General features: G+C 58.9%; 55 protein-coding genes and 3 pseudogenes (2 of these 58 cut by a window edge). 34 read left to right on the forward strand and 24 right to left on the reverse strand.

What is annotated here, in order from left to right:
• The 9 genes from OS190_RS17655 to OS190_RS17695 all read right to left on the reverse strand — a co-directional run.
• Positions 1 to 63, reverse strand: partial view of a DUF6878 family protein gene (locus OS190_RS17655; RefSeq protein ID WP_164193108.1) — the beginning only. It extends 324 nt beyond the left edge of the window; only the first 63 of its 387 coding nucleotides appear in the window; its start codon is at positions 61 to 63; the stop codon falls past the left edge of the window.
• Positions 64 to 184: 121 nt separating this feature from the next.
• Positions 185 to 4447 carry a strawberry notch-like NTP hydrolase domain-containing protein gene (locus OS190_RS17660; protein ID WP_267160039.1) on the reverse strand — a complete coding sequence of 1421 codons (4263 nt, stop codon included), beginning with the start codon at positions 4445 to 4447 and terminating at the stop codon, positions 185 to 187.
• 106 nt (positions 4448 to 4553) lie between these two features.
• Positions 4554 to 4829, reverse strand: coding sequence for a type II toxin-antitoxin system RelE/ParE family toxin (locus OS190_RS17665; protein ID WP_071974127.1), 276 nt, complete (start codon positions 4827 to 4829; stop codon positions 4554 to 4556).
• On the reverse strand, positions 4816 to 5115 hold the full coding sequence (locus OS190_RS17670) for a type II toxin-antitoxin system RelB/DinJ family antitoxin (protein ID WP_044353023.1): 300 nt from the start codon (positions 5113 to 5115) through the stop codon (positions 4816 to 4818). Before OS190_RS17670 ends, OS190_RS17665 begins: the two co-directional genes overlap by 14 nt.
• Positions 5116 to 5219: 104 nt before the next feature.
• The gene (locus tag OS190_RS17675; protein WP_267160040.1) at positions 5220 to 5876 is read right to left on the reverse strand and encodes a DUF6927 domain-containing protein; all 657 of its coding nucleotides are present in this window, start codon (positions 5874 to 5876) and stop codon (positions 5220 to 5222) included.
• The gene (locus tag OS190_RS17680; RefSeq protein WP_267160041.1) at positions 5876 to 6568 is read right to left on the reverse strand and encodes a regulator; all 693 of its coding nucleotides are present in this window, start codon (positions 6566 to 6568) and stop codon (positions 5876 to 5878) included. Before OS190_RS17680 ends, OS190_RS17675 begins: the two co-directional genes overlap by 1 nt.
• 76 nt (positions 6569 to 6644) lie before the next feature.
• Complete coding sequence (locus OS190_RS17685; RefSeq protein WP_267160042.1) at positions 6645 to 8627, reverse strand: ParB/RepB/Spo0J family partition protein; 1983 nt, start codon at positions 8625 to 8627, stop codon at positions 6645 to 6647.
• A gap of 158 nt (positions 8628 to 8785) precedes the next feature.
• Complete coding sequence (locus OS190_RS17690) at positions 8786 to 9175, reverse strand: DUF3768 domain-containing protein (protein WP_267160043.1); 390 nt, start codon at positions 9173 to 9175, stop codon at positions 8786 to 8788.
• 169 nt (positions 9176 to 9344) lie between these two features.
• Complete coding sequence (locus OS190_RS17695; RefSeq protein WP_267160044.1) at positions 9345 to 9761, reverse strand: MerR family transcriptional regulator; 417 nt, start codon at positions 9759 to 9761, stop codon at positions 9345 to 9347.
• A 72-nt stretch (positions 9762 to 9833) separates the two neighbouring features.
• On the opposite strand from OS190_RS17695, the gene OS190_RS17700 reads away from it, so the two are divergent.
• On the forward strand, positions 9834 to 10469 hold the full coding sequence (locus OS190_RS17700; RefSeq protein WP_267160045.1) for a cation efflux transmembrane domain-containing protein: 636 nt from the start codon (positions 9834 to 9836) through the stop codon (positions 10467 to 10469).
• On the forward strand, positions 10466 to 11017 hold the full coding sequence (locus OS190_RS17705) for a methyltransferase family protein (protein WP_267160046.1): 552 nt from the start codon (positions 10466 to 10468) through the stop codon (positions 11015 to 11017). Before OS190_RS17700 ends, OS190_RS17705 begins: the two co-directional genes overlap by 4 nt.
• A gap of 101 nt (positions 11018 to 11118) precedes the next feature.
• On the opposite strand, the gene OS190_RS17710 is transcribed toward OS190_RS17705, so the two are convergent.
• Entirely contained in the window at positions 11119 to 12057 is a 939-nt protein-coding gene (locus OS190_RS17710) for an ArdC family protein (RefSeq protein WP_267160047.1), read from the reverse strand.
• A 40-nt stretch (positions 12058 to 12097) separates the two neighbouring features.
• Positions 12098 to 12568, reverse strand: coding sequence for a hypothetical protein (locus tag OS190_RS17715; protein ID WP_267160048.1), 471 nt, complete (start codon positions 12566 to 12568; stop codon positions 12098 to 12100).
• A 293-nt stretch (positions 12569 to 12861) separates the two neighbouring features.
• On the opposite strand from OS190_RS17715, the gene OS190_RS17720 reads away from it, so the two are divergent.
• Positions 12862 to 14064, forward strand: a complete 1203-nt coding sequence (locus OS190_RS17720; RefSeq protein ID WP_267160049.1) for a Fic family protein — start codon at positions 12862 to 12864, stop codon at positions 14062 to 14064.
• Positions 14065 to 14195: 131 nt separating this feature from the next.
• Here the strand turns inward: OS190_RS17720 and repC are convergent, their stop codons facing one another.
• The 3 genes from repC to repA form a co-directional block, all read right to left on the reverse strand.
• Positions 14196 to 15431, reverse strand: coding sequence for a plasmid replication protein RepC (repC, locus tag OS190_RS17725; protein WP_267160050.1), 1236 nt, complete (start codon positions 15429 to 15431; stop codon positions 14196 to 14198).
• A gap of 177 nt (positions 15432 to 15608) precedes the next feature.
• Positions 15609 to 16625 carry a plasmid partitioning protein RepB gene (gene repB, locus OS190_RS17730; RefSeq protein ID WP_267160051.1) on the reverse strand — a complete coding sequence of 339 codons (1017 nt, stop codon included), beginning with the start codon at positions 16623 to 16625 and terminating at the stop codon, positions 15609 to 15611.
• Entirely contained in the window at positions 16622 to 17809 is a 1188-nt protein-coding gene (repA, locus tag OS190_RS17735) for a plasmid partitioning protein RepA (protein ID WP_027263652.1), read from the reverse strand. The genes repB and repA overlap by 4 nt, the downstream gene beginning before the upstream one ends.
• A gap of 313 nt (positions 17810 to 18122) precedes the next feature.
• Here repA and OS190_RS17740 point away from each other — a divergent pair, with 313 nt between their 5' ends.
• Positions 18123 to 18350, forward strand: coding sequence for an AbrB/MazE/SpoVT family DNA-binding domain-containing protein (locus tag OS190_RS17740; RefSeq protein WP_009815510.1), 228 nt, complete (start codon positions 18123 to 18125; stop codon positions 18348 to 18350).
• Complete coding sequence (locus OS190_RS17745) at positions 18340 to 18735, forward strand: PIN domain-containing protein (RefSeq protein WP_057821969.1); 396 nt, start codon at positions 18340 to 18342, stop codon at positions 18733 to 18735. The genes OS190_RS17740 and OS190_RS17745 overlap by 11 nt, the downstream gene beginning before the upstream one ends.
• Here OS190_RS17745 and OS190_RS17750 read toward each other — a convergent pair.
• Positions 18719 to 19615 carry a recombinase family protein gene (locus tag OS190_RS17750; RefSeq protein ID WP_057821971.1) on the reverse strand — a complete coding sequence of 299 codons (897 nt, stop codon included), beginning with the start codon at positions 19613 to 19615 and terminating at the stop codon, positions 18719 to 18721. The two genes, OS190_RS17745 and OS190_RS17750, sit on opposite strands and share 17 nt — an antisense overlap.
• A gap of 126 nt (positions 19616 to 19741) precedes the next feature.
• On the opposite strand from OS190_RS17750, the gene OS190_RS17755 reads away from it, so the two are divergent.
• Positions 19742 to 19999, forward strand: coding sequence for a type II toxin-antitoxin system ParD family antitoxin (locus tag OS190_RS17755; RefSeq protein WP_203212423.1), 258 nt, complete (start codon positions 19742 to 19744; stop codon positions 19997 to 19999).
• Positions 19996 to 20331, forward strand: coding sequence for a type II toxin-antitoxin system RelE/ParE family toxin (locus OS190_RS17760; RefSeq protein WP_203212422.1), 336 nt, complete (start codon positions 19996 to 19998; stop codon positions 20329 to 20331). Before OS190_RS17755 ends, OS190_RS17760 begins: the two co-directional genes overlap by 4 nt.
• A gap of 6 nt (positions 20332 to 20337) precedes the next feature.
• On the opposite strand, the gene OS190_RS17765 is transcribed toward OS190_RS17760, so the two are convergent.
• Complete coding sequence (locus OS190_RS17765; RefSeq protein WP_267160052.1) at positions 20338 to 21435, reverse strand: tyrosine-type recombinase/integrase; 1098 nt, start codon at positions 21433 to 21435, stop codon at positions 20338 to 20340.
• Between the two features lie 125 nt (positions 21436 to 21560).
• Here OS190_RS17765 and OS190_RS17770 point away from each other — a divergent pair, with 125 nt between their 5' ends.
• Entirely contained in the window at positions 21561 to 22439 is an 879-nt protein-coding gene (locus OS190_RS17770) for a DUF1403 family protein (protein ID WP_267160053.1), read from the forward strand.
• Between the two features lie 64 nt (positions 22440 to 22503).
• Positions 22504 to 23097: an SMC-Scp complex subunit ScpB gene (gene scpB, locus OS190_RS17775; protein ID WP_267160054.1), complete on the forward strand. Its 594-nt coding sequence runs from the start codon at positions 22504 to 22506 to the stop codon at positions 23095 to 23097.
• Between the two features lie 162 nt (positions 23098 to 23259).
• Here scpB and OS190_RS17780 read toward each other — a convergent pair whose 3' ends face one another.
• Positions 23260 to 24270, reverse strand: a complete 1011-nt coding sequence (locus tag OS190_RS17780) for a nucleotidyl transferase AbiEii/AbiGii toxin family protein (protein ID WP_267160055.1) — start codon at positions 24268 to 24270, stop codon at positions 23260 to 23262.
• A 2-nt stretch (positions 24271 to 24272) separates the two neighbouring features.
• On the reverse strand, positions 24273 to 24869 hold the full coding sequence (locus OS190_RS17785; RefSeq protein WP_267160056.1) for a DUF6088 family protein: 597 nt from the start codon (positions 24867 to 24869) through the stop codon (positions 24273 to 24275).
• Between the two features lie 428 nt (positions 24870 to 25297).
• On the opposite strand from OS190_RS17785, the gene OS190_RS17790 reads away from it, so the two are divergent.
• The 3 genes and pseudogenes from OS190_RS17790 (at position 25298) to OS190_RS17800 (ending at position 32199) form a co-directional block, all read left to right on the forward strand.
• Positions 25298 to 28195 (forward strand): NB-ARC domain-containing protein, encoded by a 2898-nt coding sequence (locus OS190_RS17790; RefSeq protein ID WP_267160057.1) that lies wholly within the window; start codon positions 25298 to 25300, stop codon positions 28193 to 28195.
• 12 nt (positions 28196 to 28207) lie between these two features.
• Positions 28208 to 28954, forward strand: a pseudogene (locus tag OS190_RS20655) (ClpX C4-type zinc finger protein); the annotation flags it as partial.
• Positions 28955 to 29346: 392 nt separating this feature from the next.
• Complete coding sequence (locus OS190_RS17800) at positions 29347 to 32199, forward strand: P-loop NTPase fold protein (protein ID WP_267160059.1); 2853 nt, start codon at positions 29347 to 29349, stop codon at positions 32197 to 32199.
• Positions 32200 to 32546: 347 nt separating this feature from the next.
• Here OS190_RS17800 and OS190_RS17805 read toward each other — a convergent pair.
• The 5 genes and pseudogenes from OS190_RS17805 to OS190_RS17825 all read right to left on the reverse strand — a co-directional run bounded on the left by OS190_RS17805 (position 32547) and on the right by OS190_RS17825 (position 36794).
• Positions 32547 to 33178 (reverse strand): annotated as a pseudogene (locus OS190_RS17805) (tyrosine-type recombinase/integrase).
• 77 nt (positions 33179 to 33255) lie between these two features.
• On the reverse strand, positions 33256 to 33627 hold the full coding sequence (locus tag OS190_RS17810) for a pseudoazurin (RefSeq protein ID WP_267160060.1): 372 nt from the start codon (positions 33625 to 33627) through the stop codon (positions 33256 to 33258).
• A gap of 88 nt (positions 33628 to 33715) precedes the next feature.
• Positions 33716 to 34489, reverse strand: a complete 774-nt coding sequence (locus OS190_RS17815; protein WP_267160061.1) for an ABC transporter ATP-binding protein — start codon at positions 34487 to 34489, stop codon at positions 33716 to 33718.
• On the reverse strand, positions 34486 to 35559 hold the full coding sequence (locus OS190_RS17820; RefSeq protein WP_267160062.1) for a FecCD family ABC transporter permease: 1074 nt from the start codon (positions 35557 to 35559) through the stop codon (positions 34486 to 34488). The genes OS190_RS17815 and OS190_RS17820 overlap by 4 nt, the downstream gene beginning before the upstream one ends.
• A gap of 71 nt (positions 35560 to 35630) precedes the next feature.
• Positions 35631 to 36794, reverse strand: coding sequence for an ABC transporter substrate-binding protein (locus tag OS190_RS17825; protein ID WP_267160063.1), 1164 nt, complete (start codon positions 36792 to 36794; stop codon positions 35631 to 35633).
• Between the two features lie 181 nt (positions 36795 to 36975).
• Between OS190_RS17825 and OS190_RS17830 the strand changes: the two genes are divergently transcribed.
• From OS190_RS17830 to OS190_RS17900, 16 genes and pseudogenes are all read left to right on the forward strand, one after another.
• Positions 36976 to 37125 carry a hypothetical protein gene (locus OS190_RS17830; protein WP_267160064.1) on the forward strand — a complete coding sequence of 50 codons (150 nt, stop codon included), beginning with the start codon at positions 36976 to 36978 and terminating at the stop codon, positions 37123 to 37125.
• The gene (gene hemP, locus OS190_RS17835; protein WP_267160065.1) at positions 37119 to 37286 is read left to right on the forward strand and encodes a hemin uptake protein HemP; all 168 of its coding nucleotides are present in this window, start codon (positions 37119 to 37121) and stop codon (positions 37284 to 37286) included. Before OS190_RS17830 ends, hemP begins: the two co-directional genes overlap by 7 nt.
• Positions 37283 to 37750 (forward strand): hypothetical protein, encoded by a 468-nt coding sequence (locus OS190_RS17840; RefSeq protein WP_267160066.1) that lies wholly within the window; start codon positions 37283 to 37285, stop codon positions 37748 to 37750. Before hemP ends, OS190_RS17840 begins: the two co-directional genes overlap by 4 nt.
• Before the next feature lie 17 nt (positions 37751 to 37767).
• Positions 37768 to 39036, forward strand: a complete 1269-nt coding sequence (locus OS190_RS17845) for an imelysin family protein (protein ID WP_267160067.1) — start codon at positions 37768 to 37770, stop codon at positions 39034 to 39036.
• 21 nt (positions 39037 to 39057) lie between these two features.
• Entirely contained in the window at positions 39058 to 39342 is a 285-nt protein-coding gene (locus OS190_RS17850; protein WP_267160068.1) for a (2Fe-2S)-binding protein, read from the forward strand.
• Entirely contained in the window at positions 39308 to 39793 is a 486-nt protein-coding gene (gene bfr / locus OS190_RS17855) for a bacterioferritin (RefSeq protein WP_267160069.1), read from the forward strand. The genes OS190_RS17850 and bfr overlap by 35 nt, the downstream gene beginning before the upstream one ends.
• Entirely contained in the window at positions 39780 to 41294 is a 1515-nt protein-coding gene (locus OS190_RS17860; RefSeq protein ID WP_267160070.1) for a di-heme oxidoreductase family protein, read from the forward strand. The genes bfr and OS190_RS17860 overlap by 14 nt, the downstream gene beginning before the upstream one ends.
• A complete protein-coding gene (locus OS190_RS17865) occupies positions 41294 to 42283 on the forward strand; it encodes an imelysin family protein (protein ID WP_267160071.1) in 990 nt (329 codons plus the stop codon). Before OS190_RS17860 ends, OS190_RS17865 begins: the two co-directional genes overlap by 1 nt.
• Positions 42283 to 43344, forward strand: a complete 1062-nt coding sequence (locus OS190_RS17870; RefSeq protein ID WP_267160072.1) for a DUF1513 domain-containing protein — start codon at positions 42283 to 42285, stop codon at positions 43342 to 43344. The genes OS190_RS17865 and OS190_RS17870 overlap by 1 nt, the downstream gene beginning before the upstream one ends.
• A 158-nt stretch (positions 43345 to 43502) precedes the next feature.
• Positions 43503 to 45146 (forward strand): TnsB C-terminal domain-containing protein, encoded by a 1644-nt coding sequence (locus tag OS190_RS17875; RefSeq protein ID WP_267160073.1) that lies wholly within the window; start codon positions 43503 to 43505, stop codon positions 45144 to 45146.
• 9 nt (positions 45147 to 45155) lie between these two features.
• Complete coding sequence (locus tag OS190_RS17880; protein WP_267160074.1) at positions 45156 to 45329, forward strand: TniB family NTP-binding protein; 174 nt, start codon at positions 45156 to 45158, stop codon at positions 45327 to 45329.
• Positions 45292 to 45738: a TniB family NTP-binding protein gene (locus OS190_RS17885; RefSeq protein ID WP_267160075.1), complete on the forward strand. Its 447-nt coding sequence runs from the start codon at positions 45292 to 45294 to the stop codon at positions 45736 to 45738. Before OS190_RS17880 ends, OS190_RS17885 begins: the two co-directional genes overlap by 38 nt.
• 48 nt (positions 45739 to 45786) lie before the next feature.
• Positions 45787 to 46011 carry a hypothetical protein gene (locus OS190_RS17890; protein ID WP_267160076.1) on the forward strand — a complete coding sequence of 75 codons (225 nt, stop codon included), beginning with the start codon at positions 45787 to 45789 and terminating at the stop codon, positions 46009 to 46011.
• Entirely contained in the window at positions 46008 to 46484 is a 477-nt protein-coding gene (locus OS190_RS20605) for a TniQ family protein (RefSeq protein ID WP_416237423.1), read from the forward strand. Before OS190_RS17890 ends, OS190_RS20605 begins: the two co-directional genes overlap by 4 nt.
• Positions 46485 to 46515: 31 nt before the next feature.
• Positions 46516 to 46968: a hypothetical protein gene (locus tag OS190_RS17895; protein WP_267160077.1), complete on the forward strand. Its 453-nt coding sequence runs from the start codon at positions 46516 to 46518 to the stop codon at positions 46966 to 46968.
• Positions 46969 to 47033: 65 nt separating this feature from the next.
• A pseudogene (locus OS190_RS17900) lies at positions 47034 to 47255 on the forward strand (IS6 family transposase); the annotation flags it as partial.
• A gap of 60 nt (positions 47256 to 47315) precedes the next feature.
• On the opposite strand, the gene OS190_RS17905 reads toward OS190_RS17900, so the two are convergent.
• Positions 47316 to 47783 (reverse strand): MarR family winged helix-turn-helix transcriptional regulator, encoded by a 468-nt coding sequence (locus OS190_RS17905; RefSeq protein WP_267160078.1) that lies wholly within the window; start codon positions 47781 to 47783, stop codon positions 47316 to 47318.
• A gap of 125 nt (positions 47784 to 47908) precedes the next feature.
• Here OS190_RS17905 and OS190_RS17910 point away from each other — a divergent pair, with 125 nt between their 5' ends.
• From OS190_RS17910 to OS190_RS17935, 6 genes are all read left to right on the forward strand, one after another.
• Positions 47909 to 50257: an oxidoreductase gene (locus OS190_RS17910; protein WP_267160079.1), complete on the forward strand. Its 2349-nt coding sequence runs from the start codon at positions 47909 to 47911 to the stop codon at positions 50255 to 50257.
• Between the two features lie 28 nt (positions 50258 to 50285).
• Positions 50286 to 51848 carry a class I adenylate-forming enzyme family protein gene (locus tag OS190_RS17915; protein ID WP_267160080.1) on the forward strand — a complete coding sequence of 521 codons (1563 nt, stop codon included), beginning with the start codon at positions 50286 to 50288 and terminating at the stop codon, positions 51846 to 51848.
• Entirely contained in the window at positions 51848 to 52408 is a 561-nt protein-coding gene (locus OS190_RS17920) for a carboxymuconolactone decarboxylase family protein (protein ID WP_267160081.1), read from the forward strand. Before OS190_RS17915 ends, OS190_RS17920 begins: the two co-directional genes overlap by 1 nt.
• Positions 52409 to 52434: 26 nt before the next feature.
• Positions 52435 to 53571, forward strand: a complete 1137-nt coding sequence (locus OS190_RS17925) for an ABC transporter substrate-binding protein (protein WP_267160101.1) — start codon at positions 52435 to 52437, stop codon at positions 53569 to 53571.
• Positions 53572 to 54287: 716 nt separating this feature from the next.
• On the forward strand, positions 54288 to 55355 hold the full coding sequence (locus tag OS190_RS17930) for an LLM class flavin-dependent oxidoreductase (protein WP_267160082.1): 1068 nt from the start codon (positions 54288 to 54290) through the stop codon (positions 55353 to 55355).
• On the forward strand, positions 55355 to 56292 hold the 5' portion of the coding sequence (locus OS190_RS17935) for a M24 family metallopeptidase (RefSeq protein ID WP_267160083.1). Its footprint extends 220 nt past the window's final position; 938 of the gene's 1158 nt are visible here — the first part of the coding sequence; its start codon is at positions 55355 to 55357; the stop codon falls past the right edge of the window. The genes OS190_RS17930 and OS190_RS17935 overlap by 1 nt, the downstream gene beginning before the upstream one ends.

The following is a 56292-nucleotide window of genomic DNA, read 5'->3' on the forward strand; positions in this document are numbered from 1 at the left end:
GGTTTCGCGCTCTGCACGCCACTGAGCCGCCATTGCGGCATAGTCGATCTGGGGATTGGTCATGGGTCTGTCCTCTTGTCTGAATTTGGGGGGCCGGGCGTGGCATTGGTCTGCCCGCGCCCGGAAAGCGCAGATCGCCAAGATCCCGATCCACGCCGCCCGACCGGAAGCTCGCTTTGACTTTTCAGGCGGCTTGTTCTGCCGCTCTAGCGGCTCCCTGCCCGACGATCAGAGCCAGAATGCGGCCCGTGTCGATCCCGTCCGCATGCGGCAGGAACACCCGCAACTGGAAGGCGATGATCTCCGTGAAACACCCCATGGCCTTGAGACCTTCAATCATGCCCCGATCCGCACCGCCCAACTCAAGGCGCATCTCGCCTGCGACACGACGACGGGTCAGGGTGAGACCCCGGCCGAGATCGACCGGCGCCGTGGTGCCGAGGGCGGCGGTCAACATCTCCTGCGGCGTTTGCGGGTTGGAGACGAGGAAGCGGGCGCGCAGCGCGGCCGCACCTTCCTCGCTCAGCGTACGCCCGATCATGGCGGTCGCCCCGTCCGGCGTGACCCTATAGATGCGCTCATTGGTGGTCGGAATGTCCTTCCAGATCGGCAGCAGCAGCCCGGTCAGCAGGTAGAGCTTGGTCGTGGTGGTTTTTGGCAGGGACGCAGCCTCGGCATCCCAAATCCGCGCAAACTCGGGCCTGTCGATCTCTTCCCAAGCCGAGGACTCGAACCGCGCCTCTTCGAGATAGCTCGACCCGTTTGGCCGCACCACCTTGCGCATGAGGGTGACGATATCCTCGTCATACATCTGCATGGGCCGCGCCGAGATGAGCGCCGCGCGACCCGAGGCGCGATTGACCATCGGCAGCTTGTCGGGGTTGCGCGACAGGGCGTCATCCGCCGACAGCACGTGGACCGGGTCCGTCACCTCAAGTCCGATGATCCGCGTCACGGCGCCAGATTTCGGGCAGGTCCAGAGATCTTCCGTGGAGACCTGTTCTATCTTGTCGCCGCGTAGGGTTTCCACGCCGAGATCGAGCGTGCCCGCCGCCCGCGCCCGTTCAGTCTGATCGGCAATCCGGCGCATGAACTCGGCAAAGAGCGCGTTCTGCATGTGGATGGGCAGGGCAAGCACCCGGTTGAGAAACCGCTGGATCGGCGGCAGCTCCTCGAGCAGCACCCCGTCCTTGTCGATCAGCCGCAGGGCTGTCCAGTCGGTGAAGCTCTCGTAGCTCATCGCCTCAGCGCGCCCGGCGGCAAGATCGGCGAAATACCCACGTAGTGCGGCCCGCGCGATCGGGCTTTCGAGATTGTCCTCCTCGCGGAACATGCCTTGCGAGCCGGTCTCGCGCTGACCCTTGGTCAAGGCCCCCAGCTGGTCGAGGCGCTTGGCGATCGTCGAGGTGAAACGCTTCTCGCCATGCACATCCGAGGTGCAGACCCGGAAGAAGGGCGCGCTGACCTGAGCCGAGCGATGCGTGCGGCCGAGCCCCTGGATGGCCGCGTCTGCGCGCCAGCCGGGCTCCAACAGGTAGTGCCGCCGCCGTTTCTGGTTCTTCGCTGTTTGCGCCGCATGATAGGACCGGCCCGTGCCGCCTGCATCGGAGAAGATCAGGATATCCTTCTCACCATCCATAAAGGCTTGGGTCTCTGACGAATTACTGCTGGCGGCGCGCTTTTCGATAAAGAGATGGCCATCCTCGGCCTTGAGGGGTCGGATGGACCTTCCTGTCACTTCGGCCACGGCATCGTCGCCAAAGGCCCAGAGGATCTGATCCAGCGCCGAAGGGATCGGGGCCAGTGTCATCAACTCCATCATGGCCGCATCGCGCAGGGCAAGCGCTTCGCGGGAGACAACCAGCGCCCCGGTCTCATCCCGTAAAGGTTCCACCACCATATTGCCGTCGATCTCCACGAGCTTTTGAGCATGGATTGGGAAGGCCTGTTCGAGGTAGCCCAGCACATAGTCACGCGGCGTCAAGGCACCCTCGACGAGTTCATCCTCTGGGTCCATCGTCTCAAGCCGGCGTTTCAGCAGGCTCTCGCCTGTCGAGACCACCTGGATGACGCAGGCGTTGCCCGCCGTGAGGTCATCTTCGATGGCGCGGATGATGGTCGGGGCCTTCATGCCCATCAGCAGATGATTGAAGAAGCGCTGCTTGGTGCTCTCGAAGCGGGACTTGGCCGAGGCGCGTGCGGCCGAGGCGTTGGTCGCACCCGAAGCGTCATTGACGCCGGTGGCGGTCAGCGCCACCTCGAGATTGTGGTGGATCGTCCGAAACGCACCCGCGTATGCGTCGTAGATCTCGATCTGCGCCGCGGTCAGCGCGTGTTCGAGCACGTCATATTCCACGCCATCGAAGCTGAGGGCGCGGGCCGTGTAGAGGCCGAGCGTCTTGAGATCGCGCGCGACCACCTCCATGGCAGCGACGCCGCCTGCCTCCATCGCCGAGACAAAGCTCTCGCGGCTCGGGAAGGGATATTCGGGGCCCTGCCCCCAGAGCCCCAGCCGCGCGGCATAGGCGAGGTTGTGCACGCTCGTGGCGCCCGTGGCCGAGATGTAGAAGACGCGGGCGCACGGGGCGGCAAGTTGCAGCCGCAGGCCCGCGAGGCCCTGCTGGGAGGGTTTAGCCCCCCTGCCCTGCTCGGACCCGGTCGCATTCTGCATGGCATGGGCCTCGTCGAAGGCTAGCACGCCCTCGAACCCCTCGCCCATCCAGTCGAGGATCTGGCTCAGCCGCGTGGTGCCGCATTTGCCCGCCGAGCGCAGCGTGGCGTAGGTGACAAAAAGGATACCGTCGCCCATCGGGATGGGCTGGTCCGGTTTCCATTTGGAGAGCGGCTGGATGTCGGCGGGCGAGCCTCCGAGGTCGGTCCAGTCGCGGATGGCATCCTCGATGAGCGTGGCGGATTTGGAGACCCAGATCGCCTTCCTGCGCCCGGCAAGCCAGTTCACAAGGATCAGCCCCGCGCATTCCCGCCCCTTGCCGCAGCCGGTGCCGTCCCCGAGGAAATACCCGAGACGATAGGCCCGTGCTTCCGGGTCATCATCTGCGCGCGTCAGCTTGGTCTGGTCGTCATCAATGGTAAACCGCCCCGGCAGGTCACGCCCATGGACATCATGCGCCATGATGATCGTCTCGAGCTGCGCCTCGGAGAGATGTCCCTGCTCGATCAACCGTCCGGGCAGACGCAATTCCGCACTGGCGGCACCTGAGGGCACCGGCGGCGCGACCGAGGCCATGGCGATGCTCTCGACCAGCGGCGTGGGATGTTCCTGCGCACCCGCGATCTCGATCCGCTGCGGGTGGTAGCGCGCATAGATGTCTGAGACGGGCGTGTTGTCGCGCGGGGTCTCAAAGCTTGTGAAGCTGAGCGGACGGACGGCATTGGCCCGGGATTTGGAGGCGGCGACAGGCGCAGCGGCGGTCTTGCGCGGGGCAGATGATGGAACGGTCGGTCGAGCATGAGGGATCGCTTCAGCCCGTTGGGCGGGGCGCATCTCGGGCCGGGTTGCGGCCACGGCGTCGACAAAAGGAAGGGCTTCATCCAGATCGCACACAATGGCGCGGATCATCTCGCCATCCTCCTGCACCTTGTCGAAGACCATGAGCTGGGTTTCGACAGAGGTGCCAAGCTTGCGGTAGACTTGCCCCGGAATCGTCAGCGCCAGTCGCGGCGTGAGGAGACCGCAGGCGCGTGACCAATGCGCGGCATCGCATTCGGGCGTGAATCCCGGCGGCATGATCGCCACAAGCCGCCCGCAGGGTGCCAGGCGCTTTGCAGCCGCGATGAGATGCTTGGCGGCGATATGCTTGTCTCGAGAGCGATCGACCGAGGAGGCGAAGGGCGGATTCATCACCACGACGTCGGGTAGAACCGGCGTCTGCAGCAGATCATCGATATGCTCGCCGTCATGGCCTGTGACCTCGCCACCGAAAACCGCGCGCAGGAGGTGCTGGCGAAAGGGGTCGATTTCATTGAGCACAAGCGTGGCACTGGCCCGGGCAGCGAAAGCAGCGAGGGCACCGGTGCCCGCCGAGGGCTCCAGAACGGTCTCGCCCTTGCGAATGGCTGCCGCCCGCAAGACCAGCGCCGCGAATGGCAGCGGCGTGGAAAACTGCTGCAGCCGGATCTGCTGCTCTGACCGACGCGTTTCCGTCAGCAGCCGTGAGGCAAGCCGCTTTGCAGCGGCGATATCACCTGCCGCGCCGTCCCCACGCAGCAGCACCTGAACAGCCGCAGCCTGCATCAGGTCATATGCCATGCGCCAGTCCCAGGCACCGCCGGCATCGCTGCCATGGAACGTCTCGCGCATGATACGCGCGAGCGCTGAACTGCGCAGGGGTTGGTGGTCGACCTCCGCGCCGATCTGCGCGAGGGCAGAGGTAAGGTTAGCGTCGGATTCAACAGGATTGGAGAGCGTTGAGAAAGGCTTGGACATGGGGAATTCCTTTGGATCAGGGTCTGAGTTCCAAAGGACAAAAAGCCCGCTCTACACTTTGAAGGCGTAGAGCGGGCAATTTCTCAGCGGGGGGCCTGCACCCCGATCATGGCCATTGCTGCGCAGCATGAAGAACGCGCAAAATGGTCACCATCTCAGGGCTTTCAGCATAAACCACGATGTAGTTCGGCCGAACAACCATCTCCCTAGTCCCGTCCACACGGCCCGCGCGGTACATCTGAGGGCGTTCTGGAAGGAGGGACGTCTTGTGTTCAATCTCGTCTTTGAGAACTTGGGCGGCATCCGGGTTGTCGTCAGAGATGTAGTCAATGATTGCCAGCAAGTCGGCTATGGCCGTAGCTTTCCATTCAAGATTTGGCAAGGCGCTTCCCGTCAATCAATGCCTGGGCGTCTTGCATCGCCTTGGCATGGGGCGTTGTGGGCCTTGGATCGTCCAGCGCTTCCTGTACCTTCGCCCTGAACCAGGCGTCATAGGCATCCGGATCAGCGGTCAATCCGGCAGGCAAGCCGCCTTCTGCGGCTACGCGGGTCAAAAGAATACGCACCGCGTCGGAGAGCGTCAGACCGACGCCCGCAAGTGCGTCCGAAGCCTGTGCTTTCAGCTGATCGTCAACACGGACATGAAGCATGGATGTTTGGGCAGGCATGGATGGTCCTCCAGTTGATGAGAGTGATGTATCTCATTTGAGATACGTTTTCAAGTCGGCGGTATGTGCGCGCGTTGTTTCGTCGTGTTGTCTCAGCGAGAAACTCAGCCACCCTGTCCCGCCAGGAACTCCGCCAACACAGGACTGGCCGCACCCTTCGCGGAACTGAGCAGCTCCGAGCCCGCAAGCGAGGCCCTAGAGAGCCGCACGAGCCCGCCGGTTTCCTCAATGCGGTAGCAGCGGCGGTTTTGCCGCCCCCGTCTGTAGTGCGTCGCTGTGACGATCTGGCAGGTGCTGCCATCGGTGAGCGTCACGGGCGTGGCGAGCCTGATCTTGTCGCCTTCCTCGTAGTCCGGGATCGCAGCCCAGTCCCGGCAACGCTGACGCCAGTCCTGGGCGTAGCTGTCTGGGTCTTTCAGCTCGGACAGCAGGGCCAACAGGATCAGTGGTGCGCGAGATTCGACTGGTCCTGCGCTTTCTTCCATGTCCTTGTAGCCCCAGCAGCCATCATCGTATCGGGTGAGGAAGACAGCCCCGAAAGTGATGGAGCCATCCGCATCGGTGACGTAGGTCGTGTCTTCGACAGGGGTGCCGTCGAGATTGGTGAACCTTGCCGCCGCATACCAAGTGGAGCCAACCTTACAGGCTTTGACCAGCTCGGTTTTGCGCGTGTCGCCATGAGAGGTGCAGAGCCGGGTGATTTCCGCTTTCTCATCCGCATAGGTCTGGACGCGGCGATCGGTATAGAAGAGCCAACCCATCACGCCGCCCTCCGGTCATCGGTTTCCATCAGCGCATCGAGCGGCACGCGATAGGGCTGCATGGCGTCGAAATCCTCGCAGCGTTTGTGGGAATAAGTTGAAGCACCAATACCCTGCCGCGCTGCGCGCTCTCGGGACATTGGTGCTGATTCATCCTCTTCGTATTCCCAAAACGCCGAATTGCCGCAGTTCTGCACGATCGCGAAGGTGTCGCAGGCATCCTTGAGGATGACCCGGAAGGTGCCGCCGAGGCCCGAGGGCACTTCGTAGGTTCCACCGATGAGATAATCCGAGGCCCGGCGCACGAAGACGCGGATGCTGTGACCATCGGTGGCGAGCCGGATCGCCCCCTGCCCCCGGTCGATGAGCACCTGCACGTCATCAAGGATGTCCGTGTAGAACTGGCCGGTCAGATCGCGAAACGCCATGCGGCGCTGCGCCATCCAATCGGTATCCCGAAACGGGTTCATGCCATCGGCGAAAGCGAAGGACGGATCGGCCTGCTCGGTCGTGACGATGCGGGTGGTCGTCCCATCAATACCGTTCGAGCGCAGATGCACGCCATTGCCGACGATCAGGATCAGGGCAGGCCTGTCCACGGGTCCGTTCCAATTGGGAAGGAAGGTCTTGCAGGCACGCGCATGGGCGATCTGCGCCGCGACAGCGGAGGCAGAGAACTTGAGAATAGCCATGGGGATGTCTTTCCGTTGGGTGTGGGAGGGTCGACCCGCGCGGGTGGCAAGATCCACGCGCGGGTCGCGTGAGGACTCAGGCCGCTTGCGCGACCTCGCTGTCAGGCTCCGGTGTTTCCGCAGCGGGCTCCGCCTCATCAAAGGCGAGACCGGCGGTCTGCATCATCGGCGGGCACCAGGCGGCCACGGCAGCGCGCTGCGCGTCGGTGAGCGTGGCGAAGGGTTCGGCGAAGAGCTTGTCGCAGAAGGCGACGATCTCCTTCTTGCTCGACGAGGCCAGCGTGACCGCCTCCTGGGCCAGACCCAGATCCTCGCCGAGGATCTTCAGGAGCCAGGCCTTTTTGAAGCGGTTGAAGAGCGCCGCATTCGGCGTCCAGTGGGCGCGGATGTCGGGCATGATCTCGATCTCGAACGCATGCATCAGGCTGTCGCGCTGGCGGTCCCGCGCGAAGCAGGACTGCGTGGTGCTGGCCGTGGCATAGGCCACGAGCTTGGCCTTCTCCCCTGCATTGAGCGCGCGAAACGCCGCGAATTGATCGGCGGGCGACCGGGCGTCGTCGAGCCAGGACAGATCGAGCGCATCATGCGTCGCCGCCACCTGTCCGAGCGAGGTCTCGTCGATCTCGTCCATCTTGGCGTGGGTCCGGTATTCCTGGCGGGCGTCGATCTTGATCGCCTGCGTGACGCTCATGCCGCTGCCCAGAACATCACTCACCAGCTTGAAGAGCGTCAGATCGAGCGTGGCCTCGGGATGCAGCGCCATCGCGGCCCCAAGGGCCATGGCCCGCTCGGTCTTGAGGTCCTCGGCCAGCGAGGCCGGGTAGGTGATTTCGCCGGCGTCCGGGGCCTCTTCCCCGGTCGGGTTGGCCGAGGAGCCGCGCGCGCCCTCCTCTTTGACGGTATCCTCGGGGCGCACGAGACCCACATGGAGGGTCACCTGGCCACTCGACCATGAGGCGATCACGCCTGCGCGGTCAAGGTCCTCGGCGCTGTAGGCTTCCTGCAGGTCGCGGGCTTCCTCTTCCAAGGCGTCCACGCGGTCGTAGAGCGCATTGTAGGCATCGTCTTCGAGCCCCTCATCCTCCATCTCGAGCTGGAGTTGCTCGAGCTCGGCGGTGATCTCGTCGATGCGCTTTTGGGCGGCCTCATCTGGCTCGATCGGGCCGGGATAGACGCGGCCGTAGTCGGCCATGGTCGCGTAATCATAGCGCACGATCGCATCCGCCCAGGCAAAGCCCAACTTCATACGGGCCTGCTCAGCGACCGCTGCGAGTTTCTCGAGCAGGATGGTCTTGACCAGCGCCGCATCCTCCAGCACGGAATGCTCTTCCAGGAGATCGGCCGCGATGGCCCCACCCCGCGCTTCGTAGTCCTCGCGCACAAAGGCCCCAATATCGTCACTGACCTGCACACCGCGGGATTTGAGCGCCTGACGCACAGTATAGGCCTGCAGGTAGCTGTCTTCCTTGGTCAGCGCCTGATAGACCTCCTTCTGCACCTGCTGGCTCGGGTGCTCAGCGAAAGCCTTCATTGTGTCGAGCGTGATCGTCTTGGCCCGGGCCGCCGCGCGGATGTCGGGGTGGATTAGGCCATAGCGCAACCGGCCTTTGACGGCGGCAACGGTGGTGCCGAAGGTCCTGGCGATGGTCTCGGGCGTCTGTCCGTCGACCTCCATCATCCGGGCAAAGGCCTCGAACTCGTCAATGGCGTTCATCGGGGCCTGGGTAATGTTCTCGGCAAGCGACAGCGCCGTGGTGACATCGCAATCCTCAGGGACAAGGCGGCAGTCGACCTTGGTTTTCGCGGTGAACCCCTTCTCGCTCTTGTCCGCGGCCAGTTCCTTCAGGGCGGCATGGCGGCGACCGCCTGCGAGTACGGCATGTTTGCCGTCGATCTTCTGAACCAGGAGCGGCTGGAGGAGACCCAGCACCGCAATGCTGGCTTTCAGATGTGCGATGTTCTCGGGGTCGTAGGTTTCGGGGGAGTTGCTGCGCACATTGGCGGGGTGAGCTGTCAGATCGCCGATGGCGACGGAAGCGGGATTGAAACTTGCGGTCATGGGATATCCTTCTTGGTGAGTTAGATGCGGCCCGCGCCATCACGCGCGTGACCAATCCCCGGCTTCAGGGATCACCACGACAAAAGGCCCGCTTTGCCTTTTTGGGGGCAGCGGGCCTTCATCGTCTGAGATGTCAGGGGGAGGCGTCCCCTGCCCTTCTACCAGTCCCGCGCCATCATGATGGTCAGCACGCGTATGGTGGTGGCGGGATTGTCCGGGATCTCGGCCCCATAGCGGAAGTCCGAGTCCGCCTCATAGAGATCGATTTTCCAGAACACGGTTTCGCCGCGGATCTCGACCGCCCCGAAATCATGCCAGCCTTCCGGGTCATTCTCAGGCTCGAATGTATCGAACGCACCGGTGGCCTTCACCGCCTCGGCCATGAAGCCGTCATCGGTCTCCATGAGCGAACGGGTCACATGCATGCGGCCTTGGATGGGCTGCGCGGGCGGCACTCCGAGGCATGCGAGCTTGCGAAACGCGTCGTTCTGCGCCGCAATCACGGTCGGATCCGGACGGTCTGGCAGGGGTTGAACGGTCATGGACATGGGGATCTCCTTTGAGAAGTTGAAACACCCTTCTCAAAGCCCGCTTTTTCTTTTCCGCTTGGCGGAGTGACCCAGACAAACCTACCCGAACCAAACAGTTCCGATAGTCCGCTGAGTGGGACTTTGCCGACGTTCGCTCTCGTCTGCCCTATGTCCGCATTTACAGCTTCTAGTGTTCCCGGTCGCACAAATTATGATCGGCCAGTGACGCCAATACATAGCAATCCTCCGACACGCCTTCTCCGTCGCAGCCCTTCGATATTCGGCTAAGTTCCTTTTCAAGTGTTTTAAGACGTTTGATCTTCGCGCGTACCTCTTCAAGTTGGGACGTGGCAATGTTTGTTGCCGCCTCGCACGACCGATCCGGATGATCCTGCAGTTCGATCAACGACGAAATCGCTTCAATCGAAAACCCAAGGTCACGCGCATGACGGATGAAGCTCAGCCGCTCCAACCCAGCTTTGTCGTATCGCCGTTGGTTACCGGACGTGCGTTCTGCCTCGGCCAACAACCCCATTTCCTCATAGTACCGGATTGTCGGGACCTTGACCTTTGTACGCTTTGAAAGCTCGCCGATAGAAAACATGAAGAAACCTCTTGAACCTCTAGTCACTAGAGACATTACACTATGAGCAGGCAAAGATGAAAGAGGATTCCCATGGCTGGTTGCTGCGGACATGATGCCAAGTTTGACGGCGTTTCAGATGATTACAAAAAACGGCTGTGGATCGTCATCGCGCTCAACGCGACGATGTTCTTTGTCGAGATGACAGCGGGTCATCTAGCCAAGTCTCAAGCATTGCAAGCGGACGCCCTCGACTTTGCAGGCGATGCGCTGACCTATGGGATTTCACTTGCGGTTATCGGGGCCTCGCTCCGCGCGCGGACGAATGCGGCTCTGTTCAAAGGCGTCAGCCTTCTGTTGATGGGCCTTTGGGTGTTCGGATCGACGGTTTACCGCGTCTTCTATGCAGGAGTTCCCACGGCTGATATCATGGGCATTGTCGGCCTTCTTGCGCTGCTCACCAATCTGGCAAGTGTCATGCTGCTGGTTCGCTTCAAGGACGGCGATGCCAATGTCCGGTCGGTCTGGCTGTGTTCGCGCAATGACGCCATTGGGAACGTGGCCGTGATGTTTGCAGCCGTTGGAGTATGGGGTACGGCGACCGGCTGGCCTGACCTGATCGTGGCAACCATAATGGCGGGATTGTTCCTGTCATCGGCCTTCCAGATCGTGCGCCAAGCCTTGGAAGAGCGACGCGAAATTACCCAGCATGAACATGAGGCCGCATGATGCCGACTGTGTTAGTCTTCACCGGGCTGATGATCGCGTCAGCTACGTTTGCCGCGATGCTTTGGTCCATCGCATATCCTGAACGCCGCCTTTGGCCGCCAAAGCGATATACCATGACCACTCCTATTCTGGTTTGGGTTCCGACATTCACCCTCTTTGGGATACTGATCGCCCTCGGAGTGATTGAATGGGGAAGCCTGCCAATCCCGACTTGGCTGCGGTTTGGCGTGGGCTTGCCCCTGATTGTTGCCGGGAACGTGGTCGTATGGTCAGAAGCTGCAAAGTTTGGTTTTGCCCAGACTGGCGGTGCAAAAGGAACGCTTCGAACAAGCGGTATTTACCGCTACTCCCGGAATCCACAGTACGTGGCGGATATCGCAATGATTGTCGGATGGACCGTGCTTTGTGCGTCGCCCGGAGCAGCTCTGATCAGTTTTGCCGGAATAGCCGTCCTAATCGCCGCGCCTTTTGCCGAGGAACCATGGCTCAAAAAACAATACGGTTCCGCATTCGAGGACTACAGGGCTACGGTCCGACGGTTCTTGTAGGTAAACGATCAAGTGCATATAGCAGACCTTCGCCATTGTGCGGCATCTTGGTAAGTATCGGGCTTACAGTTGCCATGTTCAGCTTTGCCGCAATAGGTCTGTTAAGCCGCCTCGGCGCTGCGCCCTGCCCTGCCTGTCTCTGACCTAGCGATCAGATAGTCGCAGGCGCGCTGCGCATCCGCGGCGTGCTTGAAAATCGCACCCTTGTCCGACCGAAGAACGCGCAACCAGTTGTGGAGGTAGGCCGCATTCATCTCGAACGTATGCGCCGTGAAGCCGAGCGTCTGACCCAGGAACACCGAGGTCAATTCCGCGACGATCTCCTCGCGCGCATAGGACGTGTTGCCAAACTTCGAGAACCCGAAATCACGGTTCAGTCGATGGGGGGCCTTCGTGGCATGGGCTAGCTCATGGGCCCAGACCCCGTAGAAATTGCGCGGGTCCTGGAACCGCGTGATGGACGGCATGTAGACCTTGTCCACGGGCGGCAAATAGTACGCCTCCGTGCCCGTGAAGACGGTTGTGATGTCGATGGCATCGAAAAACGCCTGCATGTGCGGGATGGGCTCGGACGGCGGATGCTCGGGCGCGGGCTCCGGGTCGGGGTAGAAACTGTCGGGCAGGCCATCGATCTGGCAGGCATTGAACACGCGGTAGGATTTCTGGAAGCGGAAGATGCGGGCTTCCTCGGAGTGATCATCCCCGTCGCTGCGGTCATCCTGGCCGCCCATGTCTTTGCGCCTTTGACCATAATAAACGACGACAGAGGACTTCTCGCCCTTGCGAACCTTTGCGTCCAACGCATTGGCTTGCGGCAGCGTCATCCAGAAAGGTGAGCTGTGGCCCGCCATCACGGTCCGCATCGTCAGCAGAAAGTTGTTCACCCCCTGGTAGGGCTCACCCCCCACGCGCACGGGGCGAGAGCTGCCGCCTGCGGTCCAGGGCTTGCGCCACGGCAGCACGCCGCGCTCAATGATACGGATGATTTCGTTTGTGATGACCTCTGAGGCATCGAATTTGGGCGTGCGGGATCGGGCCATGGCTGGCGTCCTTTCGAGTTTTGGTGAGAGGGAGTGGTCACTAGGTTGACCGACAGGGCCGCGGATCGTTGGTGATGCTCGCGCCGAGCTGTTCGGCCATGTCGATGTAGGTGTTCAGCGACACGGACCTGCCGGGACCCCAAGGTTCAGGGTCGACCGATCCGTCCCGCGTCACCCGCGGCAAGTTCGCGAAGGCGATGACGTCACTGATGGGTCGGATATCGATAAACTGGGTCCCTCGTGCGACCGCAAGAGTGGCCAAGGTAAAGCGCTCGATCGGCGCGAGAGTCAAAACAGTAGTCCAACCAAGATGGATGAATGTCCCGCCCTCTCCGCAGATCACATGCGCGTTTGGCAATGACGCCGCCTGCTTCAGATAGCCGAGGTCACGCAGGACAGTCTCGCGCTCGAGCCGTTGTGCCAGCAATGACTGGCCGGCTCGGCGTAGTTCCTTGTGTCGCCACCACGAGGCAGCGGTGGCGCGCAACACGCGCAAGACACCTGTTTGCATGGGAATGCCCTTCATCAGGAAAGACAGACCGGAATCCGGCCCGGACCTATCTGAGGGACCCCAAAGGCCCTCATCCGTCAGTCACAAAACCCGAAGAACGCTTTCTCTTTTTCCGGCCCCTTTGGGCACACAACAAAACCGAAAAGCCCGGCGCATCTGCCGAAGCCATTGATTTCATGCAGCAATTCCGGATCGGCACCCAAGATCGGCAACGTATATCGGCAAAACCTTGCCTGCGGCTCCGAAATGTGTATGTTTTTCAATTACTTTGCAAACACAGAAGATCGGCAAAAATGCTGGAAACACCCGCCAGAATCGAACCCTGCTTCTTCGAGGAGCATATTCCTACAGAACTGGCAGACCTTTCGGTCGACATCCAGAGGGAAGCCACCGGGCTGGGACAAGGGTTGCATCCTGACAGCGCAGCCGAACTTGCCGATCTCGTCCGTGTGATGAACTGCTACTACTCCAACCTGATCGAAGGACACAACACGCGCCCCCGCGACATCGAAAGGGCGCTGGCTGGCGCCGAGCTTGAGGAAGAAACCCGCCCTCTCGCCCTTGAGGCCCGGGCGCACGTCATCGTTCAACGGGCTATCGATGAGATGCATCGCATAGGCACCCTGCCCCGCCCCACATCTGTCGAATTCCTGACTTGGGTCCATAAGAGCTTCTACGATGAGATGCCTGATGAGTTTCGGGTCATCGAACATCCCGACGGCACACAAGAGCCCATCGTTCCAGGACGTATGCGCCAGGATGACGATCGGGAAGTTGCAGTCGGGCGCCACCTACCTCCTTCTTCGTCGCGGGTCGCGGCATTCATGGACCATTTCGACAAACGATTTCAGATTGCGGCGCGGTCTTCGAGCGGACGGATCATCGCGATCGCGTCTGCACATCACCGGCTGAACTACATCCACCCTTTCCCGGATGGTAACGGCCGTGTCAGCAGACTGATGTCTCATGCCATGGCCCTCACAGCGGGGATTGGTGGCCAAGGGCTCTGGTCCGTATCACGTGGGCTGGCCCGCGGGCTAACCGATCGGGGCGAGTACAAACGGATGATGGATCTGGCCGACAGTCCACTCCGCGGAGACCGCGACGGACGGGGGAACCTGTCAGAAGCGGCACTGAAGACGTTTAGTGAATGGTTCCTAAAGGTGACGCTCGATCAGATCATCTTCTCAGCAAGATTGTTCGATCTCGGCGGACTGGACCAACGGTATCGTCGTCTTGTTGCAGATACCATCGATGACAAGCGTGCGCCGGAACTGATCTCGGCGGTACTTCGGCATGGCGCACTGGAACGAGGCGACGCGCAGATTGTGCTCAAGACATCCGAGCGCACTGCTCGCAACACACTGAGTAAACTGACTGCCGCCGGATACCTGACCTCCGCATCTCCGAAGACTCCGGTGCGGTTGGCGTTTCCGTTGGACTACCGGGAACGTCTTTTCCCTAACCTGTTTGGCGATGGTGACCTGCCGGCGTGACTGGCAACCGAAGGACCCTGTTTCTGGCCAAGTCCGCGAGCGCAGCCTCTGACCGTGTTGGAAAGAAGTTCACAACTGTGAACTATCCCGAGCTATCCTACTTGTCAGCCGAGTTCACAGCTGTGAACTCATCATGCAGCATCCCGCCGCATCAAGGCCATGATCATCGGACCGCAGGAGAACTCCCCAATTGCTGCCTTTGAAGATAGGGTTCTCAAGTAGCCTCCAGGTGATCGGATATCCGCAAACCGTTCAAGCATTGCAACGATCACAACAGACGCTTCTTCGGGACCCATATAGCGTTTGGCCTCGTCCCACGCGGACGGGGAAATACCCATCATGGGCCTGACCACATCAGCCACCCGGACCAGATCGTGCCAGTGGCGCACGGGCTGCTCGGAATACGCTTTGAATTCCTGACAGGAGGCGAGGACGAGACCAAGCGGTATGTTCGGCATCAGTTGATCGTCAATAGTTGCCGTTGAGTTGCCCTCATCTTCAGAACACAGAGGGCTATTGGCAACTTCTGGAGTTTCGCGCACAGCGCCGCCGTCCCGCGCTTTTTTTAAGCGAGGTTCAAGATCATAAGAGTCTTTATTTGAATTCTGATAGTGCTGCTCAAAAACAGCATCATTGGTGCTCATATTTTCTGTTTCACAGCCATCCAGAAGGCTTCGGGCGTGATCTAAAGCTGACCCCAAAGCGTCTTCGATGCGCCTAAGGTCTTCCATTTCGAGTTTTCTGCGAAGATCTCGGGCCGTTAGGGCCGCAAGATCAGAGAATTGGTCCCAGACGCCTTGATCCGGACGAAGTGAGCGCCCGTACTCGGCCAGCCCTGCGAGGTCACGCCGCATGAGGCTCACAGTGGCACGTAGGCGCTTGTACCGCTCTTCTGCGGCCCGGACGGTCTCAGCGGCCTCACAAACCTCCTGGAAGCGTCGAACGAGCGGAGAGAGGTCGAACCCAAACGCAACCTTTTCGTCGCCGTAGCGGCGGGCATAGCGCTTCCCATTGGGGCTATCGCGCCGGACAACAAAGCCAGTCTGCACAAGGTTGGAGAGGTGGCGCCGCATCGTCGAGCAGGGCATGCCGTTCAGGCGCTCGCAAATCGCCTTGTTGGACGGATGTACAATCAATTCGCTGTCATTGCCTCCGAGAATTGTCGCTTGGTGAAAGCTGACCAGCGCCTGAAGCACCGTCAAATCCCGATCGGACAAGCCGAACGCGACTCGAGCGGCAGCGAGCTCCCTCAGGACCTCCCACTTGTTGGCGCCGGCTGGGGGCAGGTCTTCCTGGGTCGCTGCCTGATGTTTCAGGATGGCAGCATCTATCGTTCGCCGGAACGGCGTTACGGGCGTGTATTCCATTTTGTCATTCACGAAGACAAAAATATCCCGGTCCGCGAATCACTTTGGACTTGCGGAAAATAGCTCCGGACACTACCTTGAAGGTGCTAGAAACAAGTTAGGGTCTCGTGGAGTGGTCGCTTTGCGGGACCTTTTCTTTTGCCTTTTCGTGCCTCCTTCTTTGATTTCTGCTCTTCCTCAGTCTTCCGACCGCTGCTTCCAGCGTTCGTGAAGGTCTTCAATCATGTCATGCACTTGCGTCTCGACCCAATCGGCGAAGTCTCCACCCGTCAACTCGATCGATAGGCCCTTGGCAGTGCGTTTGACCGTGCCGCCGCGTTTGCCGCCGATCTTCAGCGGGACGCTGGAAGGTGGGGCAGGGGAGGGCGACTTGGCCGGTTTAATCGCCTTGGTCACAGCCTTTTCTACGGCCAGGAACGCTTGGATGGACGGGTCATTGGTAGAGGCAACGTCATCCACCACCATGGAGGTCTCGGCATTTTCACGTGCCTCTTTCGCGATCCCGATAAGGTCCTCGCGGTCCAGACCATTCTCGTCGATGGCCCGACCAAGGGATTCCCATCGGGGTCGGCCAATGCCATGGGCGGCGCCAATGGCGCGTACCAGATCCGGCCCGACCATGTCCGCGATCGCGATCGCCATAGATATGGACGACTTCGTGACGGTAAGAATTTCTGCAACTTGAGATTGATTTCCGAAGCCGGACGACACAAGGTCCTTTGCGAACAGGGCCTTTTCAATAAAAGACAAATCGCGCCGCCCCATGTTCTCCGAAATCTGAGCACGCAGAGCGCTGTCGTCATCCAGGTTGGTGACTAACGCGCGAACCTTGGTAACCTTATCGGACTGACGGATCGCCTCCAGCCTGCGTCGCCCATAGACCAAAAGGTAGCGATCATCTTCACCCGGCGCACGTCGCACGAGGATCGGAACAGTCTGACCGTTCGCCTCAATCGCATCGCGCAAATCCAGTACATCGGCCGGGTCAAGCCGGTCCGCCATACGCCCGTCTTCGATGCTCGCCGGGTCCAGTTCCCAAACATGATGGGAATCGACCGCGTCGCGGGCGGACCGAAGGGCGCGATTCGAGGTCATCATCGGTGTCACAACACCTGTCTGAGGGGCAGGGGAGGGGGCCCCAGCTGCCGCGAGACTGTCCAGCATTGACATGCGCTTCTTCTTGCCACTGGTCATGTGCGCCCCCAGGTTTTCTGGATTAGGTCGGCGATCTCGTCATTCAGCGTATTCAGGCTCTCAATCGCGCGATCATAGGTGGAACGCGTGAACGCGCTGCGTTCCACTTCATAAAGTGTCTGCTTGGTCAGGCCCGCATCTGAGATGGCTGTGGACTTCAACATGGGCGAATTCAGCACGGCTTCGCCGTACATTGTTCGCAGGAAAGCCACGATGCGGTTCTGCGGCGCATCCTGCGGCTCGTAGCGGGTCAAAACATAGCGCATCCAGTCATGAGACATGTCAGCGCCGCTCTCGGCGATCACGTCCATGAGGTCGGCTGTCATGCGGAGGAATTGCGACATGGACATCACATCGAGCATCTCTGGATGGATGGTCACCAGAACGCCCGTGGCCGCGGACAGGGCGGACATGGTCAGAAAGCCAAGCTGCGGAGGGCAATCTATGACGACCACGTCGTAGTCCTCATCGACCTGGGCCAGCGCCTCCTTCACGCGGAAGAAGAAAAGTCCGGCATTGCCCTGCGCCAGCGCGCGCGGGGTGTCGTGCTCGAACTCCATCAGTTCGAGGTTGCCGGGGATCAAGTCCAAATTGGGGATATAGGTCTTGCGGATGACCGACCGGATCGGCTCCGGGTCCTCATAGCGGATCGCATCGTAGAGAGTGCCGCCATCTTCGAGGTCCAATTCCGGCTGAACGCCGTGCAGCGCGGTGAAGGAAGCTTGTGGGTCAAGATCAATGCCCAGCACACGATATCCGCGCAGGGCAAGCCGTTGGGCGAGATGGGCAGAGGTTGTTGTTTTTCCGGACCCGCCCTTGAAATTCATCACGCCGATGACCTGAAGATGATCACCTTCTCGTCGTCCGGGAACGTAATCGCCCGGCTTGCGAGCGGTTTTTTCAAGGAGTACACGCAGCGCCTGGATATCCTGCGCCGAGTAAAGACGACGGTTGCCGGCGGTAAGCTCGGGAGAAGGCCCTTTGCCATCCAAGTTGAGTTTGCGAAGATAGGAATCGTTTACGCCGAGCAGCGCCGCAGCCTCACCAGAGGTGAATTTGCGCATGGTCTTCTCGGCATCGGGTGGAAACAGGCTCTCACGTTGCGAATGCAACTGGTTCGCCAGCCATTCCGAATGCTGGCGGATCACCGCGTTGAGATCCTCATGCACAAAGGTATTATCCATCTGCCCTCTCGCTTCCGAGACATCGCGTCTTTGGCGTGTTCACGGAAATTGACGTTTTTTGCCTCGTTTCCGTGACTATTGGCGCAAGAGTCGGATTCGCGCAAGGTTTTTCCACATCTAGTGGGCGAGTCGTCACCGAACACAAGGCTGTTAGGCTTCCTGCTGCATGGTGTAACGCACCGCATCTCACGAAAAGGGACAGGGGAGAACTCTTGCCGGAGGGCTCCAGCATGGCTTTGAGCGCACCAGAGCTTGCCTTTTGGCAGTTCTGGATATACATTATTGGATGTTTATCCATGCCTGAGAGGACAAGATGCAAGTTGCCAAATGGGGAAACTCCCTTGCCGTCCGGCTACCCGCGGATCTTGTGAGGGAACTCGGCTTAAAGGAAGGCGATCAGGTCGACCTGGTAAAGGACGATGGAACCATTCTTGTGAGACGCCAACCTCGCGCCGATGAAGTTCTACAAGGGCTAAGGCGGTTTCGCGGAAAACTGCCCAAGGACGCGCGTCTAAGCCGCGACGCCGCGCATGAGCGCTGAATTCGCAGACACGAATGTTGTGCTCTACCTGCTCGACGATGGTCCAAAGGCTGAGAGGGCGGAGGAAATTCTGGGGCAGGGACCCCGGATCAGCGTTCAGGTCCTGAACGAAGCGATGGTCAATTGCCGACGGAAAGCTGGGCTCAGTTGGGAAGATACCGGAGCGTTTCTTGAGGGTATTAAGTCCTTATGCCCTGTCGAGGGCCTAACGGTTCAAACCCATCAAGTCGGTCGCGCGTTGGCAGAGAAGTACCAGTTATCGGTCTATGACGCGATGATCGTGTCTGCCGCGCTGATCGCTGGGTGCACGACGTTGTGGACTGAGGACATGCACGACGGATTGCTGGTCGAGGATCGGCTGCGCATCGTCAATCCATTTGCCTGACCAGCAACCCAAGTCGCTCCGCCCGTTCCAACAGCATCCTGACGGATGACGGTTGCCAGCTTGTACGTCCCCGTGGAGTCCGCTCACGCATGGCTTCCAACCGGTCGCAGATCGCCTGTAGCGTGATATCCGGGTCCGAACCTTTGATGGCCGCAACAATCGCAGGCAGGCGATCGTCGGTTTCGCGACGTCCAGCGCGTCCAAGCACTTCATCGGGCAGGAACCCGTCTCGCACATATGCTTTCACGGCGCGGAGCAGGCGGCTTTGCGTCCAATGGCGGCTGTGGGGTAGGGGGCCATTGATAATCCGCAGAACGTCTTCCCATGCCATATCGGGGCGCAAGCGGCGCACATGTGGCACCCAATCCTGCGCGGTTTCGTTCAGGCGCGCCATGTAGCCGTCCTGTCGTGCCAACCGCACCTTGCGCAGCGCGGCGGGGTCCTTGGTGCGAAGCCCGGGATTGCCACCAACGCGACCTTTGGCGCGTGCCGAGGCAAGGCCCGCCTTGGTACGCTCGCGGATCAGAGCGCGTTCGAACTCGGCCGCGGCGCCCAGAACCTGCAGCGTGAACTTTCCTTGAGGGGAGGCGGTGTCGATTGGATCCTGCAGCGAGCGGAAGAACGCCCCCTTGCCCTCCAGTCTTTCGATCACCTCAAGCAAGTGCGACAAAGACCGCGCAAGCCGGTCGATCCGCACGACGACCAGCGTGTCGCCCTTGCCAATCCGCTCCAGCACACGTGCAAGCACCGGTCGCGCCCGATTGCCACCTGAGGCGTGCTCTTCAAAGATCTCTATGCAACCCGCAGATTGAAGGGCCTCGGACTGGGGCAGGGGGGTCTGATCCTCTGTGGAGACGCGCGCATAGCCTATCAGGGGCATGGAAAATAGCCGTTTGCAATTTTATATATTGCCAATAAACGACCCGTTGGAAACGGCGAAGCAAGGCTCCCTAACATTGACCGAAACCTCGCATTGGCATATATTGCCAATAAGGAGATTTGTTCCATGGTGACACGCAACGTTGTTCTGACCGAAACCCAGGACCAGCTGGTTCAGGCTCTGGTCGCGTCCGGCCGCTATCAGAATGTGAGCGAGGCTCTGCGCGCGGGGCTGAGATTGCTTGAGCAGGAAGAGGCTCAACTGGTCGGTATTCGTGGCGGCCTTTTAGAAGGTCTTCAGCAGGCAGAACGCGGTGACTTGGCCGAAGGGAGTGGGGCGGATGCGGTTCGCCGGGCCTTTGCGAGGGCACGGCCAACGACATGAGTCGATCTTTTCGGCTAACACGTCGCGCAGAAGAAAGCCTCGTTGAGATCGCCCTCTGGACCATCGAGACATTTGGGCCGGGGCAGGCGGATATCTACGAGGCGGAACTCCTTTCCCGTTGTGATGCTATCGTGAATGGGCAGGCACATAGCCGAAGCTGTTCGATCTTGGTCGATGACGCTGCAGACCTCAGATACTTGAGGGCAGGGGAGCACTTCCTGGTATTCCTGGATCTGCCTGAGGAGGTCATCATTGTCGATATCCTGCATTCCCGCAGCGATCTGCCGCGCCACATTGCGGCTCTGACAGCACTTAGACGCAATGAAAGTTGAACTTATTCAAAGACCCGCAGCCCTGGTCAGGTTCACGCGGAACCTGTCGCGGCGGCGCTGGTAGCGACGGGTCATCTCGGCCGATGCGTGGCCAAGGTGTTTCTGGACGTAGCGCTCATCGACTTCGGCGCTACTGGCAAGGCCTGCGCGCAGGCTGTGGCCGGAGTAGAGGGCGAGGCGGTCTTTCTCGGGGAGCTCGGAGCGGATGCCCGCGTCCAGCACCGTGCGCTTGATCAGGCGCGCGACGTGTTTGTCATTGAGTCGCGCCTCCAGTGCGCGCTTGCCGTCCCGCGAGGTGCCGACGAACACCGGCCCAAAATCAATTTTGGCAAAGTGCAGCCATTGCTCAAGCGTGTGAACGGGGCAGGTTTGTTCGGACGATCCGCGCCCGATTTCGACCTCGCGCCAACCGGTCTTGGCATCAAGAGTGAGCAGAGCGCCTTTATCGAAGATTTGAATCCAGCCACCGCTGTCCGGCGTGTCGTCCTTTCCGCAATCCAGGCTGACGATCTCACTGCGGCGCAGTCCGCCAGCATAGCCCAGCAGCAGAATCGCCCTGTCCCTGAGCCCGCGCAGATCAAAGGGCAGGGTCGCGATCATGGCGAGGATGTCCTCGGCCAGGATCGCCTCTTTCTGCACCGGTGGGCGCGCATGCTTGCGCTTGATCCCAGCCAAGACGCTTGCGATGTGGCGGTTCTTGCGATCGAGAACGAACCCTCGCTGTGCGTAGTTCCAGGCGAGACCGGACAGGCGGCGGTCGATTGTACTGACCGATAGGGCAGGGGAGGAGCCCGTCCCGGACGCCAGATCCGCAAGGTATAGCCCGATCATTTCCGGCGAGGGAGGCAGCAGCTCCGCGCCCTTCATCCGGCACCAGCGCGCGAAGTGCATCCAATCCTTCGCGTAGGCCTTCAGCGTGTTGTCTGAGGCCGCTGCGCGCGCATAGTCGCGGGCTGTATCGACCAAACGATCGAGCGTGCCTGAGCCCGCCACAAAGGAAGGCAGGCTCAAGGACTCGCCGTCAGGACGATCTCTCTCGTTCTCCTCGTTGCCGGAAGACACATTTGGCGGCTCTGAGGTCGATTTCTTGGTGTTTTCTGACATGGCGCTGAGCATAGTTATTGATGTCCGATAATGCAAACTTATTGGACATAGTGGACAACGGTAAGGTGGGGCGGTTTGTACTTTATTTGGTAGGCAAAAGCGCCGCGACAGGATAGTCTTGTGGCATGACCTATGCTGCCGACAGCTTCGACATCTTACCCACAATGCCGTCCTGGGTCACCTCGGGCCGACCGGAAACCCCTGAAGATGTGGCGTTTTTGTCGGGCGCGGTCCTTGCTCATCTGCATCTTGTGTTGAGCCGGGACGACGTCCCCCAGACCTTGCTGAAGGCACGGCTGGCATTGCATGCCGCGGAGGCGTGTGTGACGCGCCAGGGACGCCCGGAACGCGCTTCGGAGCTGCGCGATGCGGTGGCGTTCCTGCAACCCGGTGACAGTCCAGGGCCAGCGGGTGAGGTCTATCTTTCGTGGCAACGTGCGGTGGAGCGCCCGGTCTCGGTCAAGGCGCTGGACCGGGCTCTTCCGGGCTTGGACGCCCATCAGATTGCTGTCTGGCTTGATGCGGGGCAGGGGGCGCCGGTCGCGCGCGCTGCGTCCGTGCTGCAGGCGGTTCTCGCGGATCGACCACGCGATCCCGCGTCGGCGTTGATCCTGGCCGACGCGGCTTTGGCGCAGACGCTCGGGTGGAGCCATGTTCTGCCTCTCTTGGGGCTCGGTCTCAAACGCGCCGATTTGAGGAAGGCTGACGCGGACCTACGGCTGGCCTGCCATCGGGCGATCTCGTCGGCCGCGGCCGAGGCAACGCGGGAGGCCACCGATCTTGCCCGTCGCGCGGCGCGGCTTCACGCCGAGGCGCCGAAGCTGCGGGCAAGGGGAGCCGACGAGGCCGTCGCTCTGTTCCTGACGCAGGACGCGGTCGCGCCCACGGCACTGACCTCGCTGCGCTCCGACCGCGCGGCGCGGCGCTTCTGTAAACGGCTGGTGGAGCTCGGCGCCGTGCGCGAACTGACCGGGCGCGACACGTTCCGGCTCTACGGGTTATGAGCATGGCCAGCAAAAGTGGGTACCGGTTTTGCGGTTCGGCCATGCGACCACCGAGAGGCTTGTGATGGCCAAGGATCACAATGAGCCCGATCTGGACAGAGAGCTAGAAGACTTGCCACCCGATCTGCGTTGGCGCCAATGGATGTGCCGCATCGAGGCCGTGCTCTTCGCCTCTGCCTCGCCCGTGCCGCGTCAGGACCTCGCGCGCGTGGTGGGGCAAGGGGTCTCGGTCGATCTGTTGATTGAGGACCTGGTGGCTGATCTCGAGGGGCGGTCGTTTGAAGTGGCGAAGTTGGCGGGCGGGTGGATGCTGCGGACGCGGCCAGCCTATGCGGCGGCAATCCGGGCAGCGGCGGATGTGGGCGATCAGACGCTCGATTTGCGCGAATACGATGTCGCTGTTCTGGCCGCAATTGCCTATCACCAACCGATCACCCGCGACGGGCTTAAGGATATCTTCGGCAAAGAGATCAGCCGCGATCTGATCGGGCGGTTGCACGCACGCGGTCTCATCGGAACCGGCCCGCGCTCGCCGCGGCGCGGAGCACCCTACACCTATGTGACAACCGAAAAGTTTCTCATGGCGTTCGAACTGGAGTCGCTCCAAGACCTGCCGGACCGTGAACAGCTGACGGATGCGGGGCTGGCTGCAGAGTGACATGCCAGCGGCAAAAATCGCGATCTATCGCTCAAATTTGGGCCATTTATGAGTTATAAAACTGCATCCTATAACTCATGACCATTTGCTGGCTTGGCGGTCGAAGCTCTAATGACTCTCAATCACCACGTTTATGATCTCCAATCACCAAGCTCTGTGAGGTCAGGCTGAGTTGATTTCCGCTTCCAGCGCCGCGATCGCGCTCATCACGTCATCAAAGCTTGGCGCGTCACCCATGATCATCTCACGCATCCCGGCATAGTCCCGACGGAGTGCGGCCTCGAGGTCTTTGCCCGGGGCTAGGCGAAGCGATCCCGGTTTTGCGTCTTCGTATCTCGCCCAGGCAGCTTTGAAGAACACCGACTTATGATGGCCAACCTCGCTCAAGAGGTCGAAATTTGCCAAAGCGTGCGCCTTGGCATCGTGTTGCGTCAGTTGTGCCATGTCATAGTAGTGCCGGGACATGCGGTCAGCGAGCGGTTTGCCCGCGTCCTGATGGAACAACATGTGCAGAATCGTTGCCTTCTCCCAGAAGGTCCGTTCGATCCCGAGAGTGCGCACATCAACAGGGGCAACGCCGGGCAGATCGGGAAAGGCTTGTTGGACATAGGTTGAGAGTGTGCGCTGCTCGGCCGGAAGCTGTGCGCCACGCGCGCCGAACTCAAACCGTACGATAGGTTTGATGTAGCCTGGGTCGTGGCCGCCAATCGACGGGTAAGCGAAGAGTATGGTCTGCGGGTCGTCTTCGTCGATCTGGAGTGAGAACGGCTGCTCCAAGCTCGCAGAGAAGGCGGTGTTGATTTCGTCGAGCAGGGAGCCTGCGACAGTGGCCTCGGCGGCCTCCTGAAGATCTTGCAGCAGCGATTTGCGCTTGCCGCCCGAGAGATCTGGGTGTTCAGGGTCACGGTCTCCCTCGAACCCGAGTTGGGCGCGATCAAGCGACAGATCGACGTCCTCGGAGAACCGATGGATGACATCGTAAGCCTTCGAAAGCGATGTACCTCCCTTGAAGATCAGGTGATCTCCAAAGGAGGGCAGGGCGAACAGGTGCTGGAGTGACCAGCACACCCAGAAGTCCTTTTCGACAATCGCCTTGGCAAACCCAAGTTCAGCCGCGGCCTGGCGAAAGGCTTCGTCTCGGTTTGCGGGTGTGTCGTTCGCGAAGGCGTCCATGCTCAGGCGTGTGTCACAATCTGCTGGACGACTGGATGCATCCAGGCCGGAACATGTCGGCTTTGCTTTGCAAGCTGCGCCCGGTCCTTGGAATCCAGCGTGCGGGCGATCTTGCCAATCACCTGATCGTCGACACGATCCTTGCCGACATAACGGAGCGCCTGAAACACAGTGCCCGTCTTAGAACCGGCACCGATCAATGTCTTCGGGGAAGCGTTCCGGAACTGGATCACCTGCCGCCCGATCTTCTTCGTTCGGGTGGGCCCGTCGGTCATGTAGGTCGGATTGGACGGCACTTGGGTGGATAGACCCAACTGGTTCGCCGCCATGGCAGGGGAGGGCTGCAGAACCTGGTTGTCCTTCCTGGCTACAGCGCGCGCGATGTCATCGGCAGAGGGCGCCAAAAGTCCAAAACGGTCGCTCAGCTTGGGATAGTCGTAGAGCCCACGCGTCAGCCGCCGGATCACGCCTTGATCCGCCAGGCGTGACAGTGCCTGATCCACGCTTGCACGCGATCCGATATCGAGGAAGTCCGACGGCGCAAAGATGGCGCCTCGGCCCTTCCCAACAATGCGTTGCTTGATTTTCGACGTGATCATGGCTCAACTCCATGTCAGAAAATAGGGTATGTTTTTCTGAACGTCAAGATGGAGAGGTTTGGTCTGGATGGGCGGAAAGCGGAAGTTCGCTGCAATTGCATCCTGACAAGATCTCAAAGGCGATAGCAGTCATTCAAATGCGCAAGCGTCCAAGCTTTTCTGCGGGTGCAAAAGATGGCTTGCCCTTCAGGGAAGCGGACTTTCTGTGCGGGTGCGAGGCGTTTGATTCCACCGATTGATCGCGCGATCCACAGGCATTCTGGTACCACAAGCGCCATGCGACGTGGCACAAGCTTGGCAGGACCTATCGATAAATATGGATAAGTCGATCACGACCGTGTATCCGATTCACTCCAGAAACGTTGACTTTCTTTGCGGTTTATGTGGTTGCGCGTGGGAGAGCTTTGCGTTTCGGTTCGGCAAAGGGCTTGGATGATTTGGACGTTTTACTCTACTGGGATCAGGAGGTCGCCCAAGACGCTGCGGACATCGCCGATGCGCTCAGGGCCTGTGGACATCGCCTATCGGTGTGGTCCGAAACCGCGCGCCATGACGTGCCGGAGGCGGCCATCGTTTTCCTTGGGCACGTGCCGGATATCGCACCCGGACAAAGCGCAAAAGTCATGGCAGAAGCCCTGCTCGAAGACTGGGCCAAGGTTGAGTTGCCGATCGTGGCGTTTTATCCGGATCCCGAGATTCCACCCGATCCCGACGTCTGGAAGAAAATCCAGCAAAATCCCGCGTTGCTCAATACGCGGAACGCTTTGCTGGCGCGGCTGAACGAGGATGTCTGTTGTACGTTGTTGCACCTGCCACACGGCGACGCCCCAAAGCAGAGCGCTGTCGCCGCTTCCTCTGCGCTGCAAGAGCATGTTGCTCAGCGCGGCGAGCGGGCGACGGATCAGACGTTTATTGCCCGGATGCCCGACCTGCATACCCCTTACCGTTATCCTCTTCACAACGATGTCTTTGTCGGCCGAAAGGACGATCTCGCCGCCTTGCATGACTGGGCGCAAGGCGATCCGCGTCCGGTCTGTGCACTCATTGCGATGGGTGGCTCGGGCAAGAGTGCGCTGGCGTGGCGCTGGATTACCAATGAGCTTGAAAAGCTCGACAACGCGTTCGAAGGTGTGTTCTGGTGGGATTTCTACCACGATTCCGATGCCGAAAAATGTGTAGCGCATTTGCTGGCCTATCTGACGTCAGAGCCACTCGCCTTCTTCGCCCGCCGCAGTTTTATGGCCAACGTCGAAACGCTGCAATCCCATCTGAACGGTCGGAGGGTTCTGGTTTGCCTCGATGGTGTGGAGCGCATTCTGAACCACTACCGCGAATTCGATGCGGATGCGCATGATGCGCTGGGGGCCGAGGACGACGAACGCCCCGTCGAGGACCGCTACCGCGCCTGCGCGCGACAGGAAGGGGCCTTGTTTCGCGCCCTGCTAAACATGCACAAATCCAAGGCCTTGCTGACCTCGCGCCTTCTTCCGCTTGATCTGGAACTCAGGGGCGCGCCGCATCCCTCCCTCAAGCAAATCGAAAAGCTGCAAATGACCCTCGCGGATGCGCGGGTGATGATGGACGCGCTGGAGGTGCGCGCCAGCGATGCGGCCCTTACCCGTGTGCTGAAGCTTGTCGCGGGTCACCCCTTGGCCCTGCGCGCACTGGCCGGTGCCGTCAAGTCCGACCACGGCGGCGACCTTGAAGCCTTGTCCGTCCAGCTGCGCCGTGCGGACATTGCGAAACTGGACCTCGTGGGGCGGCGTAGCCATGTTCTGCGCCATGCTCTGGCAGGTATCGGCGCCCGGTCGCTTGCCGTCCTGGGGGCAGCGGCCGCGTTTCGCGGGCCCGCGGCCCTGGCTGACCTTGTCAACCTGCTGCTGCTCGAGAGCGATCTGCTGACGTCCGAAAGCGAGGTCCTTGTGGCCATGACCGACCTGCGCCACCGGCAATTGCTGTTTCTGGACGACCGGGAAGGCCAATGCGACATGCACCCTTTGGTGCGCGGTGTCGTCTGGCGCGGGTTGGCTCCGGAATGGAAAGACGCGCTCGCCGAGCGCCACGGCAGTTATTTCTCCGAGCATCAGCGTGAACACGATCCGACATCTCCGGCAGGCTTCGTAGCGCTGCAACATCTTTGGTTCAGCCTGTTGGAGCGGCGCAGGCGCGATGAGGCCTTCGAAGCGCTGGAGCCCTCCGTGGAACGGCAAGTCATTCAGCATGGTCGCGCAATCGATGTCGTACGCATGTTCAAGGCACTTGAAGAGAATGCCACGCAGGCCGGAGAGTCCTATGCAAACCTGCCCTCCAATCGTCGAGAGTACCACTTTTGGCGCGGCTTTGCGATGTCCTACAACGGGCAAGACCTTGGCGCCGCCAATGCTCTGCTGGATGCGCTCGACGCCGCGCGTATCACGCCGCACAACGAGCGCCAGGCGTTTCGGTCTATCACGCGGCCGGTGATGATTGGCGATCTCACGCTGCTCTGCCGCCGTTTGGCCCTGCATGATGTAGGTCTCTCCATCATCGATCGATACAAGAATTCGGGTTCGGACCTCGCAAAGGAGAATTTTCGAGCGGCCAGAGCCATCCTTGAACACGACCTTGGTCAATCGAAAGACGCCGAAGCGGTGATGCATGACATCAGCAGCAAATATGATCCGACGGAGAGTGCCTCCTGGACCTTCTTCCGCCTTGGCCTGACCCTGAGACTGGCGGATCTCTGGCTGGCCCCCGCTCACTCGGATGCAAAGGCGCAGGCGGCGTTCGCGTTGTGCCGAAGAGTTTTGCTCCAGTCGCGGCGTGTGGGCCAGCGCGAAATTCAGATCCGAGCCGAGGCACTTTTTGCGCTGGCCGGGCTCCGTTGCGGGTCGGATAGCTCGCTGATGCAACGCTCGCTGGATCGCGCGCTGGAAAGAGCCCGCCGTCTGCGCCTCGTATCCACTGAGGCACTTGTGCTCACGTGGCGGTTGCGTTTCGCAAGCCTGCTTTCCGCACGAGAGGAGAACGCAATTGCCCTTGCGCGCAGCACCGGACACTTTGGCCAGATGCTGGGCGATCGCCATGCCTTTGCGCGCCTCTATGCCGCCGCCGCGCGTGTGCTGGCCCAGACGGACGACTACGACACGGCCATCGATTTTGCCCGACGCAGCATCGGTTATTCATTGCAACCGGACGGAAGTGTTGCCTATTCTAACATCGTGTCTGACTGCAGCTCTCTTTTGAACGACATTTCCGCGACCTGCGATCCGATTAATCCGCCGATAGATCAGCAGGAAAGCCGGACCCTGCTGGTGCAAAGAATTCAGAGCCACCTTTTGCAATGAGACCAGTCGCCCATGCCAAACGAAGAACCCAACATAAGATATGCCGAAGAGAGCGACGAGAAAGCTGACGGCAAAAACACCTTGTACTGCAGTTTCTGCGGCAAGTCCCAACATGAGGTCCGCAAGCTCATCGCCGGACCCACGGTCTTTATCTGCGACGAATGTATCGAATTGTGCATGGACATCATTCACGAAGAAACCCGCGGAGCGCTGAAACATGCAGACAATACCGAGCTTTCGGAAGGCTGGGACCGGCTCAAACATGCTCTACCGGGTCACGAACTCGTGCGCGAGCGGTTGTTCCGGATGGCCCACATGCTCCGGACCGAAGACAGGGCCTTGGATGACCGCGGCTTTCGCGTTCTGCTGGCCGGTGTCAAGGGCAGCGGCCTGCCCGCGGCCATTGCGGCCATCTGGCGCGAATTCGACCTGCCGCTTGTCAGATATGACGCGGCGCGGTTGCGCGGCAGGAAAATCCTGAACGACGCAGAGATGTTTCTTCGCCTTGTGGAGCAATGCGAAAACAATCTCAAACGCGCTTCGCGGGGGGCCATCGTGATCGAAAACATCGACAGGCTTTTTGAACGGAACCAAGCCGACCGTATTGTTCAGGAGGAGCTAGAGCTGCTTTTGGCTGGCACCACGGAGAGCGTGTCGCCGCAGGGTGGGCGCAAGCATCCGCAGCAGGAATTCCTGCAACTCGATACCAGCGGCATCACGTTCATCGCCACCACCAGCAAGCTGCACGCCAATGATCCGCCCATCGTCAGCGGCGACGAGCTGCCGTCGCTCCGCTTCGGCAAGGATCGCGCAAAGCTGAGCGCGGCACTCGTCGGCCAAGGTGCGTTGCCGACACTGATGGACCGCTTCGACGAAATCCTCGAATACCTGCCCTACACAACAGCCCAGATCGAAACGTGGCTTGCGTCCCCTGACGCCGCACCCCATCTCGACGCCTTCAAGCATGAAGAGGGTATTCTGCCCGATGACCTCCGCCGGGCTCTCATTGACGCGGCCTGCGACCGCGGGGCGGGGTTTGACGGGCTCATCAGCATCCTGCGGCTTGTGAAGCTGCGACGCAGCTTTACCGGACCGGACGGCAGCGTGCCGGAACCGATTGACCCTGCTTGGCTGGCGAAAAGTATCTGACGATGGCAATCGAACAGAAAGACGACCTGAGGCTTTCAGCAGAAGCAGAGACGACCATTTCCGTCGGCCTGGACACTCTGGCGCTTTGGGACAAGGTCATTGAAGACGCCGCCCCGTCGCCAGATCCGGTAGCGTGGATCACGGTCCTGTCCGGTCTCTTCTCGACATATCCCCCCGCGCGCGCCTTCGCAGACCTCGTACCGCAGTTGGCATCTCTTGCAGACCCAGACGACATATCGGGCGCCTCGATCCGACTGGGGAACGAGGACCGCAAACTGCGGGTTGGCAGCATCCTCGGTTCTCAGATCAAAGAGGCCAGAATCCTGGCGAACAACCGCAGCGGCACAGACTTGGTCTATTCTCAGGATCTCTTGTTCGTGGGCCTTTTGCGCTGCGCCAAGCTTGCCGCCGAGATGGGGCAATCCGCGCCCAGATACAGAAACAATCTACTTACCCAAGAAAATCTGACCCTGCTGGCTTTTGAACTTGCGATAATGACTCTGAGCCCCAAGGACAACGCTTCAGCACTTGCTAGTTATGACCACACGAAACTCGACCTACAGCAGCTCTTGCCCACCCGCGAAGACCCAGGCACATCACGCGCAGATGTCCGCCGCCGCATGCGCGAGGCAGGTATCGAAATCGTGGCTATCGAGCCGACTTCGCTGGGCGTTGCCCTTGTTGTAAAGGACGATCCCTGGGCTCCCGGGTTGAAGGACCGCTCCGGCTCAGAGCTGGAAGTCGCCGCCTTTGCCAGCATGTTCACCGCCCGCGCGTTCCAGCCACCGCTGGCCGTCGGCGTATTTGGCGACTGGGGTGCGGGAAAATCCTTTTTTATGCGCAGGCTGAACGACAAGGTGGAAGATTTTGTTGCAGCCGAACCAGATGATCCGGAAGCCTTACAACGCGTGGTCCAGATCCATTTCAATGCGTGGCACTATGCCGAAACAAATCTCTGGGCCAGTATTGTCGACCGCATTTTCACTGAGCTCGACACCTGGACGCAGACCGCGAACGCGGACGCCGACAGAGGCCAAATGAGCATAGTCGAACAGCTTGACACGGCCCGCAAGCTGACAATCGAATCCATCGCGCCGCTTGCCGCGGCACGTCGCAAACAGGCGGACGCAAAGACCCAGCTTGAAGACTCTGCGAAGTCACTCAACGAAATGCGCGCACGGGTCGAGGTGCAGAAAAGCACGCAGCTTCAAGCGGCCTTCAGCGCGGTCCTCCAAAATGAGGACCTAAAAAAAGAGGTTGATGATGCGGGCAAGACGCTAGGCTTCCAAAGACTGAACGCATCTATCGACGATTTTCGCGCAGCAACTGAAACTCTAAACGAGCAGGCCGCAAGCACACGCCAGACAGTCGGAACGCTGCTGGGACGGGTCGGAACCGGCTGGGGGCTGTTCCTATGCGCGCTTGTGGTCCTTGCGCCTATTGCCATTGCCACCCTTTTGCCCGCACTTCTGTTGCAGCTGTTCCCGGCGCTGGCCGCTCAGATTGGCACGGCAATTTCGCTTGTCGCCGGAAGCTCCGGCCTGCTCACCGTCGCGGCGGGAACCCTGCGCAACGCTTCCCGGCATTCAACGCGTGCGCTAGAGAGCATCCGGACGTTCGAACGCAGTCTAGATGCTGAAATTGCGAAGCGCTCTGCTGATCAGACATCCGAATACGTGCGCGCGCAAGGCGAGGTGGCCGCCGCGCAAGCCGAGGTTGAGAGGCGCCGCGACGCCCTCGAAGACGCCACGCAACAGGCCGACCGCGCCTCGGCGGCCTTCAGTGCAAACGAGCCTCGCCAGCGTCTGGTGGATTTCCTGCGTGATCGCGTGGGCTCTGGGACCTATGCCCGCGAACTTGGTGTCATAGCGGCTGTGCGCAAGGATTTTGAGATGCTCAGCCACCTGATGGCCGCCTCGGCCTCGCCCTCTGACAATCCCGAGGCCCTGCGCAATTCGGAAAACCGTCTGGCGATCAAAGCCGAGATTAAGCGCATCATGCAAGATGCAGGAGACACGCTCGAACCAGACGAGAAGGCAGCGCTGGAGAGGCTGGCAGAACCGCCACCACCGCCCCCGATTACTTTCGAACGCATTATTCTCTACATCGACGATCTTGATCGCTGCCCGCCCAAGCAAGTTGTCGCGGTCCTCCAGGCAATTCACCTGCTGCTGGCGTTCCCGCTGTTTGTCGTGGTTGTGGCAGTCGATAGCCGGTGGGTTCTTAAATCGCTCGACGACCATTACGGCGATCTTCTCAGCGGCGATGAAGACAGCGCGTCGAGTGTGGATTACCTGGAAAAGATCGTCCAGATACCCTACCAAGTGCGCCATGTTCGTTCCGTCATTGGCAAGTCGATGATCGGCGACCTACTAGCGCCGTTCGTGGCCGCGGATGCGGGCGACGAAGCTGCGCCAATTGTCGATCAAACGCCCTCGGCGCCAGACACGGATGTCAATGGCCGACAAACGGATCACGCAGATGCACCGACCATTAAGGCACCCGACACGCCCGAGCTAAAACTGCGCAAACATCTTGCGATCGAGGCGCATGAGCTCGAGTTGTTGGACAGGATCGACGGCGCACTCAACTGGTCCCCGCGCCGCCGCCTGCGTTTTGCCAACAGCTACCTACTGTCGCGCGCGTCACTTTCCGACATTTCTGACAACGATGTTTCGAGCCTCGCGGTGGTCCTGGCCTGTTCCGAAGCCGAAGACCGCGACGCCGCGATCAGAGATTTATGCGACAAGGTTGAGGTGTTGGTCCCTACGCCGCAGACGCTCAACAAGGTCTACCCCATCTGTGACCGCTTCAGTTTTCGCTCCGTCACCGAAGGTAGCGTCGCCCGGAATTAGGACGCATCACGCCCGCTCTGAGTCATTGCCGTAGCCGTTTCGATTAAGGTGGCTATTGCCCCGCGTGAAGGCGGCTGGTGTTGCAAGGGGCACGCCGTGACCTTGATCGCCTGCTGCCCTCACAGCGCTCCCGTTCAGGTCCGGAATGGGCCTGTTAGAAATCAAAGGTTGAGACGGGTAGATTGGATGGTGCTACCGGGGACGATAGTCTTGGCAGGGAATGCAGCAAGGGACAGCCAAGCGTTTTTTCGGACACTACCAATGTCGGCTATGTGAAAGCTGCAGTGCGGCATGGACAGTAGCCGATTTTGTCGGCTATGGGCCGCCCACGTGGGCGGCCCAAACAGTCAGATTTCAATAGCTTCAGCGATAGCCAGCGCATCTTCTAGCTCAACACCAAGATATCGGACGGTGCTGTCCATCTTCGTGTGCCCGCGCAGAAGCCGAACAGCGCGCAGATTGCCTGTCTTCTTGTAGATTTGCGTTACCTTTGTTCGCCTCATCGAATGCGTGCCGTAGGCATTCGCTTCAAGGCCAATCGACGTCACCCAATCCCGAATGATCCGTGCATACTGCCGGGTCGAGATGTGGAGACGTTCATGGAAACGTCCAGGCCAAAGGTACTCAGAGCCAATCATGAGTTCGTCATCCATCCACTTTTCGACCGACGCCCGCGTCCCTTCGGAGATCTCGAAGCGGATAGGTTTTTGGGTTTTGCTTTGCAGGACCGACGCCCGTTCCTTGATTTGACCAGATGCCATGACGTCGACAACTTTCATCCTCACCAAATCACAGCCTCTCAGCTTGCTGTCGATCGCCATGTTGAACAGCGCAAGGTCGCGATGGTTTTCGGAGAGTTCAAGCCTTACTCTGATGGCCCAGACATGTTTTATTTCAGCGGGCGCTTCTGGCCGACGATGCGACCTTTGTTCGAGGCTGGTCGAAGCGCACGAATAGCAGGTAAGTTTGGTGTTTCCATCACTGATCCTCCGATCCGCCATACCCTCCCTGACCATCAACACTGCGATGACGTGCAACGTTAGCAGAAATGCCGTTCTATTTTGTCTCCAGCTGCCTTAGAAGCGATCTGAAGGCCTTTCGGGCATCTCCAGGGTGTCGTGCCTTCTTGGCGGCGGCGAGATTTGACAGGTCGTTTCCCACGACGATTAGGCCGACCATGCCGACCTCGTAGTGGGGCAGGCAGAGGTAGCCGTAGATGCCTGGAACCGTGAGGGTTATATTCAGTTCCTCGTCCACCGCGCCGTTCCAGGGCTCGCCGCCCTCGGGAATCATGCCGCGTTTGGAGGCCGCGTTGTGGCCCTCTTCAGTGGGGATGAACGTCACGCGATCGCCAGATTTGACGTGCAGTATTGCGGGCTCGAAGACGTTGATGACATTGGCGTCGTTACAATCGGCGTTCAGCATCATGACAGTGTGTGTACCGCCTTGGGATGAAGGCGCAGTCTTTGCGCGAGCGGCTGTGGCCAGCGCGAGCGCTGGCAGGGACAAGGTGAAGTTACGACGCGTAAGCATGGACGGTCAGATCCTCTCTTGGGCCTTTGGAAATCGTGATGTCGACTCCGTAGGTGGCGGATAGCGCGGGGTCGTTCAAAACTTCGGAGGGAGAGCCTTCGGCCAGAACGCGGCCTTGACCCAGAAGGACGAGATGATCGGCAAAGCGTGCGGCAAGGTTCAGGTCATGGAGGGCGACGATGCCGACCGCGCCTCTGTCCTCAACCGCAAAGCGAATGCGGCTGAGAACTGCAAGCTGATGGTGAAGATCTAGCGCCGAGGTGGGCTCATCGAAGAGATACACATCCGCCGGGCGGATCAGAGCTTGCACGCAGGAGACCAATTGCGACTGTCCGCCGGAAAGCTCAGATACGTACGCCTCGGCCAGATGACCGATGCCGCCCTCATGCAAGGCCTCAGCAACGCGGGACATATCTTGCGCGCTCACACGCCAGCCCTGTAATTGCTTCTCGGCCATCATCACCACGTCGAAAACGGTAAGCGCGGCATTCGCGGCAAAGAACTGCGGCATGAAACGAATGCGGGAGAGGCGGTCGCGGGTGGTAAACATGGCAAGGTCGGTGTCGCCGAGCACGACACGCCCCGATGCTGGGGTAAGCAGGCCGGCTATCAGCTTGAAGAGCGTCGATTTGCCAGACGCATTCGGGCCGATCAGCGCGGTCAGCCTGCCGGGCTGGAGCGGAGAGACGGTCGCGTTCTGAAGTATGGCTCGCGCGCCATAGGCGAAGCTGAGTTCGGAGATGGTAAGCGCGTTCATTGCCAATGCCTTTTGCGTTGGCTGAGGATCAGCGAGAGGAAGAAAGGGATGCCGATGAGCGAGGTGATCATACCGATGGGATAGACAACGCCTGGCGTGATGGCCTTGGACGCGATGGAGGTGCCCGACAGGATCAGGGCACCTGCAAGGGCTGAGAGCGGCAGGAAGCCGCGTTGATCCTCGCCCACTATCATTCGGGCGATATGCGGGCCGACAAGACCTACAAAGGCGACCGCGCCGACGAAGGAGACGGCGACGGCGGACAGAAGCGACACGCCAGCCAGTACGCCGAGGCGCAATAGAGGCACGTTCACGCCGAGGGCGGCGGCTTTCTCTTCACCCATCCTGAGCGCAGTCAGCGCCCATGATTGGCGTATGAAATAGGGCAGGACAATCAGCAGAACCAAAAGGCAAATGCCAACTTTGGTCCAGGTGGCCCGCGCAAGCGAGCCCAGCTGCCAGAAGATGATCTGTGCGAGTTGCAACTCGGAGGCGCCATATTGGAGGAATGCCAAGAGCGCGTTGAATGTGAACAGCATCGCGATGCCCACAAGGATCATCGCTTCCGGCGTGACCCCGCGCAGGCGGGTGAACCCGAACAGTGCCAGCGATGTCAGCATCGCCACGACAAAGGCATTTACGGTCACGAACAACCCGCCGACACCTGGAATGACCGACCAGCCCAGGACGATGGCAAGGGCTGCGCCGAAACTGGCGGCAGAAGACAGACCAAGGGTGAAGGGATCGGCGAGCGGGTTGTTGAGGATTGTCTGCATTTCGGCTCCCGCAACCCCCAGCATCGCGCCGACGACAACGGCCATCAGCGCAACTGGCAGGCGCAGGTCCCAGATGATGACCTCCTCCTGCACGGTGGCGACTGAAGGTTGCAGGATTACCTGCAACGTTCGCAAGAAGTTGAGGTCAGCAGGGCCAGTGATCACGTCGACCACGACCGTCGCAAACAGCACGGCGGCAGCGCCAAGGACCAGAGCGGCGCGGGTTGCGGAACGGCGTCGGTAGTTGCGCACAAGCTCCTGCGAGGAGGGCGGGGAAAGGGCCTGATCGGTCATGTGCCTGTCTGATACGGTAATGATGGGTGGCCCCAATGAATACTGGGGCCACTTGTCTGAGCAATTATGCTTCAGTTGGACGCAGGGGCGTCCATACTCACCCAGAATTGTCCGGAATTCTCGTAGGGCATGAATTTTGCGTGCAGCTCATCGAAAGTGGCTTGCGGGTCCAGCTCCTCGAACTCGTCGGGATGCAACCACTTGGCGATCTGCTGGATCGCGATGAAATGGTAAGGCGAGTTGTAGAACTGGTGGTAAATGGAGTGCATCCGTCCGTCCTGCACCGCGCGTAGATCCTTGAACCCATTGCGATCGGCCAAGGCCGCGAGGCGCTTGTCGTTTTCTGCAGGGTCTCCTTCATAGCCCAAAAGCGTCGCGGTGACTTCCGGTTTGGCTTCCGCCCAGTTTGCGCCGGTGCCGATGATCACATCGGGGTCTGCGGCGATGACACCTTCGAGGTTCACTTCCGTCGAATAGCCGGAAAACTTCGTGGAGCCGTAATTCACCCCGCCCGCTAGCTCGACGAATCGGCCGTAGTTGAAACTGCCGAAGGTCCAGCAACAGAAATCAGTGTTCCAGCCCGCTGCATTCTCGATAAACACCAATGGCTTTTCATCGTTTGGCAGGCTTTGCACGACATTTGTCACTTTGCGCATCTGCGCGACATAAAAGTCGATGAATTCTGCAGCGGCTTTTTCTTCCCCAAGCAATCGGCCAAGGATCAGCATGGACGGAATCGCGTTCTCGGTCGGGTTCTGCCGGAAGTCGATGAAGACCGTTGCGACGCCCGCCTTGTCGAGTTTCTCGATCAAGCCAGTGTCCTCGGCCTTGAACAGATTGCCGAGGTCCAGAAGAACAAGATCGGCCTCGGATTCAAGCACCGCCTCGATGCTGAAGTCGCCCGCATACGGGTTACCAAAATTGATCATCCGGGAGGCGTCTTGCGGGTAGGCTGCTTCGAACTTTCGGAAGGCGTCGGGGTCGTAGAGAATCAAGTCATCCTTCCAGCCGACTATTTTCTCAAACGGATTGCCGTCAGTCAGCGGGGCGACGGCATACATCATACGCCCTTCGCCAAGGATGATCTTGTCAGGCATTTCGGGCAACGTCACTTCGCGGCCGGCGATATCGGTAAGTGTCACAGCTTCAGCAAATGCGTCAGGGGCTGATGCGAGCAGGGTCGCACTGGCTGCTATAGCAAGGGTGAAACCATGCACACGTTTCGTGTAGAACATGGGTTTCTCCTAGGTTCTGGATGGCGGAAAACGGCCATCTCAGCATGCAGCATTTAGTATCTGACAAAATTAGTCAATTACTCACTTGCATTATCTGACAATTTCACTCAACTTAATTTAAGAGCCAGCCAGATGAGTCTTCGGCAAGCCAGTCACCCGTCATCCCGAAGGGAGTGGGAATATGCAAATAGCTCAAGACAGCAAGCGGCTCTGCCGATCCGATGCCACCGAAGCGCTTTTCGTTGCGGTTTCGCTTGGCGTACCACACATCTTCAACATTGAATGGCTGATCGACAACGCAGAGCGCGGCGAATGGGGCGGGCTATGGTAGTAAATGTCGCCCAAGAGACCACCCTGCGCCCTAATGATACGCTGCCCATCTATGAGGCAAGTGATCTCACCAAGGGCGGTGATCTCGCCCGAATCAAACTTGAGGACCAGCTCTATACCCTGCGCATCACCCGCGCTGGCAAGCTGATCCTAACGAAATGAACGCGCGGACTCCTCATCGCGGCGGCGCGCCGGTCGGCTATGTCACCGAACTGGGGCCGGTCGAAGCAGGTGCTGTCCTTTATCTGCGCCTTTGGTGTGACGGCCCCGACGCCCAAGCGCAGGTCTGGAATGACTTTGCCACGGCGTTCGGGCCGGAGCATGGTCGGAAAGTTCTGAAGTCATTCGAGTCTCTTTGTGACCTTTGCGTGCGTCATGGCCGTCGCCCGCTGATGCGTCATCATGTGACCTGCAAATGCCTCGGGGCCGACGAGTCCTGCTTCGCCAACTTCGTCGGCTATGCAAGTGAGGGAGAGCGGGAAGACGCGCTTCTCATCGCAACGACAATCGTGCGCCCCGATATTGCGCCTTCCCTCGTGGGGTTGGCGCAGGAATTCGGTCTCGCGCTCAGGCGCATGGCCGTCAAAGCCGACCGACCTATCAAATCAACAAGAACGCTTCACTGAACATAAGGACAGCACGCATGAAGACCCTTACCCTTGCCACGAGCGCCCTGGCTCTCGGCCTCGGCGCCGCAGCCATGGCAGATGGACATGTCAGCAAATCGGCTGTCCTCGAAACATACGCGGATATTGCCGAAGCGAAATACGCTGACAGTCTGGCCACCGCGCAGCGTCTTCAAACGGCGGTAGACGCGCTCTTGTCCGATCCGTCCGCGAAGACCCTCGAGACGGCGAAGGAAGCATGGCTCGCTGCGCGGGTGCCTTATCAGCAAACCGAAGTCTTCCGGTTTGGAAACGCCATTGTCGACGACTGGGAAGGCAAGGTGAACGCCTGGCCGCTTGATGAAGGTCTGATCGACTATGTAGACGCCTCTTACGGCGGACCGACAGACGAAAATGAGGCCGCAGCGCTGAACGTGATCGCAAACCCAACTTTCACGCTTTCCGGCGAAGAAATTGATGCCTCGACCATCACTCCCGCCCTGCTAGAAGGGACGTTGCAGGAAGCCGATGGTGTCGAAGCAAACGTGGCCACCGGCTATCACGCTATCGAGTTCCTCCTCTGGGGGCAGGACCTGAATGGCCACGGCGCTGGCGCAGGCAATCGTCCATGGACGGACTATGCGTCAGGCGATGCCTGCACGAACGGCAACTGCGACCGTCGTGGTGAGTACCTGAAAGCGGCGACCGATCTTCTGATTTCGGATCTCGAATGGATCGTTAGCCAATGGGCCGAAGCCGGAGAGGCCCGTGCGACAGTCACCGCGGATGAGGATGCCGGGATTGCGGCGATCCTGACCGGGATGGGCTCGCTCTCCTACGGCGAGACGGCGGGGGAGCGGATGCGTCTGGGCGTGATGCTGAATGATCCCGAAGAAGAGCATTCCTGTTTTGCGGACAACACGCACAACGATCATTTCTACAACGGAGTCGGCATCCAGTCGGTCTATCTGGGCAGCTATACCCGCATCGACGGCAGCGTCGTGGCGGGACCATCGCTCTCCGATCTTGTCGCGGCCACCGACGCCGACGTCGATGCCGAGATGCAGGGTAAGCTCTCTGATGCGGTTCTTGCCCTCGGTCGGATCAAGACGGCCGCAGAGGCCGGGTTCAGCTATGACATGATGCTGGAACGCGGAAATGAGGCAGGTGAGGCGCTCATTATGGGTGGCGTGAATGGGTTGATTGATCAGACCCGGAGCATCGAGCGTGTGGTGGCAGCCCTCGGCACCTCCATCGACGTCGAAGGCTCCGACAGCCTCGACGATCCGGACGCCGTGTTCCAGTAAACTCCAACAGGGTCTGCCGCCATGATCATCTGCCATTGCCAGAACATCTCTGATCACGACATCCATTCAGCGATCGACTGGATGCGCGCGGCGGACCCTCACACACTCATCACCCCGGGAAAAGTGTATCGCGCTTTGGGCAAGGCTGCTGATTGCGGCGGCTGCGTCCCTTTATTCCTTGGAACGATGCGCCAGAATCCGAACCTGGAAATTCCAAATCTTAAACCCATGCACCTTCGCACGCCTCGCGAAGCCACACAGGAAACCGAACATGAACGGCGACAAGAAAGTAATTCAGTATCTTAACGACGCATTGCGCAGCGAATTGACCGCGGTCAGCCAGTATTGGTTGCACTATCGGATGCAGGAAGATTGGGGCCTTGGCCATATGGCCAAAAAATCCCGCGAGGAAAGCATCGAAGAAATGAACCATGCGGATAAACTCATCGCACGCATTCTATTTCTGGGCGGTCATCCAAATCTGCAAAAGCTGGATCCGTTGCGGATTGGGCAGACGCCCAAGGAAACTTTGGAATGCGATCTCGCGGCAGAACATGGCGCGCGAGAGCTGTACACCGACGCTTATAAGCACTGCGAAGGCGTCGGCGACTTTGTCACGAAGGGTATTTTCGAAGAACTACTCAATGATGAGGAAGGTCACATCGACTTTCTTGAAACTCAACTCGATCTGGTGGCGAAGCTCGGTGAAGAAAAATATGCGCAGCTCAATGCATCCAAGATGGATGAGGCCGAGTAGGCTTTGCCTCTGCGCCATTCTGTTAGGGTCCGCCGCTACGGCGGGCCCCCTGAATGAGCCGCATCTGAATATCATCGCACGTACCGATGCAGAAGCCGCGCGGATCGCGGGTGCCACAGCCTTGGCCACAGAATTTGACGCAGCTCAGCCTTTTGAAAGCAACTCCGCCGGAGCAGCCACGGTACGGGCGATGAGCACCCCCGACGCCTTTTCGCAACCGTCCGGCAATATCAGCTTTGAGGACCAGCTGACCTTTCGGGTCGGCAACGGCCTCTTTCGCAAGCTCTGGGTTTCATCGCCGTCTTCAACGCTCGCGTCCGACGGGTTGGGGCCGCTCTATAATGCCCGCTCCTGCCAGCGGTGCCATATCAAGGACGGGCGGGGACACCCGCCCGAGGGCCCCGATGACAACGCGATTTCGATGTTCTTGCGAGTGTCGATCCCGGGCAATCCAGAAGACGCCATTGCGGAGATAGGGGACTACATCGCCAGTATTGCTGAGCCGACCTACGGCACGCAGTTGCAGGATTTCAGCCTTCCGGAGCACCCCGCCGAGTACCGCCTTCAGATCGACTACGAAGAGATCGAGGTTAAGCTCTCGGGCGGCGAAATCGCGTTCTTGAGATCACCCACGCACACCGCCGTCGACCTCGGCTACGGTCCCCTACATCCGGACGCCATGCTGAGCCCCCGCGTCGCGCCCCAGATGATCGGCCTCGGCCTCCTCGAAGCGATCCCCGCTGCCGACGTTCTGGCGCTGTCCGACCCGCAGGACGCTGACGGGGATGGGATCTCCGGCCGGGCCAACATCGTCTGGTCGATGGAATATGATCAAACGATGCTGGGTCGGTTCGGCCTGAAGGCCGGCAATCCCACGATTCGGGAGCAGACAGCGTCAGCATTTGTGGGGGACATTGGCATTTCCAATCCGCTCTTCCCGGCCGCCTCTGGCGAATGCACCGACTTGCAGGCCGATTGCCTGGCCGCGCCGCATGGCGATCAGGATGACCGCGGGTTCGAGATCAACGCCGAGGGGCTGGATCTCGTGACCTTTTACAGCCGCAATCTCGGTGTCCCGGCGCGGCGCGATGTAGATGATCCGACAGTCTTGCGCGGCAAGGAAGTGTTCTATTCCACCGGGTGTACGTCCTGTCACCAGCCAAGTTTCGTCACGCATCGGCTCGCCGACCAACCGGAACAGAGCTTTCAACTGATCTGGCCTTATACCGACATGCTCTTGCACGACATGGGCGAGGGGCTGGCCGATAATCGACCGGAGGCCCGCGCCACAGGCCAAGAATGGCGTACGCCGCCGCTTTGGGGCATCGGTCTGACCGAACAGGTTTCAGGCCACACCTATTTCCTTCACGATGGCCGCGCACGGTCGCTTCTGGAAGCGATCCTGTGGCACGGTGACGAGGCCGAAACGCAGCGCGACGCGGTGATCAAGATTGCACCCGAAGACCGAGCTGCCCTGATCGAATTCCTGGAGAGCCTCTGATGCGTATGGCCGCCATTATTCTCTCGTTGGTCTTCTCGACTCCTGCGATGGCGCAACCAGACCTCGGGCGCATCGTCGAAAACCATGTCATGCCGGGCTATCGCGCGCTTGCCGAAGAAGCGGCGGACCTCGAAGCGTCGGCGCGGGCCGACTGCTCCCCCGACAATGCCGGTCTGATCAGAGCTTATCACAATGCATTCAATGCCTGGGTCCGGGTCAGCCACCTGCGCTTTGGCCCGTCTGAGACCAATGACCGGGCCTTCGCGCTGGCCTTCTGGCCTGATCCGCGCGGATCGACACCAAAGGCGCTTGGTCAGTTGATCCGCTATGCCGACCCAGTCGTGGCATCAGCGGAGGATTTCGCAACCGTGTCCGTCGCGAGCCGGGGCTTCTATGCGCTGGAATACCTGCTCTTCGATCCGCAGTTCACGGATACCGAAGATCGCGACTATCTCTGCGATCTGACCCAGGCGCTCGCAACCGACATTGCGCGCAACGCCAACGCCATTCTCGATGATTGGCAATCCGGCTACGCCGATCTCATGGCAAACCCCGGTAACGACACCTATCGCTTGGAAACCGAAGCCTCACGCCAGCTTTTCACGGCCCTCTCCACGGGTCTGGAGTTCACATCGCAGGCACGCCTCGGTCGCCCTCTCGGAACCTTCGAGCGCCCGCGGCCCAACCGCGCCGAAGCGCACAGATCAGGGCGTTCGCTGCAGCATGTCATTCTCTCGCTGACCGCGACGCGAGAGTTGGCATCGCTCATGTCCGGGGAAGACGCCGGGATCGACAGCGCGTTCGAGAACGCCATCAAACGCGCGACGGACCTCGAAGATCCCGTCTTCGCCGGGGTCGTCGATCCGCAGAGCCGCTTTCGCGTCGAAGTTCTGCAACAGGACATCGATTCGATCCGTCAGCAGATTGCGGAGGACCTTGGCCCGTCGCTGGGCATTGCTGCTGGCTTCAATTCATTGGATGGCGATTAATGGCGGACAGACGAACCTTTCTGGCGGGTATGATTGCCTCGGCGCTAATGCCCAAACCGTTATGGGCTGACGTTGGGAGACCGGCGTTTTTGTCGGCGGGCAGAACACCGTTGGGCGCTTATGCTTTATGCGGGCTGACGGTGACGGGCGAAATAGTGTTTGAAATCCCGCTTCCCTCGCGGGGCCACGCGGCAGCGGCGCATCCCGTGCGGCCAGAAGCTATCGCCTTCGCCAGACGTCCGGGTACCTTTGCCGTTGTGATTGACTGCCGTACCGGACGCGAGAAAGTGCGGCTGACGTCGCCGCCCGGCCGCCATTTCTATGGTCATGGAGTTTTTTCAGCGGATGGTGCGCTTCTTTTCACGACGGAAAACGATTTTGACGCAGCGCGCGGCATGATTGGTGTCTGGGACGCGAACGACGGATATGCCCGTGTGGATGAATTCCCATCCGGGGGTATCGGACCTCACGACATCAAACGATTGCCAGATCAGGAAAAACTCGTCGTTGCAAATGGTGGCATCGAGACGCATCCCGATACCGGACGCACAAAGCTCAACATTCCAACGATGCGGTCGAACTTGACCTATATCGATTTCAATGGGCAGATCGAGATGCAATCGACACTCGACCGTGCACACCAAAGAAACTCGATCCGCCATCTTGCGGTCGCACCGGACGGGTCCGTCGCCTTTGCAATGCAATGGCAGGGCGATCTTTCCAAAGACTTGCCTCTCCTCGGAGTGGCTGATCCTGAGGGCCGGGACGTCACATTCCTGAGCGCCCCTTCGATTGCCAGGATGCAAGGCTATCTTGGGAGCCTGGCAATATCCCCGGATGGGTATCGCGTGGCGACAACTTCGCCACGTAGCAATTTGATGCTTATCGTTGCGCGGGATCGCGACAGCGTAGTTGAGGACGTCCAGCTGACAGACATTTGCGGCGTCGCCGCCACCGAAACAGGCTTTTTCTACACAACAGGAACCGGGCAAGCTACAACGCTTGGTCGAGGGAGCAAAATGCATGCGATTGCTTGGGACAATCATCTGGTCGCAATCTGACGGGTATCACAGTGTCGTTTGCTTTTGTCATGGAGCTGTTAGTTCCCGGACGCTTACCTCAAAAAACTGAGCAAAATCAGTTTGTGGTTGTGCTGTTATTTCCTGGATTGTATCCTTAATTTCTGGACTGCGCCTTTAATTCCCGGACGGTTCGTATTGTGGATAAGTTGGATCGGCGGCGGCGTTTGGCAAAGGAAACAGAGAACTCTGAAGATCGGGCGCTCGCAATTGAGCGGGGCGAGATCTTGCGCCCGATCCTTGAGCTGGGTCGGACCGGCCACGACGTGGGTCCGATGTTGTTGGCTGCGGCGGAAGAGATGGGTGTTTCTCGTAGTTCTGCTTGGGAGTATTATCGACGATTGAAGCAAAACGATGGGCGGTCGAGCGCATTGCTCCCTAAGCGGCGTGGCCCGAAACGCGGGTCACGTCGTTTGGGTCGAGAGGTTGAGGCCATCATTGAGCGCGTTTTGCGCCAATACTATTTGGTGCTTGAGCCACCCAGTTTCCTCCGGATTGTGGGCGAGATCCAGTCGGAGTGCGGGGCCCGGGGGTTTCGCCGCCCAACCCGCCGTACGATCAAGGCCCGCCTTGATGCCATGGATCAGCGCGAGGTGTTGCGGAAGCGTAAAGGGGCGAAGGCCGCCAAACAGGTTTTCGAAGCGAGGGCCGGGAGGTTGGAGGTGGAACAGCCACTGGAAGTCGTCCAGATCGATCACACGTTGGCGGATATTGTTCTAGTTGACCAGGTTGAACGCAAACCTCTAGCACGACCATGGCTGACGCTCGCGATCGACGTCGCGACCCGTGTGGTCCTGGGCGCCTATGTCACTTTCGACGCGCCATCCGTCTTGTCCATTTGCTTTTGCCTTGACCACTGCGTGTGGCCAAAGTCTATCCGGACACCTAGTTCGCTTGAGCAACTCTATTGGCCGACGGCTGGTATTCCACAGGCCATCCATGTCGATAACGGGCGGGATTTTCGCAGCGATGCCTTCCGATCGGCCTGTACGGAATGGGGCATCTCGATCAAGTACCGGCCGCCGGGCCGGGTGCATTTTGGCGGACATATCGAGCGGTTGATCGGCACGACCATGGGGGCTGTGCATGTATTGCCGGGAACGACGCAATCTTCGCCAAAAGACAAGGGCGAGTATGACAGCGCTGCCAAGGCCTCAATGACGCTGGATGAGTTCATGGAATGGCTGAATCTCGAGATTTGTCGGTATCATAATACACGCCACAGCGGATTGCGGCGTACCCCGCTTGCCGCTTGGGCCGATCTTGGGGGCGACGATGCTGGCCGCCAGGTTGTGGATACAGATGCCTTTCGGATCAGTTTCCTTCCGTCAGAACGCCGCCAACTTGGCAGGACTGGGATCAACCTGTTTTCTATCGGCTATTGGAGCGACGCCTTCGCGCCCATGGTCGGTCGCAGGGCACGGAAGGTTACGGTCAAGTACACCCGCGAGATATGTCGCGGATATGGGTGGTCACGGACGAGGGCCGTACGATCGCCGCACGCTACAAAGACCTATCGCGTCCCAAGGTATCTCTATGGGAGTCTCGGCGCGCCAGCGCGGTCTTCCATGAACGCCACGGCGGGAGGATATCGGAGGCAATTCTGTTCGGGATCATTGAAGAACAGCGGCGCATCGCCCATGCGGCGCGGCAACGGACGCTTGCGGCGCGCCTGGACGAAGAACGCAAAGCACGCCTGCCGAACGACAAGCCGAAGCGGGATCCGTCCCGAGAGATGTTCGCAATTGATACAAGCAACCCCAACCTTCCAACTTACCCGGTAGATGACTTTGATGGACCTCGACGAAAGACTTGATCTCATTCGCAGCGATCGTTGGATCGCCTTTGACCGCGCAACCATTGTTCTCAACAGATTGACATCCCTGATGGAAATGCCTCGGCAGTCCAGAATGCCGGGCCTCATGGTTTATGGCAGCTCCGGCATTCGGCAAGACCATGATCGCTAAGCGGATGGAAAGTCTTTATCCGAGCAACTATCGCTCAGATCTCGGGGTGACGCGCACGCCGATCCTACTTCTACAGGCGCCGCCTGCACCGGATGAGCGGCGGTTCTATCAACATATCCTGGCGTCGATAGGCGCGCCGATGTGGGGCCGTCACACCATCTCCGAACTGGAGGTGCGGGCTCTCAGCCATTTGCGCGGCATGGTTCTGAAGATGATCATGATCGACGAGGTCCACAATCTCCTTGCCGGAAGCTATCGGGAGCAACGCCGGTTCCTGAACATGCTGCGCTTCCTTTCCAATGATCTATGCGCCTCGCTCGTCGTCTTTGGTGTCAACGAAGCTGCTGAGGCCGTTCGCGGTGACGAGCAACTTGCGCGCCGGCTAGACGAACATTTTCTGCCACTCTGAGATGATGATGTTGAGTTTTCCCGGCTGGTCCAGACTCTGATCGCGGCAATGCAGTTGGAGCGCGGGTCCGGTCTAAGTGTTCAGTCACTGCGCACCATCCTCGCTATTACTGGCGGCATCACGTCCCGTGTATTCACGATGATCAAGGCGCTCTCCATCGACGCGATTGAAACCGGCGAAGAGCGGATCACGGATGACGCTGTTCAATCCTGGCAGCCAATCTGGGCCAAGCACAGCTGGACGGTTCGGAACCAACCGCAACCGGCATTTTGAACCGCAAACCTCTGCCGAGGCGTCCGGCACCTTATCAGGACGAACTGCTGTCAAGCTGGATCGCCCGTCTGGCAGACGCTAACTTTTGTTCAGTGCCAGAGCTCTGCCAATATCTGGAGACTGGTCAAGAACGTCCGCCGGAAACGCAATCAGATTTGGCGGGCATAGAGATCGACGGTTTCTGCGCAACGTTACGTCTGCCGCCATTGCAGCTCGGCAGCATGTTGCTCCAGCGTCGGGCTGAATTCGCGGTCGAGTGCATTTCGTGGTCGGATTTTCAGCACTGTCCCGCGTGCACTCATAAGGTATCCGGGATATCTCTGCGCCATTGGCGCTACGCGTGGTCTCTGCAATGCGAAGTCTGCGGGTCCGAGCTGTCGCCAGTGCGCCGTGATCCAGCCGCTTTTGTGCACCTGCCCACTCGGCTCCGCACCCCGCGCCAAAAAGGGAGCGAAATGGCTGAGGCTCGCTAATCGGCACGGGGACCGGCATGCTGGTCGACGGATGGATTTGACGCTGCAAGCCTCAGGTGTGCTCGCGCCGGAACTCCGTCACGGCGCGCTCTTTTCCCAGAACCGAATAGATCGCTTCAAAGCCCTCGCTACCATCGACATCGGAATGACCCGGCCTTTGCTAGCGATTGCGTTGTTGATGAAGAACGATCCCACCCTGGAACGCAGATTCCGTGCTGCCTTCCCACATAGACGGAAACTGGTGGATCGATTGGCAAGCCTTGCCGGCGACCTACGGAATCTCAGAGTCTGGAGCGGAGACAATCTCAAAGGACAACCAAAGCGACACCCCACGTATATCAGCGCTTCGCCTCAGCCCGAATATCTCGCAGCGGCAAAGTTGGCGATCATACAACTCGGTGCAAATGCGGACCGCGTCGAACTGCTCAGGTACGCCGAAAGTATCCTTCAATCTGCTAGACAACGACCTGTGGATATCCAGTAATTAAGGGCACAAGACTCGTCCAAAACTCTGCCAAAACATCAGCGTCCAAGAAATAAAGGCACAGTGACAACAGGATCGAGGGATCGCACCGGCCGACCCGAAAGCGAGAGAAGCTCATGGGCAGGTTCAAATCGCCAAGGCAGGCGCAGCGCTTCCTTTCCGCTCATGACCAGATCAATACGATTTTCAGACCCCGCCGTTACCGCCTTTCCGCAATCTCATACTGCCACGCCAGAGCCGACGCTTTCGGCCTCCGGGAAGACTATGCTGCCGAAATGGCCACTTGACCGGCAAGGATCTCACTCATCTCAATCAAGCGAAAATAAGTTGGCAATCCCCTAATTTTATCATCTCAATTTAGCGTTGGTTATGAATTTTTGCAGCGTGGTGTTCATCTCGCTAACCTCATCTGACGACATGTCTTTGAAAAGTTTTTGGCGGGCTTTCTGCACGTCCGGTTCTGCGGCCTCCAGCAATTGGCGTCCGGCTTGTGACAGAGAAATCTGTGCAAAACGACGATCGGTTTTTAGTGCGTTTTTGTGCAACAAGCCACGTTCCGCCAGTTTATCGACAAGGCGGCTGGTGACGGTGCGATCAACCGCTGCAAGGTCGGACAAATCACATATCGTCAAAATTTCATCCGCGATAAGACAGCGCAAGATGCGCCATTCAACTATCTTAAGCGCATGTCGGCGTAGCACCGCGTTCATCGTATCCTGCATCTGCCGAGCCGCCAGCACTATCATCTGCTCTGGCGGGTCTATCTGATCAAGCCAGTCTGCATGGGGCGTATGAAAAGCGATATGTGCGGGCATCAATGTCAGCTCCTGTTTCATCTTGATCGTGTGACTAGCACAACAAGAAAGGACTTGCGACTCATAATCGTAATATGTGTTATAGCACATATAAAGCACACTATGATGTGATTCTGGGAGGTTGTATGCGCATTTCGATAGTCGGAGGCGGGCCGGGGGGGCTGTACACGGCTCTTTTAACCAAAAAGGCAAAACCCGATTGGGACATTGACGTTTACGAGCAGAATCAGGCGGATGACACCTTTGGTTTCGGGGTCGTTTTTTCTGACGATACGCTTGATGAATTTCTGAATCGGGACAAACCGCTGTTTGAGTTGATGCGCGACCAATTTGCCTATTGGCAGGATGTCGCCGTGCATTTCAAAGGCCATGAGATGCGCGCCGGCGGCAACGGCTTTTGCGGCATGTCGCGCCACACGCTATTGCGCCTGCTGCAACAACGGTGCGCCGATGTGGGTGTGAGAATGCATTTTGGTGTCACAATTGATCCGGCAAACCTGAAAACCCGATTTGCTGACAGCGACGTAATTGTTGCTGGAGACGGGATCAACTCGGCCATTCGCGAATATCACAAGGATGCTTTTCAGCCCAGCAATAAGCTGCGGAGCAACAGGTTTTGCTGGATGGGATCCACACGACCCATGGGCGAATTCAACTATTTCTTTACAGAAACCAATCACGGCCCCGTCGTGGCGCATTGTTATCAATACGACAAAGATCATTCGACTTGGGTGTTTGAGATGAGCGAGGATACCTGGGCGGGTCTTGAATTTCGCGAAACCGATGAAGAAGACAGCCGCGCCAAGTTGGAGGAAATATTCAGCAGCGAACTGCAGGGGCACTCTCTGTTGCTAAATCGTTCGAACTGGCGGCAGTTCCCGCGCGTTTTCTGCGAAAACTGGTACACGGACAACATCGTTATTCTGGGGGACGCCAAGGCGAGCGCCCATTTTTCGATCGGGTCGGGGACCAAACTGGCAATGGAATGTGCCATCGCTCTTTCAGATGCCTTGGTCGAGCAGGGTGAAACGGACGTGCAGGCGGCTTTTCAGGCCTATGATACTGCGCGCCGCACGCCCTGCCAGATCACGCAGCACAATGCTGATGTATCGCTGGCATGGTTTGAACATATGGACCGGTCCTGGGATATGGACCCCTATCAATTTGCGATGGTGGTGATGTGCCGCGCGAAATCGATCACCTATGACAATCTGATTGTGCGCGATCCGGAATTCGTGCGGAAGGTGGATGATGAATGGTATGATCGCCTCCTTGCACAAACCGGTGAAGACCTGCGCAAATCGCGACCTACGCCGATGTTTTCCCAGTTTTCACTGCGGGGCATGACGCTGGCGAACCGGGTTGTGATGTCACCTATGGCACAATACAGCGCTGACAGCGATGGCAACCTGACCGATTGGCACAAGATACATTATTGCAGCCATGCGACGGGCGGCATGGGGCTGATATTTACCGAAATGACTTGCCCTGCCGCTGATGCCCGTATCACCCAAGGGTGCCCGGGCATGTGGACCGATACCCATGAGGCCCAGTGGAAAGACATCGTCGATTTCATCCATACCCATACCGGCGCCAAGGTGGCGATGCAGTTGGGCCATGCCGGTCGCAAGGGATCGACCCAGCTGGGCTGGGAAAAGATGGACCACCCGATCGCAGAGACTGCGCACAACTGGCCCTTGGTATCGGCCTCTGCCCAGCCATGGTTTGAAGGTGAAAGCGCCGTGCCTGCCCCCCTTGATCGGGCCGGGATGGACCGGATCAAGGCCGAGTTTGTTCAGGGCACCGTGCGCGCCGCGCGCGCGGGATTTGATCTGTTGGAACTGCATTGTGCGCATGGGTATTTGCTGGCGTCCTTCCTGTCGCCGCTGACAAACCTGCGCAACGATGAATACGGCGGCAGCGTTGAAAACCGTCTGCGTTTTCCGCTCGAGGTGTTTGACGCGATGCGCGCTGAATGGCCCGATGATCGCCCCATGTCGGTGCGCTTGTCGGGCACAGATTGGAAGGACGGCGGACTGATTGAAGAAGATCTGGTTGCGATTGCGCGTGCGTTCGAAAGCGCCGGTTGTGATCTGATCGACGTATCGGCGGGCCAGACCGTTGCCGATCAGGAACCGGTCTATGGTCGCATGTTTCAGGCCCATCTGGCCGAGGCCGTGCGCAATCTGACGGGCATGGCGACTATGGCGGTGGGCGCGATCACCGAAGCGGCTCAGGTGAATACCATTCTACACACGCGCCGCGCCGATTTGGTTGCACTGGGTCGCCCGCATATGTGGAACCCCTATTTCACCCATCAGGCCGCTGCATGGTACGGGGCGCGCAATGAACCCATGTGGCCCAAACAATATGTAAGCGGCGCTGTTCAGGCCTTCCGCGAAGCAGAGAAATCGCGCGAACGGATGATCGAGCTTCAACGCAAGGCCGCGCCGGGCCGCCACTCCAATTCATAAGTCATCCGCTTTATCAGGAGGATTCACCGTGCAAATATCCGACAATCAAACCCTGTCACAATGGTTGCACCACCACGCCTCGAATACCCCCGATGCATTGGCATTAGACGGGGCAGGCGGGCCGCTAAGCTATAAGGCGTTGTCGGACGAGGTCGGCCGGTTGGCATCGGGGTTGGCACGGCTTGGTATTGGTCCGGGTGATACGGTTGGGGTGCAACTGCCCAACACGCGCGATTTCGTCATCTGTTTTCTGGCGGTGACGGCGCGGGGCGGTATATTTCAGACGTTGCACATGCCTTATCGCAGCAGCGAACTGCGCACGCTTTTGGCGGATTCAGGGGCCAAGGCAGTGATTGTGACACATGGCGCATCTGATAGCCGGGCCGAGGACGTAATGCAGGTAGCGCAAGATCTGCCCGCGCTTGCGCATGTTATAACACTGGGCCGTACCCTTGATGGCTGCGCGGCCTATGAAGACCTTGCAACAACGTCAGCGCAGGCGCGGGATATGCACGCCTCGACGGCTGCTGATCACTATTTGCTGTTATATACCTCTGGCACCACGGCGGGGCCGAAAGGTGTGCCGCATGTCTATGCCAACTTTCTGAACAACGCGCGCAGCGCGGCCCGAGAAATGCAGATCGGCGCAGATGCGCGGGTGATGTCGCTGGCCCCGATGTCGCATTTATATGGGCTGTTCACATTGCATATGGCGCTTGCGGCCGGAGCGACACAGGTACTTGTCCCGGCGTTTCACCCCGACAGGGTTGTAAGTGACATAGAAACCAATAAGCCCAGCCATATCTACGCGGCACCTGCGCATTTCGCCGGCGCTGTTGCCACAGATGCGCTTGATGCCGGTGCCTTGGACAACGTGCAATTGCTGTGTCTGTCCGGCTCAGCGGTGCCACCAGCCCTAGCCAAGGCGGTGGACGACAAGATGCCCAAGGGCACTGTCGTTCAATTGTGGGGCATGAGCGAGTTGCAGGCGGGCTGTTATGGGCGCCCCGATGACCCCGTGCACACAAGAACTGGTAGCTGTGGGCGCGCCGCGCCGCACACAGAATTACGGGTTCTGGATGACAGCGCAACCCCACTGCCCCCCGGACAAGAAGGGGCATTACAGGTGCGCGGCCCGTCCCTGTTTGGCGGATACCTCAACCGCCCGCAGGAAACCTCGGCCAGCTTCGTGGCAGGGGGTTGGTTTGCCACGGGTGATCTGGCAGTGATCGACGCGGACGGTTTCGTGCGCATCACCGGGCGCACCAAGGAACTGATCAATCGCGGCGGCGTGAAATACAACCCAATTGAGGTCGAAGACATTGCGATGGGGCTGGCGCAGGTCACCAATTGCGCTGTCGTGCCTGTACCGGATGCGACTTTGGGCGAAAGGGGCTGTTTGTGCGTGTGTTTAGGGCCGAACACCAAGCTGACGCTCGCCCAAGTGACCGAGGCATTGAACGCTGCCGGGATTGCGAAATTCAAATGGCCTGAACGGCTTGAGATTTTGGCCGATCTACCCATGACACCCACACGTAAAGTTATCCGCAGCGCATTGCGTGCTGCAATCATCAACAGAGAGGAAAAATAGTGACCTTTGAACTGCACACACCACAAACCGCACCGAATGGTGCGAAGGACCGTTTGCAAGCGGTCAGCGACAGCTTGGGTGGGTTTTTGCCAAACCTTTATCGCCAGATGGCTAACGCCCCTGCGGTACTGGATGCCTATCTGGACCTGTCCGATACCTTGCGCAAGACCAGTTTTTCCCCGGCGGAACAGCAATTGATCCTGTTGACCGCCAGTGTGCGCAACGGCTGCGCCTATTGCGTGCCTGCGCATACATCGGCGGCCCGTATGGCCAAGCTCGACAAGGATACAATTACGGCGATCCGGGATGGCAAACCCATTGAGGATGCCAGGCTGGAAACATTGCGCAGTTTTACGGAGGAATTGCTGGAAACGCGCGGCAAGCTGAGCGACGATTCCAAGCAAAGGTTTCTGGACGCTGGTTTTACCCAGCAACAGTCCATCGAAGTGCTGATTGGCATTGCGATGAAGGCGCTTTCAAACAGCTTTGCCCGTATGGTCGGCACGCCTGTTGATGATGTGCTTACGAAACTGACATGGGATGGCAACGATCAGGTCTGACAACTCAAATAAATAGGGAGAGAAAAATGAAACTTACAACAATTGTCACATTGGCAGCTGGGCTGGCGGTATCCGCGCTCCCTGCGATTGCCGAAACTAAAATAGGGATGATTACCACATTATCAGGCGGAGGGGCCGGACTTGGCACTGATGTGCGCGACGGCTTCATGCTTGCGATTGAACAATCTGGGCGCACTGATGTCGAAGTGGTGATTGAGGATGATCAACGAAAGCCTGACATCGCTGTGCAATTATTAGACAGGATGATCCAGTCGGAAAAAGTGGATATCCTGACAGGGATTATCTGGTCAAACCTTGCTATGGCAGTTGTGCCGGGAGCAACAGCTCGGGGGGTGATTTACCTGTCACCCAATGCGGGCCCGTCAGCATTGGCCGGTAAAGGCTGTCATGAGAATTATTTTAATGTGGCGTGGCAAAATGACAACCTGCACGAAGCAGCGGGCGCGTATGCCAATGATGCAGGACACGTCAAAACCATAATTATGGCGCCAAACTACCCTGCAGGCCAGGATGCCCTCAATGGCTTCAAACGCATGTACAAAGGCGAGGTTGCGGGAGAGATTTATACCAAACTTGGCCAAACCGATTATGCCGCAGAAATCGCACAGATACGCGCATCGGGCGCAGACAGCGTCTTTTTCTTTCTGCCCGGCGGCATGGGAATATCTTTTCTCAAACAATATGCGGGATCAGGGGTAGATTTGCCTTTGGTGGGCCCTGCGTTTTCGTTCGATCAAAACATCCTTCAAGCAGTTGGTGACGCAGCACTTGGCGTCAAGAATACGTCGCAATGGAACAAAGATCTGGATAACGACGCAAACAAAGCCTTTGTTGAATCCTATCAGGGAAAATATGGGCGCTTGCCATCGCTTCAATCCAGTCAAGGGTTTGACACGGCGAACCTGATTTTGAGTGCGCTCGATGTTGCCGAGGTTTCTGATGCTGATGCATTTCGCGAAGCACTTCGCGCAGCGAAATTCGCCTCTACGCGTGGCGATTTTGCCTTTGGTCCAAATCATCACCCCATTCAGACGATCTATGTTCGGGAGGTCATAAAGGAAGGGGATATCTATACCAATCGCCTGATTGGCCCAGTTCTTGAAAAGTACGGTGATGCCTATGCTAAAGATTGCAAAATGTGAGCTTGGTTTCAATATATCGCCAAGTATTCGCGGTTTAAGAGCACTCTTTTCTTGCAATGGTCACGCTTCAAAAGTTTTGGTGGTCGTGACGAGAGTATTGGCTGAGAGAAAAGCACTAAAGCATGTCTTATAATAGGTTGAGACCAATCCTCAATCTTTGAACCTACCGAACATTTGCTCGATACGTTCGCGACGCCTAAAGCGATGCTTTCTTATCGAGCAGCTTTGTTATGAGACTGGCGCCCCGGGGTGCAGGATCGTGTTCCCCTTTTTAGATCTCAAATTTGTGACTGCACGATGCGTTCAGCATTAGGTGGCGTGGATTGAGATAGCGATATTATCAGCTGTTTCTTCCACCAACTGACTTATGACCTGTGCGAAATCTCAAATCGCTCCAACGCTTTCAGCGCTTGTACATGGTCTTCGGCGGGCCATGTGCAGCAGGCGCGCCACAGTGCCGTAACTCATTTCGCTTGATAGATACGATGTCACTCAGAAGAAGCTCTCCTCAAAATTGCTCAGACAAGGAGATAAATTTTGGACCGTGCCGTTTAGCGCCAGCGAATGCCTATCGGTAGGCTGCCAGCATGCTATGCACAACATGCATAATATATATACGCTTTATGTCTTAGACGTGCGGTAGCACGACCGAATATCGTTGTCCGAGAAAGGCCAGCGCTGACAAATGTTTGCGCGGCTTAGACAATGAGGCGACTATGAAATTCGGCACGATGACACAGATCCAAATTCCCCGTCCTTGGCATGAAACGAGCGAGCGCGAGGCCTATTGGAACGGGCTAGATCAGGGCGTTGCCGCAGAGGCTGCCGGGTTTGAATATTTCTGGATAACCGAACAGCATTTTCTCGCTGAAATCGGCCATGCAGCGGCATCAGACATGTTTCTGGCCGCGCTGTCGCAAAGGACAAAGACGTTGCGCATGGGGCTGGGTGTTGTGGTGTTGCCGATTCACAATCCGATCAATGTGGCCGAAAGGGTGGCTTGCCTGGACGTGCTTTCCAATGGTCGCGTTGAGTTTGGTTCGGGGCGGGGCACGACGCCTTATATCGTTGAAGGGCTGGGGTTTGATCCCGCAGAAGGGCGTGGGCGCGGCGCAGAATCGCTGGAGGCCATTCTGAAGATGTATGATGCGCCAAAATTCCCCGGTTACAAAGGCGAGTACTATAATCTGGCGGCAAGAGAGATTCTGCCACGCCCGATACAGGATCCGCATCCTCCCTTGTGGATCGCAGCGACGAACCTCGGTACTTATGAATTTGCGGGCCAGCAGGGTTTCGGGGTCATCGGTGTTACACGAAACAGCATCGAAGAAACCAAAGCGGCGGTAGACAAATACAGGGCGGCGGCAGCGAGCGCCGATGACAGCACGTTAATAGGACGTTACGCCAACAATCAGGCAGCGGTGTTTGGTATAGCCTGTTGTCATGACGACGATGCGACTGGGCGTAAGTTAGCTTGTGATGCCGCACGTTGGTATTATGGGGACAATGACGCAGAGTTGAATCATATGCGTTTCGCGACCGCTCAGGGCGGGGTGGAACAAATTCGTGCCAACATCAGCAAGCTTTCTGACGATGATATGATCGAACAGGGCATGGCCATTGGCGGCAATCCCGATACGATTTGCAGGCAGGTTGAAAAATGGGGCAGCACCGGCATCGATCAAATGATCTTTTTCATGCAGGCCGGTTTTACCACACATGATCAGGTGATGCGCTCAATCGAACTGATTGGTGAAAAGGTCATTCCGAAGTTTCAATCCTGATGTCGCGGCTTGACTTTACACCAGAGGAATTTGCCAATCGCCGCGCCATGGCCGGCGAGGCGATGCGCGCCGCGGGCATTGAGTGGTTGATAGTGATCAATCCAAGGTCAATTCACTGGCTAACGGGCTGCCGCGCAAAAAGCTACCAGGCGTTTCAATGTCTGTTTTTTTCGTCCAAGGGCGCGCCGCCTGTCTATCTTGCCCGGGTATCTGAAAAGCTGGAGATAGAGGCCGAGGCGCTTGCGGATGGCTTTCATTATTGGGGTGACACAGACAAGCCCGATCCCGGTGCGGTTTTTGGTGATCTGTTCGCGAAACTGGGTCTGACGGGAAAATCAGTCGCGATCGAGCGCCCGAATGCCTATCTGGGCGCACCGATGTATGAAGCATTGGCGCGGGCAAGTGGGTCGCCCATGGCCGATGCTTCAGCGCTTTTGGATGGGCTGCGTTTAATTAAATCAGAGGCAGAGATAACCTTCATCCGCAAAGCGGCCCAGATTGCTACCGTTTCAATGGGCCGTCTGCAAGAAGTGTTGAGTGTAGGGCAAAGCGAACTGGCACTGACCGGAGGGATTTATCAAGCCGCGACAACGGCAGGGGGCGAAGTGCCGGCCAGCCCCATCAATTTGTCTGCGGGGGCGCGGGGGCTGTTTTGCCATGGTGCACCCGGCGCGCGCGCTGTTGAACAGGGTGATATTGGCAATGCAGAATATGCGATCCCTTATCGTGGCTACCCGGTGTCTATCGGGCGGCAATTTTGCCTAGGTCCGGTTTCAACAGAATTGGCGGATGCCCATGCTTGCGTCGCCCAAGCACTGCAGGCGGCGATTGCGACTTGTGCTCCGGGTGTCCCGGCTTGCGAAGTATTTACTGCTGCTGAAGAGGCTTTGGTCCGTTCGGGGTTTGCCCCGCACCGCGTGCATACGATGGGCTATGC

The sequence above is a fragment of the Sulfitobacter sp. F26204 genome (assembly GCF_026410305.1).
GTDB lineage: Bacteria > Pseudomonadota > Alphaproteobacteria > Rhodobacterales > Rhodobacteraceae > Sulfitobacter.

Bases quoted from the DNA above. Each gene is read 5' to 3' on its own strand.
- OS190_RS17830 (WP_267160064.1), top strand. From the start codon at position 36,976: ATGCAAATAGCTCAAGACAGCAAGCGGCTCTGCCGATCCGATGCCACC.
- OS190_RS17750 (WP_057821971.1), bottom strand. From the start codon at position 19,615: ATGCCCCTGATAGGCTATGCGCGCGTCTCCACAGAGGATCAGACCCCC.
- repC (WP_267160050.1), bottom strand. From the start codon at position 15,431: ATGGAATACACGCCCGTAACGCCGTTCCGGCGAACGATAGATGCTGCC.
- OS190_RS17885 (WP_267160075.1), top strand. From the start codon at position 45,292: ATGGCAGCTCCGGCATTCGGCAAGACCATGATCGCTAAGCGGATGGAA.
- OS190_RS17740 (WP_009815510.1), top strand. From the start codon at position 18,123: ATGCAAGTTGCCAAATGGGGAAACTCCCTTGCCGTCCGGCTACCCGCG.
- OS190_RS17745 (WP_057821969.1), top strand. From the start codon at position 18,340: ATGAGCGCTGAATTCGCAGACACGAATGTTGTGCTCTACCTGCTCGAC.
- OS190_RS17700 (WP_267160045.1), top strand. From the start codon at position 9,834: ATGGCTGGTTGCTGCGGACATGATGCCAAGTTTGACGGCGTTTCAGAT.
- OS190_RS17845 (WP_267160067.1), top strand. From the start codon at position 37,768: ATGAAGACCCTTACCCTTGCCACGAGCGCCCTGGCTCTCGGCCTCGGC.
- OS190_RS17755 (WP_203212423.1), top strand. From the start codon at position 19,742: ATGGTGACACGCAACGTTGTTCTGACCGAAACCCAGGACCAGCTGGTT.
- bfr (WP_267160069.1), top strand. From the start codon at position 39,308: ATGAACGGCGACAAGAAAGTAATTCAGTATCTTAACGACGCATTGCGC.
- OS190_RS17905 (WP_267160078.1), bottom strand. From the start codon at position 47,783: ATGCCCGCACATATCGCTTTTCATACGCCCCATGCAGACTGGCTTGAT.
- OS190_RS17695 (WP_267160044.1), bottom strand. From the start codon at position 9,761: ATGTTTTCTATCGGCGAGCTTTCAAAGCGTACAAAGGTCAAGGTCCCG.
- OS190_RS17820 (WP_267160062.1), bottom strand. From the start codon at position 35,559: ATGACCGATCAGGCCCTTTCCCCGCCCTCCTCGCAGGAGCTTGTGCGC.
- OS190_RS17770 (WP_267160053.1), top strand. From the start codon at position 21,561: ATGACCTATGCTGCCGACAGCTTCGACATCTTACCCACAATGCCGTCC.
- OS190_RS17785 (WP_267160056.1), bottom strand. From the start codon at position 24,869: ATGATCACGTCGAAAATCAAGCAACGCATTGTTGGGAAGGGCCGAGGC.
- OS190_RS17860 (WP_267160070.1), top strand. From the start codon at position 39,780: ATGAGGCCGAGTAGGCTTTGCCTCTGCGCCATTCTGTTAGGGTCCGCC.
- OS190_RS17810 (WP_267160060.1), bottom strand. From the start codon at position 33,627: ATGATGCTGAACGCCGATTGTAACGACGCCAATGTCATCAACGTCTTC.
- OS190_RS17925 (WP_267160101.1), top strand. From the start codon at position 52,435: ATGAAACTTACAACAATTGTCACATTGGCAGCTGGGCTGGCGGTATCC.
- OS190_RS17840 (WP_267160066.1), top strand. From the start codon at position 37,283: ATGAACGCGCGGACTCCTCATCGCGGCGGCGCGCCGGTCGGCTATGTC.
- OS190_RS17895 (WP_267160077.1), top strand. From the start codon at position 46,516: ATGGATTTGACGCTGCAAGCCTCAGGTGTGCTCGCGCCGGAACTCCGT.
- OS190_RS17760 (WP_203212422.1), top strand. From the start codon at position 19,996: ATGAGTCGATCTTTTCGGCTAACACGTCGCGCAGAAGAAAGCCTCGTT.
- OS190_RS17685 (WP_267160042.1), bottom strand. From the start codon at position 8,627: ATGACCGCAAGTTTCAATCCCGCTTCCGTCGCCATCGGCGATCTGACA.
- OS190_RS17800 (WP_267160059.1), top strand. From the start codon at position 29,347: ATGGCAATCGAACAGAAAGACGACCTGAGGCTTTCAGCAGAAGCAGAG.
- OS190_RS17710 (WP_267160047.1), bottom strand. From the start codon at position 12,057: ATGGCCCGATCCCGCACGCCCAAATTCGATGCCTCAGAGGTCATCACA.
- OS190_RS17780 (WP_267160055.1), bottom strand. From the start codon at position 24,270: ATGGACGCCTTCGCGAACGACACACCCGCAAACCGAGACGAAGCCTTT.
- OS190_RS17765 (WP_267160052.1), bottom strand. From the start codon at position 21,435: ATGTCAGAAAACACCAAGAAATCGACCTCAGAGCCGCCAAATGTGTCT.
- OS190_RS17890 (WP_267160076.1), top strand. From the start codon at position 45,787: ATGCAGTTGGAGCGCGGGTCCGGTCTAAGTGTTCAGTCACTGCGCACC.
- OS190_RS17910 (WP_267160079.1), top strand. From the start codon at position 47,909: ATGCGCATTTCGATAGTCGGAGGCGGGCCGGGGGGGCTGTACACGGCT.
- OS190_RS17850 (WP_267160068.1), top strand. From the start codon at position 39,058: ATGATCATCTGCCATTGCCAGAACATCTCTGATCACGACATCCATTCA.
- OS190_RS17720 (WP_267160049.1), top strand. From the start codon at position 12,862: ATGCTGGAAACACCCGCCAGAATCGAACCCTGCTTCTTCGAGGAGCAT.
- OS190_RS17670 (WP_044353023.1), bottom strand. From the start codon at position 5,115: ATGCCTGCCCAAACATCCATGCTTCATGTCCGTGTTGACGATCAGCTG.
- OS190_RS17880 (WP_267160074.1), top strand. From the start codon at position 45,156: ATGGACCTCGACGAAAGACTTGATCTCATTCGCAGCGATCGTTGGATC.
- scpB (WP_267160054.1), top strand. From the start codon at position 22,504: ATGGCCAAGGATCACAATGAGCCCGATCTGGACAGAGAGCTAGAAGAC.
- OS190_RS17675 (WP_267160040.1), bottom strand. From the start codon at position 5,876: ATGGGTTGGCTCTTCTATACCGATCGCCGCGTCCAGACCTATGCGGAT.
- OS190_RS17865 (WP_267160071.1), top strand. From the start codon at position 41,294: ATGCGTATGGCCGCCATTATTCTCTCGTTGGTCTTCTCGACTCCTGCG.
- OS190_RS17815 (WP_267160061.1), bottom strand. From the start codon at position 34,489: ATGAACGCGCTTACCATCTCCGAACTCAGCTTCGCCTATGGCGCGCGA.
- OS190_RS17660 (WP_267160039.1), bottom strand. From the start codon at position 4,447: ATGTCCAAGCCTTTCTCAACGCTCTCCAATCCTGTTGAATCCGACGCT.
- OS190_RS17825 (WP_267160063.1), bottom strand. From the start codon at position 36,794: ATGTTCTACACGAAACGTGTGCATGGTTTCACCCTTGCTATAGCAGCC.
- OS190_RS17680 (WP_267160041.1), bottom strand. From the start codon at position 6,568: ATGGCTATTCTCAAGTTCTCTGCCTCCGCTGTCGCGGCGCAGATCGCC.
- repA (WP_027263652.1), bottom strand. From the start codon at position 17,809: ATGGATAATACCTTTGTGCATGAGGATCTCAACGCGGTGATCCGCCAG.
- OS190_RS17690 (WP_267160043.1), bottom strand. From the start codon at position 9,175: ATGTCCATGACCGTTCAACCCCTGCCAGACCGTCCGGATCCGACCGTG.
- OS190_RS17870 (WP_267160072.1), top strand. From the start codon at position 42,283: ATGGCGGACAGACGAACCTTTCTGGCGGGTATGATTGCCTCGGCGCTA.
- repB (WP_267160051.1), bottom strand. From the start codon at position 16,625: ATGACCAGTGGCAAGAAGAAGCGCATGTCAATGCTGGACAGTCTCGCG.
- OS190_RS17705 (WP_267160046.1), top strand. From the start codon at position 10,466: ATGATGCCGACTGTGTTAGTCTTCACCGGGCTGATGATCGCGTCAGCT.
- hemP (WP_267160065.1), top strand. From the start codon at position 37,119: ATGGTAGTAAATGTCGCCCAAGAGACCACCCTGCGCCCTAATGATACG.
- OS190_RS17930 (WP_267160082.1), top strand. From the start codon at position 54,288: ATGAAATTCGGCACGATGACACAGATCCAAATTCCCCGTCCTTGGCAT.
- OS190_RS17715 (WP_267160048.1), bottom strand. From the start codon at position 12,568: ATGCAAACAGGTGTCTTGCGCGTGTTGCGCGCCACCGCTGCCTCGTGG.